Origin of the sequence: Gordonia namibiensis NBRC 108229 (assembly GCF_000298235.1) — a bacterium.
Lineage (GTDB): Bacteria > Actinomycetota > Actinomycetes > Mycobacteriales > Mycobacteriaceae > Gordonia > Gordonia namibiensis.
The window spans coordinates 1-57,671 of the sequence record NZ_BAHE01000030.1; the positions used below are offsets into that span (position 1 = coordinate 1).

47 protein-coding genes and 1 pseudogene (1 of these 48 running past the window's edge) are annotated in these 57,671 nt (G+C 68.1%); 6 read left to right on the forward strand and 42 right to left on the reverse strand.

The features are described from left to right. Window positions 1-569 (reverse strand): annotated as a pseudogene (locus GONAM_RS22835) (DUF4190 domain-containing protein); the annotation flags it as partial. A 148-nt stretch (window positions 570-717) separates the two neighbouring features. Next, window positions 718-1,470: a DUF4190 domain-containing protein gene (locus GONAM_RS15785; RefSeq protein WP_040536711.1), complete on the reverse strand. Its 753-nt coding sequence runs from the start codon at window positions 1,468-1,470 to the stop codon at window positions 718-720. A gap of 61 nt (window positions 1,471-1,531) precedes the next feature. Here GONAM_RS15785 and GONAM_RS15790 point away from each other — a divergent pair, with 61 nt between their 5' ends. Next, the gene (locus tag GONAM_RS15790) at window positions 1,532-2,467 is read left to right on the forward strand and encodes an AEC family transporter (protein WP_006867761.1); all 936 of its coding nucleotides are present in this window, start codon (window positions 1,532-1,534) and stop codon (window positions 2,465-2,467) included. A 24-nt stretch (window positions 2,468-2,491) separates the two neighbouring features. Here GONAM_RS15790 and GONAM_RS15795 read toward each other — a convergent pair whose 3' ends face one another. From GONAM_RS15795 to GONAM_RS15900, 22 genes are all read right to left on the reverse strand, one after another. Next, on the reverse strand, window positions 2,492-3,130 hold the full coding sequence (locus GONAM_RS15795) for a DUF1707 SHOCT-like domain-containing protein (protein WP_006867762.1): 639 nt from the start codon (window positions 3,128-3,130) through the stop codon (window positions 2,492-2,494). 69 nt (window positions 3,131-3,199) lie between these two features. Further along, window positions 3,200-5,203, reverse strand: a complete 2,004-nt coding sequence (locus GONAM_RS15800) for a vWA domain-containing protein (protein ID WP_006867763.1) — start codon at window positions 5,201-5,203, stop codon at window positions 3,200-3,202. An 11-nt stretch (window positions 5,204-5,214) separates the two neighbouring features. Continuing rightward, entirely contained in the window at window positions 5,215-6,660 is a 1,446-nt protein-coding gene (locus tag GONAM_RS15805) for a sigma 54-interacting transcriptional regulator (protein ID WP_006867764.1), read from the reverse strand. Window positions 6,661-6,700: 40 nt separating this feature from the next. Then, the gene (locus GONAM_RS15810) at window positions 6,701-7,276 is read right to left on the reverse strand and encodes a maleylpyruvate isomerase family mycothiol-dependent enzyme (RefSeq protein WP_006867765.1); all 576 of its coding nucleotides are present in this window, start codon (window positions 7,274-7,276) and stop codon (window positions 6,701-6,703) included. 3 nt (window positions 7,277-7,279) lie between these two features. Next, window positions 7,280-7,774: an SRPBCC domain-containing protein gene (locus tag GONAM_RS15815; RefSeq protein ID WP_006867766.1), complete on the reverse strand. Its 495-nt coding sequence runs from the start codon at window positions 7,772-7,774 to the stop codon at window positions 7,280-7,282. Beyond that, window positions 7,771-8,154, reverse strand: a complete 384-nt coding sequence (locus GONAM_RS15820) for an ArsR/SmtB family transcription factor (protein WP_006867767.1) — start codon at window positions 8,152-8,154, stop codon at window positions 7,771-7,773. The genes GONAM_RS15815 and GONAM_RS15820 overlap by 4 nt, the downstream gene beginning before the upstream one ends. Window positions 8,155-8,324: 170 nt before the next feature. Continuing rightward, window positions 8,325-9,233, reverse strand: a complete 909-nt coding sequence (locus GONAM_RS15825) for a TauD/TfdA dioxygenase family protein (protein WP_006867768.1) — start codon at window positions 9,231-9,233, stop codon at window positions 8,325-8,327. Window positions 9,234-9,494: 261 nt separating this feature from the next. Continuing rightward, window positions 9,495-10,325, reverse strand: coding sequence for an ABC transporter ATP-binding protein (locus GONAM_RS15830; RefSeq protein WP_006867769.1), 831 nt, complete (start codon window positions 10,323-10,325; stop codon window positions 9,495-9,497). Next, a complete protein-coding gene (locus GONAM_RS15835) occupies window positions 10,306-11,376 on the reverse strand; it encodes a taurine ABC transporter substrate-binding protein (protein ID WP_040536714.1) in 1,071 nt (356 codons plus the stop codon). The genes GONAM_RS15830 and GONAM_RS15835 overlap by 20 nt, the downstream gene beginning before the upstream one ends. A 6-nt stretch (window positions 11,377-11,382) precedes the next feature. Further along, window positions 11,383-12,252, reverse strand: a complete 870-nt coding sequence (locus GONAM_RS15840) for an ABC transporter permease (RefSeq protein ID WP_006867771.1) — start codon at window positions 12,250-12,252, stop codon at window positions 11,383-11,385. 132 nt (window positions 12,253-12,384) lie between these two features. Beyond that, entirely contained in the window at window positions 12,385-13,128 is a 744-nt protein-coding gene (locus GONAM_RS15845; protein ID WP_083876435.1) for a sulfite exporter TauE/SafE family protein, read from the reverse strand. Then, window positions 13,115-14,689, reverse strand: a complete 1,575-nt coding sequence (gene purH / locus GONAM_RS15850) for a bifunctional phosphoribosylaminoimidazolecarboxamide formyltransferase/IMP cyclohydrolase (protein WP_006867773.1) — start codon at window positions 14,687-14,689, stop codon at window positions 13,115-13,117. The genes GONAM_RS15845 and purH overlap by 14 nt, the downstream gene beginning before the upstream one ends. Continuing rightward, a complete protein-coding gene (gene purN / locus GONAM_RS15855) occupies window positions 14,686-15,309 on the reverse strand; it encodes a phosphoribosylglycinamide formyltransferase (protein ID WP_040536718.1) in 624 nt (207 codons plus the stop codon). Before purN ends, purH begins: the two co-directional genes overlap by 4 nt. A 45-nt stretch (window positions 15,310-15,354) precedes the next feature. After that, a complete protein-coding gene (locus GONAM_RS15860) occupies window positions 15,355-16,926 on the reverse strand; it encodes a cell division protein PerM (RefSeq protein WP_006867775.1) in 1,572 nt (523 codons plus the stop codon). A gap of 149 nt (window positions 16,927-17,075) precedes the next feature. Continuing rightward, complete coding sequence (locus GONAM_RS15865; protein WP_006867776.1) at window positions 17,076-18,164, reverse strand: DUF5336 domain-containing protein; 1,089 nt, start codon at window positions 18,162-18,164, stop codon at window positions 17,076-17,078. Window positions 18,165-18,377: 213 nt separating this feature from the next. After that, on the reverse strand, window positions 18,378-20,345 hold the full coding sequence (locus GONAM_RS15870; protein WP_006867777.1) for an acetoacetate--CoA ligase: 1,968 nt from the start codon (window positions 20,343-20,345) through the stop codon (window positions 18,378-18,380). Beyond that, window positions 20,342-21,997 carry an AMP-binding protein gene (locus GONAM_RS15875; RefSeq protein WP_006867778.1) on the reverse strand — a complete coding sequence of 552 codons (1,656 nt, stop codon included), beginning with the start codon at window positions 21,995-21,997 and terminating at the stop codon, window positions 20,342-20,344. Before GONAM_RS15875 ends, GONAM_RS15870 begins: the two co-directional genes overlap by 4 nt. 70 nt (window positions 21,998-22,067) lie before the next feature. Continuing rightward, entirely contained in the window at window positions 22,068-22,985 is a 918-nt protein-coding gene (locus tag GONAM_RS15880) for an HpcH/HpaI aldolase/citrate lyase family protein (RefSeq protein ID WP_006867779.1), read from the reverse strand. 5 nt (window positions 22,986-22,990) lie between these two features. Then, window positions 22,991-23,491 carry a MaoC family dehydratase gene (locus GONAM_RS15885; protein ID WP_006867780.1) on the reverse strand — a complete coding sequence of 167 codons (501 nt, stop codon included), beginning with the start codon at window positions 23,489-23,491 and terminating at the stop codon, window positions 22,991-22,993. After that, window positions 23,488-24,633, reverse strand: coding sequence for an acyl-CoA dehydrogenase family protein (locus tag GONAM_RS15890; protein WP_005201192.1), 1,146 nt, complete (start codon window positions 24,631-24,633; stop codon window positions 23,488-23,490). The genes GONAM_RS15885 and GONAM_RS15890 overlap by 4 nt, the downstream gene beginning before the upstream one ends. A 98-nt stretch (window positions 24,634-24,731) precedes the next feature. Next, window positions 24,732-26,789 carry an acetyl/propionyl/methylcrotonyl-CoA carboxylase subunit alpha gene (locus GONAM_RS15895; RefSeq protein ID WP_006867781.1) on the reverse strand — a complete coding sequence of 686 codons (2,058 nt, stop codon included), beginning with the start codon at window positions 26,787-26,789 and terminating at the stop codon, window positions 24,732-24,734. A 57-nt stretch (window positions 26,790-26,846) separates the two neighbouring features. Further along, on the reverse strand, window positions 26,847-28,424 hold the full coding sequence (locus GONAM_RS15900) for a carboxyl transferase domain-containing protein (protein ID WP_006867782.1): 1,578 nt from the start codon (window positions 28,422-28,424) through the stop codon (window positions 26,847-26,849). A 215-nt stretch (window positions 28,425-28,639) separates the two neighbouring features. Between GONAM_RS15900 and GONAM_RS15905 the strand changes: the two genes are divergently transcribed. Further along, entirely contained in the window at window positions 28,640-32,218 is a 3,579-nt protein-coding gene (locus GONAM_RS15905; protein WP_006867783.1) for an indolepyruvate ferredoxin oxidoreductase family protein, read from the forward strand. A 57-nt stretch (window positions 32,219-32,275) separates the two neighbouring features. Here the strand turns inward: GONAM_RS15905 and GONAM_RS15910 are convergent, their stop codons facing one another. From GONAM_RS15910 to GONAM_RS15945, 8 genes are all read right to left on the reverse strand, one after another. Continuing rightward, window positions 32,276-33,130: a VOC family protein gene (locus GONAM_RS15910; RefSeq protein WP_006867784.1), complete on the reverse strand. Its 855-nt coding sequence runs from the start codon at window positions 33,128-33,130 to the stop codon at window positions 32,276-32,278. 28 nt (window positions 33,131-33,158) lie between these two features. After that, a complete protein-coding gene (locus GONAM_RS15915; protein WP_006867785.1) occupies window positions 33,159-35,123 on the reverse strand; it encodes an oxidoreductase in 1,965 nt (654 codons plus the stop codon). Between the two features lie 143 nt (window positions 35,124-35,266). Then, window positions 35,267-36,121 (reverse strand): class I SAM-dependent methyltransferase, encoded by an 855-nt coding sequence (locus tag GONAM_RS15920; protein WP_006867786.1) that lies wholly within the window; start codon window positions 36,119-36,121, stop codon window positions 35,267-35,269. Further along, the gene (locus GONAM_RS15925; protein WP_245548630.1) at window positions 36,102-36,545 is read right to left on the reverse strand and encodes a DUF5336 domain-containing protein; all 444 of its coding nucleotides are present in this window, start codon (window positions 36,543-36,545) and stop codon (window positions 36,102-36,104) included. The genes GONAM_RS15920 and GONAM_RS15925 overlap by 20 nt, the downstream gene beginning before the upstream one ends. Window positions 36,546-36,848: 303 nt before the next feature. After that, complete coding sequence (locus tag GONAM_RS15930; protein ID WP_006867788.1) at window positions 36,849-38,084, reverse strand: acyl-CoA dehydrogenase family protein; 1,236 nt, start codon at window positions 38,082-38,084, stop codon at window positions 36,849-36,851. Next, window positions 38,081-39,742 (reverse strand): class I adenylate-forming enzyme family protein, encoded by a 1,662-nt coding sequence (locus GONAM_RS15935; protein WP_006867789.1) that lies wholly within the window; start codon window positions 39,740-39,742, stop codon window positions 38,081-38,083. The genes GONAM_RS15930 and GONAM_RS15935 overlap by 4 nt, the downstream gene beginning before the upstream one ends. 39 nt (window positions 39,743-39,781) lie before the next feature. Beyond that, entirely contained in the window at window positions 39,782-40,762 is a 981-nt protein-coding gene (locus GONAM_RS15940) for a cyclase family protein (protein WP_006867790.1), read from the reverse strand. Window positions 40,763-41,046: 284 nt separating this feature from the next. Next, entirely contained in the window at window positions 41,047-41,886 is an 840-nt protein-coding gene (locus GONAM_RS15945; RefSeq protein ID WP_006867791.1) for a TetR-type transcription factor C-terminal domain-containing protein, read from the reverse strand. Window positions 41,887-41,983: 97 nt separating this feature from the next. Between GONAM_RS15945 and GONAM_RS15950 the strand changes: the two genes are divergently transcribed. Continuing rightward, entirely contained in the window at window positions 41,984-43,618 is a 1,635-nt protein-coding gene (locus GONAM_RS15950; RefSeq protein ID WP_006867792.1) for a class I adenylate-forming enzyme family protein, read from the forward strand. Here the strand turns inward: GONAM_RS15950 and GONAM_RS15955 are convergent, their stop codons facing one another. Genes GONAM_RS15955 through GONAM_RS15980 form a run of 6 tightly spaced genes read right to left on the reverse strand, consistent with a single transcriptional unit; the run spans window position 43,619 to window position 48,018 of the window. Further along, window positions 43,619-44,260 carry a TetR/AcrR family transcriptional regulator gene (locus GONAM_RS15955; protein ID WP_006867794.1) on the reverse strand — a complete coding sequence of 214 codons (642 nt, stop codon included), beginning with the start codon at window positions 44,258-44,260 and terminating at the stop codon, window positions 43,619-43,621. 17 nt (window positions 44,261-44,277) lie between these two features. After that, entirely contained in the window at window positions 44,278-44,898 is a 621-nt protein-coding gene (locus GONAM_RS15960; RefSeq protein ID WP_006867795.1) for a nitroreductase family protein, read from the reverse strand. Window positions 44,899-44,951: 53 nt separating this feature from the next. Then, a complete protein-coding gene (locus GONAM_RS15965; protein WP_006867796.1) occupies window positions 44,952-45,350 on the reverse strand; it encodes an NUDIX hydrolase in 399 nt (132 codons plus the stop codon). Further along, on the reverse strand, window positions 45,347-46,816 hold the full coding sequence (locus GONAM_RS15970) for a carboxyl transferase domain-containing protein (protein WP_006867797.1): 1,470 nt from the start codon (window positions 46,814-46,816) through the stop codon (window positions 45,347-45,349). The genes GONAM_RS15965 and GONAM_RS15970 overlap by 4 nt, the downstream gene beginning before the upstream one ends. A 45-nt stretch (window positions 46,817-46,861) precedes the next feature. Next, a complete protein-coding gene (locus tag GONAM_RS15975; protein WP_006867798.1) occupies window positions 46,862-47,338 on the reverse strand; it encodes an RDD family protein in 477 nt (158 codons plus the stop codon). Next, complete coding sequence (locus tag GONAM_RS15980) at window positions 47,335-48,018, reverse strand: hypothetical protein (protein WP_245548631.1); 684 nt, start codon at window positions 48,016-48,018, stop codon at window positions 47,335-47,337. Before GONAM_RS15980 ends, GONAM_RS15975 begins: the two co-directional genes overlap by 4 nt. A gap of 161 nt (window positions 48,019-48,179) precedes the next feature. On the opposite strand from GONAM_RS15980, the gene GONAM_RS15985 reads away from it, so the two are divergent. Beyond that, entirely contained in the window at window positions 48,180-49,241 is a 1,062-nt protein-coding gene (locus GONAM_RS15985; protein ID WP_006867800.1) for a GmrSD restriction endonuclease domain-containing protein, read from the forward strand. Between the two features lie 77 nt (window positions 49,242-49,318). Here GONAM_RS15985 and sucD read toward each other — a convergent pair whose 3' ends face one another. Further along, complete coding sequence (gene sucD, locus GONAM_RS15990) at window positions 49,319-50,221, reverse strand: succinate--CoA ligase subunit alpha (RefSeq protein WP_006867801.1); 903 nt, start codon at window positions 50,219-50,221, stop codon at window positions 49,319-49,321. A 14-nt stretch (window positions 50,222-50,235) separates the two neighbouring features. Continuing rightward, window positions 50,236-51,399, reverse strand: a complete 1,164-nt coding sequence (gene sucC, locus GONAM_RS15995) for an ADP-forming succinate--CoA ligase subunit beta (RefSeq protein WP_006867802.1) — start codon at window positions 51,397-51,399, stop codon at window positions 50,236-50,238. A gap of 445 nt (window positions 51,400-51,844) precedes the next feature. Between sucC and GONAM_RS16000 the strand changes: the two genes are divergently transcribed. Then, window positions 51,845-53,008: a M23 family metallopeptidase gene (locus tag GONAM_RS16000; RefSeq protein WP_006867804.1), complete on the forward strand. Its 1,164-nt coding sequence runs from the start codon at window positions 51,845-51,847 to the stop codon at window positions 53,006-53,008. A gap of 107 nt (window positions 53,009-53,115) precedes the next feature. On the opposite strand, the gene GONAM_RS16005 is transcribed toward GONAM_RS16000, so the two are convergent. After that, window positions 53,116-55,623, reverse strand: a complete 2,508-nt coding sequence (locus GONAM_RS16005) for a UvrD-helicase domain-containing protein (protein WP_006867805.1) — start codon at window positions 55,621-55,623, stop codon at window positions 53,116-53,118. Window positions 55,624-55,818: 195 nt separating this feature from the next. Here GONAM_RS16005 and GONAM_RS16010 point away from each other — a divergent pair, with 195 nt between their 5' ends. After that, entirely contained in the window at window positions 55,819-57,375 is a 1,557-nt protein-coding gene (locus GONAM_RS16010) for a hypothetical protein (RefSeq protein ID WP_006867806.1), read from the forward strand. 1 nt (window position 57,376) lies between these two features. On the opposite strand, the gene GONAM_RS16015 is transcribed toward GONAM_RS16010, so the two are convergent. Then, a protein-coding gene (locus GONAM_RS16015) for a hypothetical protein (protein WP_006867807.1) crosses the window boundary here: on the reverse strand, window positions 57,377-57,671 show its end. It continues 1,508 nt past the right edge of the window; 295 of the gene's 1,803 nt are visible here — the last part of the coding sequence; its start codon lies off the right edge, out of view — the gene reads right to left on this strand; the stop codon is at window positions 57,377-57,379.

A 57,671-nucleotide genomic window follows, 5' to 3' on the forward strand; every position in this document is an offset into this window, starting at 1 on the left:
CCGTATCCGGGCGGCGGCCCTGGCTGTCCGGGCCCTGGCTGCCCGGGACCCGGCTGTCCGTAACCCTGCTGCCCATATCCCGGCGGCGGGCCGTAACCCGGCTGCGGTGGGCCACCCGGTCCGGCAGGTCCACCGGGTCCGGCGGGCCCACCCGGCGGCCGCGTCGAGATGACGCGGGTCGAGTCGTACCCCGACGGCGCCGGACCAGGCGGTGCGGCGGACGCGGGCGGAGCGGGAGGTGTCTGACCGGGTCCGCCCGTGGTGCTGATGACGCGGGTGACACCGTCGGCAGGGCTGTGCGACGGCGCGACCTCGGTACCTTCCGGACCGGCGCCCGGCGTGGAGGTCAAAGGCGTGGTCATGCTCGGGGTCGGCTGCACCGGTTCGGTGGTCTCCTCCGAGCCGGTTTCGTCGGACTGGCCGAGGAGTTCCGCCCGGGACACCTTCTGCGTCGGCTCGTACGGGGACTGGTTCGAACCGGGTGCCGAACCCGGCGGCACCTGATCCGACTGGGACTGGGGAGTGGAGGACGGATCCTGTGGATCCCCGCCTCCGGTCGGGTTCGACATCAGATGCCTTTCACAAGCCGTGCGTCGTCGCGGCGCGAGGATCGTTCGTTCGCAGCCGCGATGGCTGCGCAGGTCACAGAATAGTGAGAAAACGCCTCGAACTGGGCAGAAGTCGACGAACGCAGGCTCGGATCGGTCCGAAATTCGTTCAGTAGTAGTAGACGGAGTCCATCGAGTTGCCGGCGGCGATCAGGATGACGAAGAGCACGACCCACACGATCGCACCCAGGATTCCCAACCCGCCGGTGATGATCCCGGCCAGTCCCATACCGGTGCCGGTCTGGGTTCCTGCCGACTGCTCGACCTCGCGCCGAGCCATGAACCCGAGGACGACGCCCGCGATGCCGAGCGGCAGCGCCAGCGGGAAGCAGGCGGCGAGCATCACCAGGGCGACGATGCCGCAGATCAGCGCGCCGATCGCCTTGCCGTTGGTGGACGTCTGCGGGGCCCCGTAGCCGTATCCGCCGTAAGGTGCAGCGCCATAGGGATTCTGGGCGCCGTACGAGGCCGACCCGTAGGCGGGCACCTGCCCCGCCTGGTACGGATCGCCGTACTGGCCGTAGTTCGCACCCGGCGGCTGGCCGTACGGATTCGGGTTGTACGGGTCCTGGCCCTGAGGCTGACCGTACGGGTTCTGCTCATACGGGTTCTGCCCGTAGGGGTTCTGCCCATACGGATTCTGGCCGTAGGGATTCTGGCCCTGCGGATCCGACGAAGGGCCCGGCTGGTAGGTCTGCGCGAACTCGGTCGGGGCGTAGTCCGGGGAGCTCTGCCCCTGATCACCCTTGCTGAGGTTCGGACCCGATCCTCCGGGCTGCGATCCTCCCGAGGATCCGGAACCCGGCACCGTCCCCCAGTCGTCCTGGCCCTGGCCCGATCCCTGTCCTGGTGGATATGACACCCGCAACCCCCTCGTTCGATCCGATAAATCCGTTCCTCACCCTAATGAATAGACTCGAGCGGTGTCTGGCGTCATCTCCGGCTTCACGGTGATCTTCATAGTAGTCGGGGTCGGCTATCTGCTCGGTCGGACGCACGTGATCGGCGACCACGCGCATGAGGTCCTGTCCCGCCTGGTGTTCTTCGTCTTCACTCCGGCACTGCTGTTCCATTCGCTGGTCACCTCGGACCTGTCGGTGATCTTCTCCTCGACGCTGGTCATCGCCGGCGGTAGCGCGTTTCTCATCGCGGGCATCTATCTCGTCATCGCCAAGCTGTGGCTACGACGACCCGTGCCGGAACTCGTCATCGGATCGCTCGCGTCGTCGTATGTGAACAGCGTCAATCTCGGCCTGCCGATCGCGATCTTCGTCCTCGACGACGCGTCGTTCATCGCCCCGCTGCTGATGTTCCAGATCCTCATCCTGTCGCCGATCGCGTTGGTGACGCTCGATCTCACCGCCCTCGAACCCACTGCTGGCCGTTCCCTCGTCCGCAATTCGCTGATCGCCCCGATGACCAACCCGATCGTGGTCGGCGGGATCGCCGGACTGATCGTGTCGGTGCTCGGGCTGATGCCGCCGGCGGCCGTGATGTCGCCGCTGAAGATGCTCGGCGACGCATCGGTGCCGGCGGCGCTGCTGGCTTTCGGGATGTCGCTCACCGGCGTCCAGGTGTTCAAGAAGGGTGAGAGTCCGCGCCGCGACATCGCACTCGCCGCAGTTCTGAAGATGATCGTGATGCCGCTGACCGTGTACGCGATCGCGAAATGGGGTTTCGGCCAGACGGGTGAGGCGCTGTTCGCCCAGGTCGTGATCGCCGCGCTGCCGACGGCCCAGAACGTCCTCGTCTACGCCACCCGCTACCGGCGGGGACAGATCATCGCCCGGGACACCGCGCTGATCACCACACTCGCATCGATCCCGGCGATCGCCGTCATCGCTCTACTGCTCGCCTGAGGTCCTGCCGCGCCGGACGGCACCTCACGCGTCAGGATGTTCGCGCGGCACGACCTTCACCTCGACGCCGCCCATCAGCGCGAACCCGGTCACGCGCACGACAGGTGCGCCCGGGCGCGGCGACTTATGCGACTTACCGCCGAAACCGCCCATGATCCCCAGTCCGCCGACCTCGACGGTCACGCCTTCGGGAACCTTCACCTCGACGCCGCCCATGATCACGACGCATTCGATGGTGAGAACGGGTGCGGTGAACTCGACCTCGCGCAGGTCGATCTCGACGCCACCCATGATCGCCGTGGCGGTGAGGGCGTCGGCGACCACCGCGGTCCCCGAGAGCTCGCTGCCCGACATGATCGCCAGTCGATGACGCACCGCGGTGTCGGAGCTCCCGCCGGTCACCCGCGGGCCCGGCGACATCGACGACGCCGGCATCGCGACGCCGAGCTGTGCGACGGGGAGGTCGTCGGTCAGCTCGTCGAGATCACCGAAGGTCTTGGCCATCACCGCTTTTCCCGCGCGCTCCTCGTATTCGACGAGGGAGAGGCTGCCGTGGGCCATGGCTGCGGACAGGATTTCGTGTACCAGTTCCCGATCGGCGTCGGCAGCACGCAGACGCGCCCGTCGATCGTCGGGTACGGGTAGATCGCCGGAGGAGGTCACATCAGGAAACCCTAGTGGCCACACCGCGGTCCGACCACCCTGATTTCCACCCTGAGCCGACCCCGACGATCAGCCGCGGCGACGACCTTTCCGCGACTTCAGGTAGTCACCGACCACCGCGGCACCGAGACCGTCGACGTCGGGGGCGACGACGCGACCACCGATTCGGCGAGCGATCTGATCCATGAAGTGGGCCAGGCCGGGGTCCTCGCCGAGGCGGAAGAACGTGACCTGTGCGCCGAGTCGGGCGACATGGTCGAGTTCGCGCACCGTCAACGCGATCGTCTGCGGGTGCGGCGGATAGAAGAAGAACGGTTCGCCGCTGGGGTCGAGGTGGGCGGTGGGTTCACCGTCGGTGACCACCAGGACCACCGGCTGTGCGTTCGGGAAGCGACGCAGGTGTCGCTGCGCGAGCAGCAGGGCGTGATGCAGGTTGGTGCCCTGCTCCATACGCGGTTGCAAGCCGGTCAGTTCGGCGATGTCGATGGAGCGCGCGTAGCGACCGAAAGCGATGAGATGTAGTTCGTCGCTGCGGAACCGAGTGGAGATCAGATGGTTCAACGCGATCGCGGTGCGCTTCATCGGCGTCCAGCGACCCTCCATCTCCATGGAGAACGAGGTGTCGACGAGGAGCACGACCGCCGCCTGCGTGCGGCTCTCCGTCTCGGCCACCTCGACGTCGCGCACGTCGATCCGCACACCTGAGCGCGCCATCTCCGTGGTCGCGAGCGACGGCTCGGTGGTCTCGGAGACGGTGCGCAACACCGCATTCGACACCGTGCGGGTGACGTCCCACGGGTCGGTGTCGCCGAACTCCCACTCCCGGCTTGCCCCGGTCGGTTCACCGAGGAGCCCGGTCTGCCGCGTCTGTCGGTCGCCGCGACGCCCCGACAGCTGCTCGGCGATGTCGCGGAAGATCGACTGACCGAGCTGACGCATCGCTTTGGGGCTCAGGCGAAGCTGACCGTCGGCGGTCCGATCGAAGAAGCCCTGCTCCGACAACGCCTTCTCGAGCTCGGCGAGCATCCGTGCGTCGACGGCGGCCTCGTCGCCGAGCTGGCGGGCGAGAGCGTCGAGGTCGATGTCGTCCATCTGGGCGCCCGCGTATTGCTGGGACAGCTGCTCGGACAACGCTTCGAGTTCCGAGATGTCGCGCAGAGCCGCGGCACCTTCTCCGAGTCCCATCGGCTGGTCTCCGGAGAACGACTGCGCGTTGTCCCAGTCGAGCCCCGGTCGCGCCGCGCGCAGCTGCGAATCCATCTGCGCGAGTTGACTCATGAGGTCCGGCGACCCGAAGGCCTGCTGCGCCAGCTGATCCAGCTCGGCCTGTTGCTCCGGGGTCAGCGAGTTGTAGAACTGCTGGGCCGCCGCGGCACGTTGTGCCAGCGAGTCGATGAGTTCCTCGGTGTTGCGCGGGTTCTCCGGGAAGAAATCCCCGTGGGAGTCCATGAACTCGTCGAACTTCTCCGACGTGTCCTCGCCGCGGTTGTGCGCCTCGAGCAGCTCGTTGAGGTCCTTGAGCATGTCCGAGATCCGTTGCCGGTCGGCCTCGGTGGCACCTTCGAGCGCCTCCTTCATGCCGGCGAACCGCTGGTCGAGCAGCTCGCGGCCGAGGAGATCCTTGATCTTCTCGTAGTCCTCCCGGGCCTGTGGGCTGCGCCAGTTGTACTCCGACAGCTCTTCGACGGCCTGCGCCGTCGACGGCGGGAGGCTGCCGATCTGCATCTCCGCGAAACGTGCATCGTCGTCGAGATCGCGGGCGAGTTGCTTGCGCTCCTCGAGGACGGCGCGGTCGAGCAGTTCGCGGATCTCGGCGAACGTGCCGTCGAGGTTGCGCTTCTTCAGCAGTTCCTGCCGACGCCGGTTGACCTGTTCCCGGAGCTTGTCGAGGCCGCGCATGTTCGGCGTGCCGCGGCGCAGCAACTCCCGGAGGGCACGCTGCGGCGACGCGCCGGCCATGACGTCGTCGCCGATCGTCTCCAGCGCCTCGCGCAGGTCGACCGGCGGGGCGAGCGGATCGGGCCCGCCGGTGTACCGCTGGTAGCGCGAACGATGGAAGCTCTTGCGCGCCAATGTGTTCTCCCTCAGCCGTAGATGGTCTGGCCGGCCTCGTCGGCTTCCTTGCCGATTCGACGCGCCAGGAACAGACCCTCGAGTGCCAGTTCGACGGCACTCGCCCGCTCGCCCTCGATGTCGGCGTCGAGACGCTCGGCGATCGCGTCGAGCACGGCGCCGGTGGTCTCCGGGGACGGGATCGAACCCAGGAAATCGCCGGCCCGGACACGGTCGCCGGTCACGACCGGTTCACCGTTCTCCAGCGCGTCGACGAGCGCTGCCATGTCGATCCCGCCGAGATGCGCGCGGACGGTGTCGGCGACGGACTTGCGCATGAGGTGCTCGAGGATCTCCAGTTCGCGTCCCTCCTCGCCGGACTCGAACTCGATCTTGCCGCGCAACACCTCGACCACCGACTCGAGGTCGACGACGCGCGCGACAGCCTGCTCCTCGCCGGTGACCGCCGCGCGGTGAAGTGCCGCTGCGGCAACGGTTTCGGCCGCCGCGATCGAGAACCGCGCGGAAACACCCGACCGCTGGTCGATGGACGGATGGTCGCGGGCGTATCGGGTGAAGCGTGCCAGGATCTCGGTGATGAAGGTCGGGACGCTCGCGGTGAGGTCGGCCTCCTGCTCGATGACGGCGACCTCGTCGTCGAGTTCGAGCGGGTAGTGCGTACGGATCTCGGCGCCGAAGCGGTCCTTCAGCGGAGTGATGATGCGTCCGCGGTTGGTGTAGTCCTCCGGGTTCGCGCTCGCCATCACGAGCACGTCGAGCGGCAGCCGCAGCGTGTAGCCGCGGACCTGGATGTCGCGCTCCTCCATCACGTTGAGCATCGACACCTGGATGCGCTCGGCGAGGTCCGGGAGCTCGTTGATCGCGACGATGCCGCGATGCGCGCGCGGGATGAGGCCGAAGTGGATGGTCTCCGGATCACCCAGACTGCGACCCTCGGCCACCTTCATGGGGTCGATGTCGCCGACGAGGTCGGCCACCGAGGTGTCCGGGGTGGCCAGCTTCTCGCTGTACCGCTGCGAACGGTGTCGCCACTCGATGGGCAGATCGTCGAGCAGGTTGGCGGCCTTGCGGATCGACGCCGGGGTGATCGGCTCGTACGGGTGCTCGCCGAGCTCGGAGCCGGCGATCACCGGCGTCCACTCGTCGAGGAGTCCGACGAGGGTGCGCAGGATGCGGGTCTTGCCCTGGCCGCGCTCGCCGAGCATCACGACGTCGTGGCCGGCGATGAGCGCACGTTCGAGCTGCGGGATGACGGTGGCCTCGAAGCCGACGATCCCCGGCCAGGGGTCGCGGCCCTCGCGGAGAGCGGTCAGCAGATTGTTGCGGATCTCGTCGCGCACGCTGCGCTGCACGTGGCCGCTGGCACGCAGTTCACCCAGGGTGCGGGGTGACGGGTGGCGGGTTTCGGTCGACTGAGAACCATGGGTGGTGAAATTGTCCTCTGGCACGTGATCCACGCTACTCCGAGTTGTGATGTGCGTGCGTGGCGTACGGGGGTCAGCCGAGAGAAGGCGACCACCCCGGGTCTCGGCCGATGAACCCCATCAGGCGGCTGACGGCGTCGGCGTCGGCCGGCACCTCGACCCGGGGTCCGTACTGGCCCGAGTTCCGCAGCAGTTCGTCGATGGGGATCATCCCGTCGAGCAGCACCCTGGCGTAGCCGGGGTCGAGGTCCGGGGTGACGCCCTGCGACCGGGCGAGATCCCAGGAGTGCATGTACACGTCCGCGGTGTAGAACCGGTCGATCGCGTCGGCGAGGCGGTGCTCCCCCGCCATCGGGTGGGTGAACGTCTCCTGCGCCGACGGGCCGTCGAGGAGATCCTGCACGGCTGCGGCATGCGCCGACCATGCGCCCGCGGCATCGTCCGCGACCGCAGGTCCTCCCGGCAACCGCACACCGCCGGCGTCGAGGAACCCGGTGGACCAGTCGACGAGGTGGGCCACGACATCACGTGTCGCCCACCCGTCGACCGGTGTCGGGGCATCCCAGTCGGAGACGCCGGCGATCACGTCGGCGAAGCCGGCCGCGACTTCTCGATGCCGGTCGGCGGGGTCGAGTCCGGTCAGCGACATGGTTCAGACCTCGCCGGACTCGAGCAACTTGTCGAGGGCGGCGTACCCCTCGTTGACGCCGACCTCCATCCCCGACGAGAGCCAGGCGTCGCGGTCCGCGAAGTTGTCGCACAGGGACTGGGCGTGCAGGCGGGTGGTGCCGTCGCCGAGATCCTCGAACCACATGGTCTCCAGCGACACCTGATCCGGCATCCCCATCCAGGTGAAGGTCTGCACGATCTTGTCCTCGCCGATGGTGTGGAAACAGCCGCGGAACTCGTGGTCCTGCCCCTCGTGGGTCGACACATATCGCCAGGCGCCACCGTCGCGGGCATCCCATTCGACGATCCGGCTGGAGACCGAATCCGGACCGTTCCAGCGGACGAACAGCTCGGGGTCGGTGTGCAGCTTGACGAGTTGGGCCGGGGTGCCGCGGAAGTCGCGGGTGATCCGGATGATCGGCACCTCCTTGTCGGCTTCGATCGCGGCCTCGGGGTAGCGGGTTGCGGTGGTGCTCATGACGCCTTTCCTTTCCTGGTTGTGTTCTCGTCCTCGACCTCGGGACGTTCCGCCTCGGGGCCGTCGTTCATCTCCGCGAGCAGTGCGTCGAGGCGCTGGTAGCGCTTCTCCGCCCGCTGCCGGTATCGCTCGATCCACTTGGTCATGAGGTCGAACACCTCAGCTTCCAGATGGACCGGACGTTTCTGGGCCTCCCGGGTTCGGGTGACCAGGCCGGCGTCCTCGAGCACTTTCAGATGCTTGGAGACCGCCTGGATGCTGACGTCGTACGGTTCGGCGAGCTGGGAGACCGTCGCGTCGGACACCGCCAGTCGCGCAACCATGTCGCGTCGGGTGGGGTCCGCGAGTGCGGCGAACACCTTGGACAGCTCGTCTGTCATTCCACGTCCTCCTCAACCGATTGGTTGAATACAACGATGCACCCGCCCGGAACCATTGTCAACCCTTTGGTTGAATACGAGGCAAGAAAAAATCCCGCTGCCGGTTCGGCCCGTTCAGCGGGCAGAACAGCAGCGGGATCTCGAGTCGGCGTTCGGCTCGGGTAGCCGGCTCAGGCAGGTCCGACGGGCGCGTCCCCGCGCAGCGTGATGCGGTGCATGACCCGGCGGTTGTCGCCGTAATCGCGGTTGGCGTAGTGCAGGGTGTTGCGGTTGTCCCACAGCACCAGGTCACCGAGACGCCAGCGGTGGCGAACGATGTGCTCGGGCTTGGTGATGTGCGCGTAGAGCAGGTCGAGGATGCCACGGCTCTCGGCCTCCGAGACGCCCTCGATGTGGGAGGTGAAACCCGGGTTGACGAACAGCGACTTGCGGCCGGTCTCCGGATGCACCCGCACCACCGGATGACTCACTGGCACGAGCTCGGTGACTTCCTTGCCGTCCCAGGTGTTTCCGCGTCCGTCCCGGCGCTGCTTGAGGTAGTAACCGAATTCGCGGTTGCCGTCGTGCACGGCGGTCAGCCCGTCGACGAGGCGCCGGATCGGCTCGGACAGAGACAGATACGCGAGTTCTGCATCGGCCCAGTTGGTGTCGCCGCCGTTGCGCGGCAGCACGACCGGACGCAGGATCGAACCCATCGGCGGACGCGGCATGAAGGTCACGTCGGTGTGCCACACGTCGGCGAATCCGTTGTCGGCACTGTCGAGTTCGTAGACCTCGTCGGGCACGTCCCCGCTGTCCCACACCGGATGCCCGAAGGTGAGGTCGCCCAGCCGGTTTCCGAACTCGATGTGCGACGCATCGTCGAGATTCTGGTTCCGCAGCACGATGACCTTGTAGTCGATCAGCGCCTGACGGATGGCCCGCACCTCGTCGTCGGAGGCCGTCGCGACGTCGAGGCCGCGGATCTCGGCACCGAAGCTGGGGCCGAACTCGTCGACGTCGAGCTCGACGCCCGAGGAGACGATGCCGCCGGCCGGAGCGGATGCGCGGACGTCAGAAACGGGATGGGAGATGGTCATGAGGGTTCCTTCTCGAGGATGACTGGGAGTGGCGAGGAGCGACAGCCGCCGGCGGGGATCCGTGGTGGGATCCGTCGGACCAGTTCATCGAGTGGACCGTCATCAGACGCATCGACTCCGTTCCGTCCGCCGGCCCGATACACGACATGCTCGACGAGCAGTCGTGCTGCGGGGCGGACGGCGCGGAAACGGACACCCGTACTTTCTAATCCCCCGTCACCCGCTCGGACAGGGTTCGGCCCAGGGTGAGAAAAACAACTCCTAGACCGCCGCCCTCTTGACCGCGGCGCTCACCTCGGCGCGCAGCGCGGCGTACTCGGGCGAGCCCCGGAGCTCCTCCGGCGTCGCCCCGGTCCGCGGCAGCGGCGAGGCCAGGTCGAGGGCCACCTGCCCCGGCCGCCGGCTGAGCACGACGATCCGGCTGCCGAGAAAGGCTGCCTCGTCGGCACTGTGGGTGACGAACACGTTGGTCCGTCCCGAATCCGTGCTCACCGCTCGCAGATCCTCCTGCAGCCGTTCGCGCGTCAAGGCGTCGAGCGCAGCGAACGGTTCGTCCAGCAACAGCAGCGATGTCTCGGCGGCCAGTGCCCGCGCGATGGCGACACGTTGCTGCTGCCCACCCGAGATCTCCCAGATCTTCCGGTTCGCGGTGTCGTCGAGCCCCACGCGATGCAGCAACTCGTCACGACGAGCCGCACGTTCCGCCTTGGGGATTCGCGCGTACTTGAGTGCGAGGTCGACGTTGCCGCCGACGGTCCGCCACGGGAACAACCGGGGTTGCTGGAAGACGACGCCCGCGGTGACGCCCGGGACGGGCGCTCCCCCGGACACCTCGACCTGCCCGGAGGTCGCGGGCTCGAAGCCCGCGATCAACCGGAGCAGCGTCGACTTCCCGCATCCCGAAGCCCCGACTAGGACGAGGAACTCGCCCGGCGGCACCTCGAGGTCGACCGGACCGACGGCGGTGACCGCGTCGGCCCCGGAGCCGTAGGTCTGCGTGACGTCGCGCAGACTGATCGATCCGGTCAGGTCGGTGTCCGACGCCCCGAGACGGCCGGCCTCGACGACCTGGCTACTGCTGTTCGACGACACCCGGCAGGCCCTTGGTGTAGATGGCGTCCTGGAAGGTCTTCAGCGGCGGCGCCGATGGGATCTGCTGCTGCTCGGCGAGGAACTCGGCGGCACTGTGCAGGTTCTCGGCGAGGTTGCCCGGGTTGCCCTCGGTGCCGAGCCAGGTCGGCGAGGTGAGTTCGGCGACCGTCAGGTAGGTGCCCTGCTTCAGTTGGTCGGCCGCATCCTCGGGTGTCGTGTTGAGCTGCGCGGCAACCGCATCGGCGGCGGCATTCGGATCGTCCTTGATCAGGGTGAGGGCGCGCGCCTGGACCTTGCGCCAGGTGTCGACGACCTCCGGATGGGCGTCGGCGAACTCCGTCGAGACGACGCCGAGGTCGAGCGTCGGCTTGCCCGCGGTGGCGAGCTGGCGGCTGGCGATGATCGTCGTGCCGTCCTTGCGCAGTTCGTCGAGCGTGGGCAGCCAGGTGTAGACCGCGTCGACGTCGCCGCGCTGCCAGGCAGCCAGCGAGGCCTGCGGTTGCAGGTCGATCAGGTCGACGTCCTTGGGGTTCACGCCGGCCTGGTTCAACGCGGCGAGCAGGCTGTAGTGCGCGGTCGACGCGAAGGCTGTGGCGACGCGCTTGCCCTTCAGATCGGCGACGGTGTTGATGCTGGTGCCGTTGCGGGCCACGAGCGCCTCGTTGTCGCCGGCGACGTCGAGCACGAAGACGACCTGGTAGGGGATGTTCAGCGGTGCGGACAGGCCGCGGGCCACCGGGCTCGAACCGATCGCGCCGAAGTCGAGCTCCTTGGCGACGAAGGCGGTGTTGATGTCGGCGCCGGAGTCGAACTTGGTCCACTTGATGTTGTAGTCGGGCAGTGCTTCTTCGAGCCAGCCGTTGTTCTTGACGATCAGGTCGCCGCTCGGAAACGACTGGTAGGCGAGACGGATCGTCGGCTTGCTGCTGTCCTCGGAGTTGTCCACCGAGCACCCGGCGAGCACGAGCATCACTGCTGCCAGCACGCCGAGGAGGGCGCTCACCGAACGGGCTCCCCTACGGTTGCTCGCCCTCGTTGAGTTGATTGTCATTGCGTGTCAGACCTTTCCGCGCCAGGGCACCACTCGGTGCTCGATTGTTCGAAGGAGCCCGTCGATGATCAGTCCGGACAGACCGATGGCGATGATGCCGACCAGGACGACGGGGGTGTTGTTGTAGTTGCTGGCGTCTTTGACCACGCCACCGATTCCGGGAATGCCGTTGAACAGTTCGGCGGCCACCACCGACGAATAGGCGATGCCGACCGAAAGCCGTATGCCGGTGAAGGTCTCGGGAAGTGCCGACGGAACGACGACGTCACGGATCACCTCGGCCCGGGAGGCCCCGAGCGCACGTGCGGCCTCGATCAGGGCCACAGGTGCTGCGGAGACCGCGGCGGTCGTGGCGACGGCCGCGGGCGGCAGCGCGGCGAGGGCGAGCAGGGTGATCTTGGGCGCCTCGTCGATGCCGAGCCAGATGACGAGCAGGAAGAAGTAGGCCAGCGGCGGCAACGCCCGCAGGAACGTCAGCCACGGCTCGAGGAGACGCCGCAACCAGCCGACTGTCCCCATCGCCAACCCGAGCAGGACACCGAGGACGACTCCGATCACCACACCCGCGAGGACGCGGCGCAGCGTCATGTACAGGTGTTCCCACCAGTAGTAGTCGGCGTATCCGCGAATCCCGTTGTGCGTCGTCGACATGTCGACGAACGCCTGCCACACGGTCCCCAGACGCGGGACGAAGGTCTCGCTCCAGATGCCGCTGACGGCCACGAGCTGCCAGACGATCCCGAACACGAGCACCGACAGCAACGGCAGCCCGACGCGGGTGCCGATCGAACGCAGACGCGACGATCCACCAGCTGATTTCGGTTCCGAACGGCCCCCCGGCGCGTCGTCGGGAACGATGTCCACGAACAAAGTCACCGTGCATGTCTAGACGTCCGGCATGTCCGGAACCAGAGTTATCCTCGCGGCGAGGAAAAAGGCTTCCGCATTGCCGAATTCCGGTCTCGGTGTGCTTTCATGCCGCGAACCGGGGCCGGCCCGAGCTGATGCTCAGCGGACCGCGAGCCACACCGCGAGGCCGAGGCCGCACAGTCCGACGACGATCCGCAGCGGGCCGGCGGGCAGGCGTTTGACGACCGGTGGTCCGCACCAACCGCCGAGCAGACAGCCGATGGCCATCGCGAGAGCCGCCCACCAGTCGACGGGCCCGAAGATCATGAAGCCGACCGCGGCGACCGCATTGGCGACGCCGAGGAACAACGACTTCGACAGTGCCGCACGCCAGAGCGGCTCGCTGGTGACCACCAGCATCAGGGCCAGGATCATGATGCCCGCGCCCGCGCCGAAATAGCCGCCGTAGATGCAGATCAGCGTCAGCCCGACGATGAACACCCACGGACGTTCGGCATGCGAGGTCGCCCACCGCCGCAGGACCGGTTGCACGAGTAGGGCTGTGGCGGCGATGGCCACCAGGAACGGGACCATCGCCTCGAAGGCCTCGGCGGGCGTGAGGAGCAGCAGGACGGCACCGATGGTCCCGCCGATCAGGGCTGCGATCAGCCCGATGACGAGGCGGCGCCGGTCGCCGTCGAGCAGGGCCCTCCCCGACTGGGCGGTGCTGCCCACCCCGACCGCGACGAGTGCGACCGTGTTGGTCACGTTCGCCGCGATCGGGGTGAGACCGACTGCGAGGAGTGCGGGGTAGCTGACGATGGACGCCAGCCCGGTGATGTATCCGATCAGGCCCGCGCCGAAGCCGGCGACGACCAGTAGTGCGAGATCAGTGAGCGAAATGGCGTGCCCCGGTGAGGTAGAGCGTCACGCCCGCCTCGTTGGCCGCCTCGATGACCTCGTTGTCACGGATCGACCCGCCCGGCTGCACGACCGCCTTGACGCCCGCCGACAGCAGCACCTGCAGACCGTCCGGGAACGGGAAGAAGGCATCCGACGCACCGACGGACCCGGCCGCGCGATCGCCGGCCCGCTGGACGGCGAGGTGAGCGGAGTCGACACGGTTGACCTGACCCATGCCGACGCCGACCGAGGCGCCGTCGGAGGCCAGGAGGATGGCGTTCGACTTCACCGAACGGCAGGCGCGCCAGGCGAATTCGAGATCCGCGAGGGTCTGGGCGTCGGCCGGCGGGCCGGCGACGAGGTTCCAGTTCTCCGGGTTGTCGCCCTCGGCGTCGATGACGTCGCGCTGCTGGATCAGCAGACCACCCGAGACCGGCTTGGTCTCGACCCCGGTCGCCGACGGCGGCGTCGCGACGAGCACGCGGATGTTCTTCTTACGGGTGAGGACCGAGAGGGCGCCGTCGGCGAATCCCGGCGCGACGATGACCTCGGTGAAGATCTCGGCGACCTGCTCGGCCATCTCGACGGTGATCTCGCGGTTCGCCGCGATCACGCCGCCGTAGGCGCTGACCGGATCGCAGGCGTGGGCCTTGCGGTGCGCGTCGGCGATGTCGGCGCCGACCGCGATGCCACACGGGTTGGCGTGCTTGATGATCGCGACCGCCGGGGCCTCGAAGTCGTAGGCGGCGCGCCATGCGGCGTCGGCGTCGGTGTAGTTGTTGTAGCTCATCTCCTTGCCGTGCAACTGCTCGGCGGTGGCGAGGCCACCTTCCCCGGCGTTGCCGACATAGAGGGCGGCCGCCTGGTGCGGGTTCTCGCCGTAACGCAGGACGGCCGAACGGTTCCAGGTGGCACCGGCCCAGATCGGGAACTGCGAATCGTCCTCGGGTGCGACGACACTCGACATCCACGAGGCGACGGCCACGTCGTAGTCGGCGGTGTGGCGGAACGCCTTGGCGGCCAGCTTCTTCCGGTCGGCGAGGGTGAACCCGCCGGCCGAGATCGCCTCGGTCACCTGTCCGTAGTCAGCGGGGCTGGTCACGACGGCCACCGACGGGTGGTTCTTCGCCGCGCCGCGCACCATCGACGGGCCGCCGATGTCGATCTGCTCGATGCACTCGTCGGGGGTCGCGCCCGAGGCGACGGTCGCGGTGAACGGGTAGAGGTTCACGACGACGAGATCGAAAGCGGCGACGCCCAGCTCGGCGAGCTGCGTGACGTGGTCGTCCTTACGGGTGTCGGCGAGGATGCCGGCGTGCACCTTGGGGTGCAGGGTCTTCACGCGGCCGTCGAGGCACTCGGGGAAGCCGGTCAGCGTCGAGACCTCCACGACGGGGACACCGGCGTCGGCGATGGTCTTGGCGGTCGATCCCGTCGAGACGATCTCCACACCGGCGGCCTGGAGTGCGGTCGCGAGATCGGCCAGGCCGCTCTTGTCGTAGACACTCACCAGCGCGCGCCGAATGGGTCGGCGGGCGCTGTCAGCGGGCTGTGCGTTCACGGGATGCGGGCCTTTCGTCCATCGATGACTACTCCACGGGCGACCAGTGCGGTCACCACTTCGGCGAGCAACACGCGCTCGACCGTCTTGATGCGTTCGTGCAAGGTGTCGACGGTGTCGTCGTCGTCGACCGTGACCACCTGCTGCGCCAGGATCGGGCCGGTGTCGACGCCTTCGTCCACGAGATGGACGGTCGCACCGGTGACCTTGACGCCGTAGTCGAGTGCCTCGGGCACACCATGTGCCCCGGGGAATGCCGGCAGCAGGGCCGGATGGCTGTTGACGATCCGTCCACCGAAGCGTTCGAGGAACGCGGGACCCAGGATCTTCATGAAGCCCGCGGTGACCACCCAGCCGGGATCGACGGCGGCGACCGCCTCGGTGAGCGCGGCGTCCCACGCGGCACGGTCGGCGTGGTCGGCGACGCGGCAGGTGATCAGCGGGATCTCGTTGCGTTGCGCGATCTCCTGGGCCCGGCAGACGCGGTCGACCACGATGGCCGCGACAGTGAACGGGGCGTCGGCGGCGGCGGCGCGGGCGAGCAGCGACTCGAGCAGAGAACCGGTACCCGACGCCATCACCACGACGGGTGTTCGTACGGGCGCGGTCTCAGATGTCACGCCTGCGAGCCTAATAGCAGCACGTCGAGCGGGAATCGGCGGGTCTCAGCGCCGACGGCCGGCACCGGGTGTTCCCGGGTAGAGGTCGTAGTCGGCGTCGTCGACGAGGTCGCTGTCGTCGAGATCCTCGGCCGGGATCCGGTTGGCCGACGGCGCGGCGTCGTCGGCTGCGGCGGGCTCGAACCCGCCGTCCTCGTACTCCGCTTCCTCATAGACGGCTTCCTCGTAGACGTCGTACTCGCCGTCCTCGCCGTCACCCTGGTCGTACTCGCCGTCGGCGTCGGTGTACTCGACGTAGTCGTCGTCCTCGTCGAGGTCGGCGACGATGACGTATTCGTCTTCGAAGCCGAGGTCACCCGGGTCGTCGAAGTACTCATCCCCCACCGCGGCGCGGGCGGCCCGCGTCGACGGCAGGAATGCGTAGACGATCGCGAGGAGGATGCCGATGACCGCGATCCAGCCGAGCGTGAACACGCCGGCGGCGGATACGGTGACCGCGACGTCGCCGAACTCGCCCAGCGTGCCGCCGGCGGCCGCGGTCAGGATCGCCATGGCCGAGGCGGCGACGGCGGCGGCAACGCCGATCGAGCGCACGTGCGCGACCGGATTCAGGTCGCGACAGCGCCAGCCCACGAAGGCCGCGACGGCGGCGGGGGCGATCAGGCCGAGGAAGCCCCAGCTGCCCGCACCGGTTCCCTCGGGCAGGACCGCGAGCGCGGGTACGGGCGGGACCGCTCCACCGCGGACGGTGAACAGGTCGACGGTCATCGCACCGACCTGGACATCGGACCCGACGAGGATCGCGGTCGCGCCGATCATCAGGTTCGGCAGATACATCAGGGACAGCAGGCTGAGCCCGAGGAAGCCGTCGAAGTCGTAACCGGTGTCGATCAGCTCACCGATCTCGGTGTGCCGCATCAGCATGCGCAGGCACACCAGGACCGCGCCGGCGACCACCAGGGCCAGCACGGCGACGAGGCCGTAGCGGAAGCCGCGGCGGTCGGCGTAGGACATCCCCCACCGGGCCGCGAAGTCGTGTCGTCGGACCCACGTGACACCGGCCAGCGCGGCACCGCCGTGGATGCCGATCGTGTAGGCGAAGGCGATCAGCGCATTGGGTGTCTGCACCGGCAGCACCGATCCGCCGTCCATCACGATGGCCAGCGACATCGCGGTGATCAGGAGTGGGCCCACGATCGCCGAGCACACCACCGCCCCGACGTCGAACAGATCGTGCGCGGATCGTTGCGTGGGGCCGCTGCCGCCGATCGCGCGGGCCGTGAGGCGGGCGGTGCCGATCGCGACGACCAGGGTCGGCAGCAGCGGCAGGACACCGATCGTGACCCCGCTGATGGTGACCGGCACCTGGTGGATCGCCAGCCAGCTCGAGGCGATCGCACTGGGCAGGCCGGTGAGTCCGCTGCCCGCGAGCAGCAGCACCGTCAGCATCACGACGATGAGCGTGACCAGGGCGAGAGCGGGGACGGTGAACGCGACCACGGCCAGCTGCCGGGCCGACCCCTCGACGTCGTTGCGCTGGGCACGACGGGATCGTCGCAGTGCACGCAGCTGCGACGCCAGGTTCTCCGCGGTCGAGTCGGGCCTGAAGGTGGGCATCGTCATGAGCGTGGCATGGTCGGCCGCCGGGCCGTCGGAGACGCGCCGCGATGAGACGGAAAGCGTCTCACGTCACCGGGGACACGCATTGCCCCAGAGACGACAGGGCCCCGCCGACGCGTGTCGACGGGGCCCTGTCGGTGTCTGGATCAGCTACCGCTGCTGGTGGGCGGTTCGGGCTTCTGGAAGACCGTGGTCGAGTGATCGGCGGCCGGGCCGGCCTCGGACTCACTCGCGGAGGCGCCACCCGACTGCGCAGCACCGGACGACGCACCGGAGGCGCCTGCCGAGTACTGCCCCGGGGTGTAACCGCCGTATCCGGACTCACCCGGTGCCGATGCCTGGCCGGACTGGGCGCTCGAGTAGCTCTGGCCGGTGCCGGGAGCCTGCGAGTACGCCGACGGGTCGTAGTTCGCCGAGGACTGCTGCCCGTACTGCGACTGGCCGCTGCCGCTGCCTGCGCCGTACGCGGAGGCCTGCGCGTCGCCGTGACCGGCGCCCTGCTGGCCTGCCGAGGCGTCGGTGCCCGACGTCGCGGCCGTGATCGGTCCCGTGGCCGACGAGGGGGCCGCGAGCGCAGGAGCCACCTTGACGACGTCGGCTTCGACGAGCAGCCACACGATCGCGAGGAGCGCCGACAGCAGCGAGAAGATCAGCAGGACGATGGCGCCGGAGGCGTTGTTGTCCACGCTGAGGAACAGGAACAGCGTGATCAGGAAGGCCGGAATGGTCAGCGCTGCGACGATCGGAGCCGCCGCGACCTTGACGCCCGGGATCAACGAGATGAGCGCCAGGACACCGGCGACGGCGACGAGCGCGTACGGGGCGTTGAACGGCGTCTGGAACAGCTCCACCGAGAAGTCATAGGCCCGTGCGGCGGCGAGGAAGCCGGAGAACAGCACGACGAGACCGAACAGACCGATGACACCGGCCAGGATCGTCGGGGTGATCGCGGGCAGACCCTGGCTCGGCGGTTTCACCGGCTGCTGCTGGCCGTAGCCGTACTGTCCGTAGCCCTGCTGCGGATTCTGGCCGTACTGCTGCTGGCCGTAGCCCTGCTGCTGTCCGTACTGCTGGCCGTAACCCTGCTGCGGATTCTGACCGTACTGCTGTCCGTAGCCCTGCTGGGGGCCCTGCCCGTAACTCTGCTGACCGCTCTGCGGGTACTGCTGGCCGTACTGGCCGTGGGACTGTCCGGACTCGGGCTGCTGCCCGTAGCCCCCCGTTGGATACGTCATTGGCGATCTCCTGGTCGGCTCGTCTGGGTTATCTGGCTCAGGTCGCGCGCCGGTGATGACAGCATCGGCCGTCACCGCCCCGACGGGCACAACACCCGGCCCACGGTAGTACATGTGACCGGCGGGTCACATGGACCGTTCGACGCCTGCCGTCGACGCCACCGCCCACGCTACCGATGTCCGACGATGTCACGTCGCGATCGTGCACAGCCGTCACCAGCGATGAGCCCGGCCCTGTTCGGCGTACCAGTCGACGAGTGAGTAGTCGTCCACCGACTTGGGATCGATGTTGACCTCGGACCGACCGGCCAGAATCGCCGTGACCGGAACCTCGAGTTTCTTCCCGGTGCGCGTGTGCGGGATGCCCGGGGCCTCGATCACCTCGTCGGGCACATGGCGTTTCGACAGTCGGTCGCGGACCGCGGCGGCAATCCGCGCAATGAGGGCGTCGTCGAGGACGGCACCGGGGACGAGGGTGACGAACAGGGGCATCCAGTAGGCGCCGTCGGGGCCGTCCACGCCGAGGACGAAGGCCTCCGCGATCTCGTCGAGCGATTCCACGACCTCGTAGATGTCGGCCGATCCCATGCGGATTCCGTGCCGGTTCAACGTCGCATCGCTGCGGCCGTGGATGACCAGGGAGCCGCGTTCGGTCACGGTGACCCAGTCGCCGTGCCGCCAGACCGGCCCGTCGGGATGGGCGGTCGGCCCTTCCCACTCGTGGTCGAAATAGGCGGCGCGGTACCGCGCGCCGTCCGGGTCGTCCCAGAAGTGCACCGGCATCGACGGCATCGGTGCGGTGACGACCAGCTCGCCGACCTCACCGACGAGCGGTGTACCGTCCGGCGCCCAGCTCTCCAACGCGACACCGAGGTAGCGCACGGACAGCTCGCCGGGTACCACCGGCACCCCGACCGATCCGCCGGCGAAGGCCGACACGATGTCGGTGCCGCCGCTGATCGACGAGATCGGTAGCCCCCGCTTCACGTGGTCGTCGACCCAGGTGAAGAGGTCGGCGGCGAGCGAGGATCCCGTGCTGCCCAGGGCCCGAAGCGCCGACAGGTCGTGGTCGCGGCCCGGTTCGAGTCCGGCCTTGCGCGAGGCCTGGAGCTGCCCGGGCGAGGTACCGAAGTAGGTGACCTTCTCGTCGGCGACGATCTGCCAGAGCTTGTCGGCATCCGGATGGAGCGGGGAACCGCTGTAACAGACGATCCGCGCGCCGCAGAGGAGTCCGGCGACCTGGTAGTTCCACATCATCCAGCTGAGTGCGGTCTGCCAGAAGAAGACATCGTCCGACGACAGATCACCGTGCAGCGCACCGGCTTTGAGGTGTTCGACGACGACGCCTCCGTGCCCGTGGACGATACCTTTCGGGCGGCCGGTGGTGCCGGAGCTGAACAACACCCAGAGGGGATGGTCGAAGTCCACGAGCACCGGGCCGGCGTCGCCGGCCTCCGCGGTGAGCGCGTCGGCGTAGTCGATCCGCGTCGTGCCGTCCCCCGTCGGTTCGCCTGCGTCGCCGCCGATCGTGATGTGTGCGACGAGTTCCGGCAGCAGGCTCGCGAGTTCGGCGCTGTCCGCACGCTTGTCGATGTCCTTGCCGCTGTACCGGTATCCCGCGGCACTGAACAGGACCTTCGGTCGGAGCTGACCGAGCCGGCTCGCGGCACCCTGCGGCGCATAGTCCTGGCCGCACCCCGACCAGATGGCGCCGAGACCGGCGGTGGCGAGGAAGGCGACGACCGCCTCGGGGATGTCGGGCAGGTAGGCCGCCACGACGTCGCCGGTACCGATCCCCTGTGCCCGCAGCGTCGCGGCCAGGGAGGCGACCATGCCGGGGAGATCCGACCAGGCGATCTCGGTGCGTTCCCCGGCCTCGTCGAGTCCGACGATGGCGGCGCCCGGCAGGTCGGCGTGCCGCAGGATCTGGCTGACGTAATTCAGCCGGACACCCGGGAACCATTGTGCGCCGGGCATGGTCGGGTCGGCGAGCACGGCGGCGTCACCCTCGGCGAGAGGTTCGGCGGCCAGGGCGTCGAGGTCGAAGAACTCCCACAGGGCTCGCCAGAACTGTGCCGGCTGCTCCACCGACCAGGACCACAGCCGGTCGTAATCCGCGGCGTCCACGCCGAACCGGTTCTCCACGTGCCGGCTGAACCGCTCGATCGCGGCACCGGTCATCGCAGGTCCTCCAGGATGTGCGTGGCCTCTTCGCGCATCGCGACCTTGCGGACCTTGCCGGTGACGGTCATCGGGAATTCCTTGACCACGTGGACGTATCGGGGGATCTTGTGCCGCGCGATCTTGCCGTCGGCGAAGGCTCGCACGTCCTCGGCCGTGAGATCGGTGGCGTGGTCGCGGAGGCGGATCCACGCCATGAGTTCTTCGCCGTACTTCTCGTCGGGGACGCCGATGACCTGGGCATCGAGGATGTCGGGATGGGTGTAGAGGAATTCCTCGATCTCGCGCGGGTAGATGTTCTCGCCGCCCCGGATCACCATGTCCTTGATCCGGCCGGTGATGCGGACGTAGCCGGCGTCGTCCATCTCGGCGAGGTCGCCGGTGTGCATCCACCCCTCGGAATCGATGGCCTCGGCGGTCTTCTCCGGATCGTTCCAGTAGCCGGTCATCACCGAGTAACCGCGCGTGCACAGCTCGCCGGTCTCGTTGCGGCCGAGCGTCTCCCCCATGCCGGGAGCGACGATCTTGATCTCGAGGTGCGGGCCGACCTGGCCCACGGTGGTGACCCGGAGGTCGAGCGGGTCGTCGACCCTGGTCTGGGTGGACACCGGCGACGTCTCGGTCATGCCGTAGCAGATGGAGACCTCGCTCATGTGCATCCGATCGACCACCTGACGCATCACCTGTTCGGGGCACGGCGAGCCGGCCATGATGCCGGTGCGCAGCGAGGACAGGTCGGGAGCGTAACCCTCCGGAGCGGCATCGAGCAGTGCGAGTTCGGCGATGAACATCGTCGGCACGCCGTAGAGACTGGTGCAGCGATGTTCGGCGACCGCGTCGAGCGTGGCCTTCGGATCGAAGGCGGGACCCGGGATCACCATGGCCGCACCGTGACTGGTGGCGGCGAGATTGCCCATCACCATGCCGAAGCAGTGGTAGAACGGCACCGGCAGGCAGATGCGGTCGTCGGCGGTGTAATCGAGAAGCTCACCGACGAGGTAGCCGTTGTTGCCGATGTTGCGATGCGACAGCGTCGCCCCCTTGGGGAAACCCGTTGTACCCGAGGTGTACTGGATGTTGATCGGATCGTCGGCGGACAGCGACGCCGCGATCTCGGCGACCCGCGCCAGTTCCTCGTCGGAGGGGGCCGCGGTCAGCTCGGTCCAGGCCGCGGACTCGAATGTCACCACCTCCCGCAGATCCGGGCAGTGCGGACGCGCCTCCGCAAGCATCGACTCATAGCCGGAGTCCTTGAACCGTTCGGCCGCGAGGACGACGCTCGTGCCGGACTGCTTGAGGGCGTACTCGACCTCGTTCTGCCGGTAAGCGGGGTTGAGGTTGACCAGGATCGCGCCGATCTCGGCGGTGGCGTACTGGACGAGCACCCACTCGAAGCGGTTGGGCGCCCACAGTCCGACCCGATCCCCCTTGACCACGCCCAGTCGCAGCAGACCCGCGGCCAGCGCCCGCACGTCGCGGTGGAACTCCGCGTAGGTCCACTGCCTGCCGATGGCGGCGTCGATGAGCGCGACGTGATCGGCGTACTTCTCGACGGTCCGCGCCAGCGTCACGCCGATGGTGTCCGTCAGCAGAGCAGGGCTCTGCGGACCGTGGGTATGTGCGAGGTTCTGGGCGTGAGCGTCATTGCTCATGAGCGGGCTCCGGTCTCTCGATGATGTCGGGGGAACGAGGGGAAGCGGAAAGCGGTTCGGCGCAGCGGAATCAGGCGTCGGCGTCGGCGGCGGGCCGTCCGGCCACGCGGGACAACACGACCTCCGCCTGCCGGAGCACCGGGCCGTCGATCATCTGACCGTCGAGGCTGAAGACCCCGCCACCGTGTTCGGCGGAGCCGTCGATCACCTTGTGCGCCCACGCGATCGCCTCTTCGGACGGCTGGTAGCCGGCGCGGATGTGCTCGACCTGCGATGGATGGATGCACGCGGTCGCGGTGTAACCGAGGGCCACCGCGTCGCGCACCTCGGCGACCAGACCGTCGACATCGTCGATGTCGAGATGCACCGAGTCCACGGCGAATTTGCCGTGCGCCGCGGCCGCGATGCGGACCATCGACCGGACCCAGGCGGCGACGTCGCGGTACTCGCCGGCGCGGGGCTCCGCGGGCCCGAACCGGCTCGACGTCCCGCCGAGTCCGGCGACCAGGTCCTCGGCGCCCCACATGAGGCCGATGCAGTTCGACGTGGCGGCGATGTCGTTGGCGCGGGTGGCACCCAGCGGCGTCTCGATCAGCGCGATCGTCTGGAACGCGGTGTCCAGGATCGACGCCACGTCCTCCGACTTGGCCTGCATGACGACGCGGTAGTTCGTCTCGGAGACCGCGGCGAGGTCGCGGCGGTAGTCGCCGGTACCGGCCGGGTTGATCCGCACGATGGTGCGGTCCGGGTCGATCGGGTTGGCGATCAACGCTTCCCGCGCGGCAGCCCGATTCTCCGGCGACACCGCGTCCTCGAGGTCGAGGATCACGACGTCGGCCCGGTCGAGGGCCTTCTGGTAGCGCTCGGGCCGGTCTGCGGGGCAGAACAGCAGTGCGGGCCCGGCGGGCAGCCAGGCGTTGGACAGCTGGGAATCGCCCAGACTCGATCCGCTCACGAGCGAATTGTCGGCGGGTCCGTCGAAGAACATCGTCGTCACTCCGTAGGTTTCTTGCGCACCAACGTGGCCCGCGCGGCTCGCGCGACGACCTCGCCGTGCTGATTGCGTCCGATGTGGGTCAAGTTCACCACGCCCTCCCCCGGCCTCGACCGGGATTCGCGTTTACCGGTGCACAGTGTCTCGGCGTAGAGGGTGTCACCGGCGAACAGCGGCGCGGGGAACGCAACCTCGGAAAAACCGAGGTTGGCCACCAGTGTGCCCTGTGTCAGCTGGCTGACCGAGAGACCCACGATCGTCGACAGCGTGAACATGGAGTTGATCAGGCGCTGACCACCGAAACCGGGCTGTTGCGCCGACCACGCGGCGTCGAGGTGCAGGGCCTGGGTGTTCATGGTGAGCGTCGTGAACAAGACGTTGTCGGCCTCGGTCACGGTGCGTCCGGGACGGTGTTCGTAGAGGGTCTCCTCGATGAACTCCTCGAACCACAGGCCGCGCTGGACGACCCTGTTCACGGGTGCCTGGTCGTTGTCGCTCATGCGAAACCCAGCTCCCGGGCGATGAGCATGAGCTGCACCTCGGTGGTGCCCTCGCCGATCTCGAGGATCTTCGAGTCGCGGTAGTGACGGGCGACGGGGTACTCGTTCATGAATCCGTAGCCGCCGTGGATCTGGGTGGCGACGCGCGCGTTGTCCATGGCCGCCTCGCTGGCCACCAGCTTGGCGATCGACGCTTCCTTCTTGAAGGGCTTGCCCGCCAGCATCTTCGCCGCCGCGTCGTAGTACGCGGTGCGCGCGACGTGGGCCCGGGCCTCCATCCTTGCGATGGCGAAGGACACCGACTGGTACTCGCCGATCGGCTTGCCGAACGACTGACGCTCCTTGGCGTACTTGACGCTCTCGTCGACGCAGCCCTGCGCCGCTCCGGTCGCGAGCGCCGCGATCGCGATGCGGCCCTCGTCGAGGATCGACAGGAAGTTGGCGTAGCCGCGGCCGCGCTCACCGAGCAGGTTCTCCTTGGGCACGCGCACATCGGTGAAAGTGAGCGGGTGGGTGTCGGAGGCATTCCAGCCGACCTTGTTGTAGGCCGGTTCGGCGGTGAAGCCGGGGGTTCCCGACGGCACGATGATGGTCGAGATCTCCTTCTTGCCGTTCTCCTTGACCCCGGTGACCGCGGTGACGGTGACCAGCGAGGTGATGTCGGTGCCCGAGTTGGTGATGAACTGCTTGCCGCCGTTGATGATCCACGAGTCACCGTCGTCACGGGCGGTGGTCGCGGTGGCCCCGGCGTCGGAGCCGGCACCCGGCTCGGTCAGACCGAAACCGGCGAGCGCGGTACCGGCGGTGAGGTCGGGCAGGTACTGCTGTTTCTGCTCCTCGGTGCCGAACCGGTAGATCGGCATCGCACCCAGGCTCACGCCGGCCTCGAGGGTGATGGCGACCGACTGGTCGATCTTGCCGAGTTCCTCGAGTGCGAGGGCCAGCGCGAAGTAGTCGCCGCCCATGCCGCCGTACTCCTCGGGGAACGGCAGCCCGAAGAGGCCCATCTTGCCCATCTGGGCGATGACCTCGTACGGGAAGGTGTGGTCGGCATCGTGTTTCGCGGCCACCGGCGCCACCACGGTCTGCGCGAAGTCGCGCACCGTCTCGATGAGGTCGGTGTACTCCTGCGTGAGTTCCATGAGAGTCCTGTTCACTCTTGTCGTTCGGTTCGATCTGTTCTGTTCCGAGCCCTTCGTGGCTCGTCGCTTGCGCTCCTCGCACCTCAGGGAGCGAGTGGTCAGGGAGCGGGAACGGACTCCCGGCTCTCCGCGGGGGTGACCACGGCGAGGATCTGTCCGGCATCCACCTTGTCACCCACCTTCACCGTGATGTCGACGGTTCCGTCGACGGGTGCGGTCAACGCGTGTTCCATCTTCATCGCCTCGACGACCACGACGGCCGCGCCGCTGCTCACCTCGTCGCCGGATACGGCGCCGACGGCGACCACGGTGCCGGGCATCGGGCTGGCGATCTCGCCGGCACGATCGTCGGCGGCCTCGTCGAGCAGCGGGCGGGCGAGATCGAGGACCCAGGCGCCGGACGGTCCCGACACCCACCAGGATTCACCGATCAGCGTCGACGACCAGGACTGGCTGACCCCGTCGACGATGAGACGGTCGGATTCGCGGCCCTCGCCCGACTGTGCGGGGAGGTAGACGACCTCGGCGGTCCACGACTCACCCTCGGCCCCGTCACCACCCTCGGTGACCACGGTCGCCGATCCCGAGATCGACTGTGCATCAGCGTGTTCGACGCGAATCGACACGGTGGAGTGGTGTCCGCCGCTCACGAGCCTGGTGATCACCGGGGCCGGTTCGCCGACGCGCCAGCCGACCGCCGACGACCAGACGTCACCGCGGTCCCGGGTCCCGATGCGGGCGAGGCCGACGAGGACCTGAGCCTCCGGGGAGGGTTGCGGCACCGCGTAGTCGGCGACCAGACGGTCGAGCAGTTCGGTGTCGAGTTCGGCGTCGACGACGGCCTGTTGCCGGAGGACGAAGCGGCAGAAGTCGATGTTCGTGACGACACCGAGGACGCGGGTGTGTGCCAGCGCCTGGTCGAGGCGTTCGAGGGCCTCCTCGCGGTCGCTGCCGTGCGCGATGATCTTGGCGAGCATCGGGTCGTAGTCGCTGCCGACACGCAGGCCCCCGAGCATGGCGGAGTCGACGCGGATGCCGCTGCCCGACGCGGTGTCCGGGTGGACGAGGTGTTCGATGGTGCCGCCCGTGGGGAGGAAGCCACGGGTGGGATCCTCGGCGTACACGCGGGCCTCGATGGCGTGGCCGGTGAGCGTGATGTCGTCCTGGGCGAAGCCGAGGATTTCGCCGCGGGCCACGCGGATCTGCTGCTCCACCAGGTCGATTCCGGTGACCAGTTCGGTGACCGGGTGCTCGACCTGCAGCCGGGTGTTCATCTCCATGAAGAAGAACTCGTCGGGCTTGTGGGCCGAGACGATGAACTCGACGGTGCCCGCGCCGGTGTAGCCGACGCTGCGGGCGGCGTCGCAGGCCGCCTCGCCGATCCGGGCACGGGTGTCGGCGTCGAGCAGCGCCGAGGGCGCCTCCTCGATGACCTTCTGGTGGCGGCGCTGCAGGGAGCACTCACGTTCACCGAGATGGATGACGTTGCCGTGGGTGTCGGCGAGGACCTGCACCTCGATGTGGCGCGGCGTGTCGACGAAGTGCTCGAGGAACAGGGCGTCGTCGCCGAACGCGGCGCCGGCCTCGCGTCGTGCGCGTTGTAGTGCGGCAGGCAGTTCGGCCGGGTCGGCGACGCGGTGCATACCCTTGCCGCCGCCGCCGGCGCTCGGTTTGATGAGGACCGGGAAGCCGATGTCGGGGGCGGCCGCGATCAGGTCCTCGTCGGTGAGGCCGGGACGCGAGAGACCCGGCACCACCGGCACGTCGCGCGCGGTGACCGCGGCGCGGGCGGTGATCTTGTCGCCCATCGTCGCGATGGCCTCGGTCGGCGGACCGATGAAGACGATGCCCGCTTCCGCCAGCGCGGCGGCGAATTTCTGGTTCTCGGAGAGGAATCCGTAGCCGGGGTGGACGGCGTCGGCACCGGTCTTGCGGGCCGCGTCGACCACGGCGTCGATGTCGAGATAGCTCTGGGCCGCCGCGGCCGGTCCGATCCGGACCGCGACGTCGGCCTCGCGGACGTGCCGGGCGTGCGCGTCGGCGTCGGAGTAGACGGCGATGCTGCGGATGCCCAGGCGGCGCAGCGTGTCGATCACCCGGCAGGCGATCTCACCACGGTTCGCCACCAGGACGCTGCGAATGGGTCTGGTGCTCACGGTCTGAAGGTCCTCTGTCGTCGTGGGTGAACTCGGGGATGACATGTCGGCCTCCGCTCACATCCGGAAGACGCCGTAGCGCGGGTCGGCCAGTGGCGCGTACCGCGCCGTCTCGAGGGCGAGTCCGAGCAGTGTGCGGGTCTGGGCCGGGTCGACGATGCCGTCGTCCCAGAGGCGTGCGGTCGAGTAGTAGGCGTCGGACTGCCGCTCGAACTGTTCGCGGATGGGCGCCTTGAAGGCCTCCTCGTCCTCTGCCGCCCAGGTGTCCCCGGATCGCTCGATCTGGTTGCGGCGCACCGTGCCCAGGGTGTCGGCCGCCTGCGGGCCACCCATCACGGAGATGCGCGCGTTGGGCCACATCCAGAGGAACCGCGGCGAGTAGGCCCGGCCGCACATCGAGTAGTTGCCGGCGCCGAACGAGCCGCCGACCATGACGGTGAACTTCGGGACCCGGGCACAGGCCACCGCATTGACCATCTTGGCGCCGTTCTTGGCGATGCCGCCCTGCTCGTAGGCCTTGCCGACCATGAACCCGGTGATGTTCTGCAGGAAGATCAACGGGATTCGACGCTGGTCGCAGAGCTCGATGAAATGCGCTCCCTTGAGGGCGGATTCGCTGAAGAGCACGCCGTTGTTGGCGATGATCCCCACCGGGTGGCCGTGGATGTGCGCGAAGGCGGTGACCAGGGTCGTACCGTAGTTCGCCTTGAACTCGGTGTATTCACCCGCGTCGCACATGATCTCGATGACCTCGCGCACGTCGTACGGGGTCCGCGAGTCGGTGGGCACCACGTCGTAGATGTCGGTCTGCGGACGGAGCGGCTCCCGCGACGGGATGGTCTCCCACTGCGGTGCCTCCCGCGGGCCGAGGGTGGCGACGATCTCACGGACCTTCGCCAGTGCCTGCTGGTCGTTGTCGACGAGGTGGTCGGTGACGCCGGAGACCGAGGAGTGCATCGCTCCGCCGCCGAGGTCCTCGGCCGAGACATCTTCGCCGGTAGCGGCTTTCACCAGCGGTGGACCGGCCAGGAAGATGGTGCCCTGGTTGCGGACGATGACCGTCTCGTCGCTCATCGCCGGGACGTAGGCGCCGCCGGCGGTCGAGGAACCGAGGACGGCGGCGATCTGCGGGATGCCCGCGGCGCTCATGTTCGCCTGGTTGAAGAAGATGCGGCCGAAGTGGTCGCGGTCCGGGAAGACCTCGTCCTGCTGCAGCAGCATCGCACCGCCGGAGTCGACGAGGTAGATGCACGGCAGCCGGTTGGCGGCTGCGATCTCCTGCGCACGCAAGTGCTTCTTCACCGTGACCGGGTAGTAGGTACCTCCGGAGGCCGTGGCGTCGTTGGCCACGATCATGCATTCGCGACCGGCCACCCGGCCGACGCCGGCGATGACACCCGCGGCCGGCGCCTTGTCGTCGTACATCCCGAACGCGGCGAGCGGGGCGACCTCGATGAACGGCGAACCGACGTCCAGGAGGCCGTCGACGCGGTCGCGGGGCAGCAGCTTGCCGCGGGAGACGTGGCGCTCGCGCGCCTTGGCACCGCCGCCGGCGGCCACCGTCGTCAGACGCTGATGGAGCAGGTCGAGATTCTGCTGGTGCGCGGCCCGGAAGCCGTCGAGCGTGCTGGTCACCGTCGACCCTTCAGTTAGTAGGGATTAACTGAGCGGAATGGTACGCCATCGGGTGGCGTGTGTCACGCCCGCAACTGGCACCCCGTCTGCGTGACGCGCGTCACGTCATCTCGTAGGGTGGTGTCAGGCCCACCACCCCCGGGCTCTCACAACCGATGCGTCGATCCCCGGCACGACCGGAGACGGCCACCGCACATAGAAGGCCAGGTAACCCCATGACCCTCGCAGACGACCGCGCACGCTTCCAGCAGGTGCCGACCCCACAGACCGGCTCGTCAGGAACACGCTCGTCCGAGCCCCTTCCTGACGACTTCTCGCTCGACGATCGCTACGCCCGCGAGTCGGGCACCATCTACCTCTCCGGCATTCAGGCCCTGGTCCGCATGGTCCGTGACCGTGCTCGCGTCGACCGCCGCCAGAACCTGAACACCGCCTCGTTCATCTCCGGCTACGAGGGCTCTCCCCTCGCCGGCTACGACCTCGAACTCGCCCGACGCCGCAAGCTGCTCGCGCCCTACGACATCACCCACCGGCCGGGCCTGAACGAGGAGATCGCCGCGACCTCGGTGATGGGTTCGCAGGTCGCCGCGCAGGTCGCGGAACTCGCCCCCACCGCCGACGGCACGCCCCGCGACGGCGTCGTCGGCTACTGGTACGGCAAGGCCCCCGGCCTCGACCGCGCCACCGACGCGATCCGTCACGCCAACCTCGTCGGCACGCATCCGTCCGGCGGGGCGGTCGCACTGGTCGGCGACGACCCGGGCGCCAAGTCCTCGACCGTGCCGTGCGCGTCGGAGATGGCACTGGCCGACCTCTACATACCGATCCTCTACCCCGCCGACTCGCAGGACATCCTCGACCTCGGTGTGCACGCGGCGGTCATGAGCCGCGTCAGCGGATTGTGGACGTCGCTGAAGATCTCGGCCCATGTCGCCGACGGCGCGTCGACCGCCCACGTCGATCCCGACCGGATCATCCCCACCTACGGCGATCTCGGGCGAAGCCCGCACGTGCCGAGTGGCCGACTGCTGGGCGCCAATCTTATGGAACTCGAACAGAATCAGCTCACCACACGCATCCCCCGGGCGCTGGAGTACGCCCGGCTCAACGGGATCAACAAGATCGTGGTGTCGACCCCCGACGACCGGATCGGCATCGTCGCCGCCGGCAAGACCTACCTCGATCTCCGAGAGGCGTTGCGCCTGCTGAACATCGGCGATGACGACCTGCGTCGTCTCGGCATCCGCATCCTCAAGCTCGGGATGGTGTACCCGATCGAGCGGGACATCCTCGACCGCTTCATGTTCGGCACCGCGCGCGGTGATCTCGACGAGGTCATCGTCATCGAGGAGAAGCGCGACTTCATCGAGACGATGATGCGCGACATCCTGTTCCGGCATCCGCGTGCGCCGCGGATCGTCGGCAAGGTCCACGAGGACGGGTCGACCCTGTTCTCCCGCTTCGGTGAACTCGACGTCGATGCCGTCACCCGCGGCCTCGCGGATCGCCTCGCACGTCATCACGTCGACGCGGCGCAGGCGTGGATCGACGAGAAGTCGCGGCGTCGGACCCGCATCGAACTCCCGCTCGCCGTGCGCACGCCGTACTTCTGTTCCGGGTGCCCGCACAACAGCTCGACCAAGGTCTCCGAGGACACCCTCGTCGGCGCCGGGATCGGTTGTCACGCGATGGTTCTCCTGATGGACCCGCGCCAGGTCGGCGACGTCGCCGGGGTGACGCAGATGGGTGGCGAGGGGGCGCAGTGGATCGGCATGGCGCCGTTCGTCTCCGCCCGGCACTTCGTGCAGAACGTCGGTGACGGCACGTTCATGCACTCGGGCTCGCTGGCACTGCGTGCAGCGGTCGCCTCCGGTGAGAACATCACCTACAAGTTGCTCTACAACGGCACCGTCGCCATGACCGGCGGCCAGGACCCGGTCGGCGAGATGGACCTGCCGCGGCTGACCTCCCTCCTGATCGACGAGGGCGTCAGCAAGATCGTCGTGACCTCCGACGACCCGAAACGTACTCGGGCGCTGGGCCTGCCGAAGAACGTGGAGGTCCGCCAGCGCGACGACCTGCTCGAGGTGCAGACCGAACTCGCGGGCGTACCCGGGGTGACCGTTCTCGTCCACGATCAGCACTGCGCCGCGGAGAAGCGCCGCAAGCGCAAGCGCGGCACCATGCCCACCCCCACCACACGCGTGATGATCAACGAACGCATTTGCGAGGGCTGCGGCGACTGCGGCGAGAAGTCGAACTGCCTGTCGGTGCACCCGGTGCAGACCGAGTTCGGACGCAAGACGCAGATCGACCAGAGTTCGTGCAACCTCGACTATTCGTGCCTGAAGGGCGACTGCCCGTCGTTCGTCACCGTCACCCCGGGTACGAAGCGGACGAGGGCCCGCGCCGCCGACATCCCCGACGCACTTTTGCCGGAACCGACGCTGCCCGCGGTGCGGGACACGTTCTCGCTGCGGGTCACCGGCATCGGCGGCACCGGTGTGGTGACCGTGTCGCAGGTGCTGGCGACGGCCGCGGTCCTCGACGGCCACGCCGCCCGGACCGTCGACATGACGGGCCTGGCGCAGAAGGGCGGAGCCGTCGTCAGCGACATCAAGGTCGCGCCCCACGACGTCGAGCAGGCCGCCAAGGTCGCCTCCGACGACTGCGACCTCTACCTCGTCTGTGACCCGCTGGTCGGAACCGACCCGGTCAACCTGAAGGTCGCGGCACCGGAGAAGACCGTCGCCGTGGTGTCCACGACGCAGGTGCCCACCGGGCTCATGGTCATCGACACCTCGGTGGGCTTCCCGGCGGAGACCGCGATCCACTCGGCGATCGATGCCAAGGTGACCCGCGGCCTCTACCTCGACTCGGGAGCGCTGTCGACCGCACTCTTCGGTGACGAGCAGTTCGCCAACATGCTCATGGTGGGTGCGGCCTATCAGGCAGGTGCACTGGCCATCTCGGCCTCGTCGATCGAGCGGGCGATCGAACTGAACGGCGTCGCGGTGGACGCCAACGTGCAGGCCTTCCGACGCGGACGTCAGGCGGTCGCCGACGCCGAGGCGGTATCCGCGACCATCGCCTCACTGCACGCCGCCGCGACCACGGAACCGGAGCCGTCCGACCACGCGATGAGCGTGGTGCATACGAGCGGTTTCGGCGACGAGCTGAGACGTACAGTCGCCCTCCGCTACGACGAACTGATCGCCTACGCGGACGAGCGTTATGCGCGTGAGTATCTCGACGTCGTCGAACGGGTGCACCGCGGTGCGGACAACGATGCGCTGACCGAGGCGGTCGCACGCAACCTGTACAAGCTGATGGCCTACAAGGACGAGTACGAGGTGGCCCGCCTGACACAGGATGCCGCCTTCGCGGCGAAGGTCGCCGATGAGTTCGGCGAGGATGCCGAGGTCGCGATCCGGTTGCATCCGCCGACGCTGCGCCAGATGGGCATGCGGGAGAAGATGTCCCTCGGAGCGTGGGCGAACCGCCCGATGAGCGCGCTCGCGAAGATGAAGAAGCTGCGCGGAACGCCGCTCGACCCGTTCGGCCGCAACGAGATCCGTCGCACCGAACGCGCGCTGATCGTCGAGTACCGGGAGATCGTCGACTCGCTGCTGGCCGCGGTGCAATGCGGACGTGTCGGCGACGCCGAGATGCCCGCCGTGGTGGAACTCGCCGGCCTCCCCGACATGGTGCGCGGCTACGAGAGCGTCAAGATGCGCAACGTCGAGAAGTACCGGGCAGAGGTCAGCCGTCTCCGCGGGTCACTCGGCATCTGATCCAGAGCACCCGCTGCCCGGTGTACCGGAGAACTCCGGGTACACCGGGCTCGGTTGTCAGACCGGGCGGACCGACAGCACGGAACGTGCTTCCTCGCGCACGACGCGCTCTTCGGCGGGCAGGGTGAAGAGAGTGAGCTGCTCGCCCTCGGAGGTGCTCATCCGGAGGCAGTTCTGCTCCCACGGGGTCTGGGTGACCTCACCGTCGCGCGACACACCGACATCGGCGAGCACCTTGGCGAGGGATTCGATCTCGTCGACGTCCCGCACCTCGACGCGCAGCGTGTGGTCGCCCGACACCTGGCGTCCGAGTTCGGCGTCGTCGACGAGCTCCCACTGCGCTTCGTCGAACAGCTCCACCGCGGCGGGAACGACGCCGAAGAGGACGCCGCGCTGACCGGCCGGGTGCGTCCAGTCGTCGACGATCTCCATACCGAGGCCGTCGCGGTACACCCGCACCGCCTCGTCGATGTCCTTGACCTTGAGGCAGACCCGGAGCTCGTCGAAGCGTCGCTTGGTCACGACGGGCTCGCTGCGCTCGGTGAGCGCGGGCCGGCTGATCAGGACGTAGATGTGGCCGTCGGGTGCGCGCAGGTGCGACCATGCGGTGCCCCACGAGTCCTCGACCCCATCGTGGACCTCGCCGATGAACTCGACGCCCTTGGCCTCGAGCTCGGCGCGCGCCTCGCGTACGTCGTCGACGATCAGGCCGGCGACGGGGTGATCGAAGAAGGAGTGGTCGCTGTCGGTCGGCTTGAACACCTCGAGCGCCGATCCGTCCGGGAGCCCGAACACGACCGCGTTCTCCTGCTCGCGTTCGACCTTCAAACCGAGTGCGTCGGCGGCGAAGTCGCGCATCGCCTGATAGTTCGACGTCCGCGATCCGACCCAGCTGATCCCGTGGATCTTCATTTTCTTCCTCTCCTGGTGCTGACAGATTTCACAATGACCGGGCTGCGAAGAACGCCGTGTGCATGGCGTCGAACACGCGCCCCGGTTGGCGTGCCGAGCCGATCACGCGTACCTCTATCCCCGCTGCCTCGAGCTCGTCGGCGAGGTCGGAGTCCGGGCGCTGCCGGCCCAGCGCGAGGACGACGGTGTCGGCCGCGATGGTCTCGGCAGCGTCGGCCGTCTCGACGTGTAGACCCTCGTCGTCGATCCCGACGACGGTGTGACCGCACCTGACGGAGACCCCGGCGGCGTCGAGGAACAGGGGAAGCCGCTCGACGTCGGTGAAGACCTCGTCCCCGGCGAGCAGACCGTCGTTGGCTTCCAGGATGGTCACCGTCGTGGGATCGCCTGCCGCAGCGGCGGACTCGGAGATCCGGAGCGCGGCCTCGCAGCCCTGCAGGCCTCCGCCCACGATGACCACGCGGCCACGCGGGGCATCCGCCGAGCGGATCTGCGCGGCCGTGATGACCGGGACAGAGCCCCCGATGGGGAATCGAGGTGATTCCGCCAGGGCACCCGTGGCCACCACCGCGGCGTCGAAGTGACCGGAGGTGATCGTCTGCGCGTCCGCCGCCCGGGTGACGATCGGGATGTCGCGCCGCGTCACCTCGTGGACCAGATGCCGGGCCAGCGCCGCTAGATCCTGCTTGACCGTCGATCCCTGTGCGTGATTGAGCAGGCCGCCCAGCTCACCGGGTTCGTAGAGCGTCACGCCGTGGCCTCGGTCGTGCAGTACCGCGGCGGCGTGGAGTCCGGCCGGGCCGCCGCCGATCACGGCGACGACCTTGCTCGTCTCGGCCGTGGTCACGGGGAATCGGCCTTCTTCGGCGACGCTCGGGTTCACGCTGCAGCCGACGCTTCGTCCCTTGTTCAATCCGCGGTGGAGGCAGCCGTCGTTGCACCGGATGCACGGCGTGATCTCCAGGGCACGACCGAGTTTCGCCTTGCGCGCCCAGTCGGGGTCGGCGAGCATCGGGCGTCCGAGCGACACGAAGTCGGCCGATCCGGAAGCCAGGATCTCCTCGGCGGTCTCGGGCGAGACGATCGACCCCGAGGCGATCACCGGGATCGACACGGCGGCCTTGATCTTCTCCCAACCCCACCGGTGCGGGGTGCGCACCTGGTACCAGGGACTGACCTCCCACTCCATCCCGGCGTGGTGCCCGCCCGAACAGTGCAGCACGTCGACGCCGCGTGCCTCGAGACGACGGCACAATTCGACGGTCTCCTCGATGGGGATACCGTCCGGCTCGTAGTCCGTGACCGACAGCCGGATGCTCAGCGGGAACTCACGCGGGACCTTGGCCCGGATGTCGTCGACGATGCGTAACAACAGCCGCGCCCGGTTGTCGAAGCTCCCGCCGTATTCGTCCTCGCGCCAGTTGGTGTGCGGCGACAGGAAATTGGTGATCAGGTAGCCGTGGCCGGCATGCACCTCGACGATGTCGAAGCGCGCGGCGTGGGCGCGTGCAGCGGCGTCGCCGAACGCGGCGACCACCGCATCGATCTCGTCGACGGTCATCGGGGTCGGCACCACACCGTACTGCCCCTCCACATCCGACCACGACGAGTCGGTGGCCGACTTGATGGGTGCGGTGCCGAGGAACTTCTGTCGGCCGCCGTGGGCGATCTGCAATCCGATGCGTGCGCCGGTGGCGTGCACCTCGTCGACGACCCAACCCAGACCCGGGGTGTGCTCGCGGTGGGCATTGCCGAGCTGGTTGTGGATCGCCTTGCTCGCATCGGAGTCGATGAAGCTGTACTCCATCATCACCAGGCCGATACCGCCCTGGCCGAGTCGCTTGTAGTGCTCGACGGTGCGCGCCGAGACGGTTCCGTCCGCGTTCGCGGTCGCCGTGCTCTGCGGCGACTTGAGGATTCGGTTCTCGACCTCCAGTTCACCGATCCGCCCAGGTGTGAACAGGTGCGGGTAGTGAGTGGCGGTCGTTGCCAAGGTCGTCTCCAGGTGCTGTGCGTCAGGGCGCGGGACGGCTCCCACGGTTCCGGGTCCACCCAACCATGCAAAGTGGATACATTTTTGTGTACACTGAGTCTGCACGAGGCCGCGGGGGCGCGCAAGAGCACCACGAGAATCGTTTACGAACGGGAAACAAAGCGCGAGATCGCGCTACGACGTCCGGCCCGGCACAGCCTCGCAACCACGGTCTGCCCGTCGTCGCCGGCCACGGCGTCGAGGTCGAAGGCCCTGCTGTGCTCGTCGCGGGCAGCCACTGCGTCGAACTGCGCTGCGTTCATCTCGATCAGCAGAACCCCGTCGTCGGACAGCCATGCCTGTGCGCCGGCGATCAGTGCGTCGACGTGATCGAGGCCGTCCGCTCCCCCGGTCAGTGCGCGTCGGGGCTCGTGATCGCGCGCTTCCGGGGCGAGCAGACCGAAGGCGTGATCGGGAACGTATGGCGGGACGGCCGCGATCACATCCACGCGGCCGCGGAGCGTCTCGGGCAAGGCATCGAAACCGATGCCGTGATGGATCTGCGCGGCGACGGGCAGGTTCCGCCGGGCGTGGACGAGTGCGTCGGCGGCGATGTCGGCAGCGTGCACCTGCGCACCGTCGACGGCTGCGGCGACCGCGGAGGCGATCGGCGCCACCCCGCAGAACGCTTCGAGGACAACGGCTTCAGGCCGCACCATCGCGGCTGCGACGGCTTCCTGCGCGAGCAGCAGCGAACGTTGCCGCGGCACGAACACCCCGGACCCGACGCTGAGCCGGAGGTCCCCGAACTGGACCCACCCCAGCAGGTGTTCGAGTGGTTCACCCGCGATCCGGCGTGCGCACAGGTCGTCGAGTTCATCGGCGCCAGAGGCGTGTCGGCGTAACAGCTCGGCCTCGTCCTCGGCGAACACACAACCCGCACGACGAAGTGCACCCGCCAGCGGGTCGTCGAGAAGCCCGGCCGGCTGCACGTGTACGTCAGGAGATTGCGGCGTCATCCTTCTTGAGACCGTACAAGAACGAAGCGGTCATCAGGAGCGCCACCTGCACCAACCCGAAGATCAGCCCGAGAATGGCGCCGGCTCCGAGTTCGACGGACGGCGGCATGATCAGCGCCGAGGCGAACAGCGCCAGCCACCCGGCGAGCGCGATCACGGCAAGGAACGGCAGCGCCTTCCGGTACCGGGGAACCAGCACGAACGTCGTCGCGACCCCGACGACGCCGAGCAGGACGAAGAACTTACCGGGGTTCAGCACCATGTCGTCGGAGAAGAACCCCGGGATGCTGTCCCGCCCCTCTACGAAATCGCGCTCCCACAGGTCGATCCCCTGCTGAGACCCGGCCAACGCGGTGATCCAGCTGACGAAGCCCATGCAGTAGGTGACGATGCCGGCGACTGCCGCACCGAGGGCAAAGATCACCGACCGATCGGGGCGCGGCCCCGCTCGTCGCGGCCCCATGCCGGGCGCGGGCCCCCAACCTCCGGTAGGCGGGCCGCCCGGGAACTGCGCAGTCTGACCCTGGTGGCCAGGGAATCCACCGGTCTGTGATTGCCCGGGTGGGGCCGGCGACCACTGACCACCCTGCTGCTGGTTGGGATCGCCTGGGTTCATGACCTGCTCCTCGTCGTCGCGACCTGCGGGTCAGGGTAGGCCGGTCGTGAAAAAGTCGAGGCAGTTTGCGCCGGTGAGCGGCGCAAACTGCCTCGACTTCTCAACCTGTGGTCAGCGCCGCAGCTCCGACTTGGCGATGGTGCGGATGTGCACCTCGTCCGGACCGTCGAAGATGCGCATCGCGCGGTGCCAGCCGTACATTGCGGCCAGCGGCACGTCGTCGCTGACGCCGGCGCCACCGTGGACCTGGATCGCCCGGTCGATGACCTCGAGCGCGACCCGCGGCACCGACACCTTGGCGGCCGAGACATACGGCGCGGCGGCCTTGTTGCCGAGTTCGTCGATCGTCTTCGAGGCCAGCTGGCACAGCAGACGAGCCTGGTCGATCGCGATGCGCGACTCGGCGATCTGCTGCTGCACGACGCCCTGCTCGGCCAGCGGCTTGCCGAACGCGACGCGCCCCTTCGACCGCTGGACCATGAGGTGCAGAGCACGTTCGGCAGCGCCGAGCGCACGCATGCAGTGGTGGATGCGGCCGGGGCCGAGGCGCGCCTGCGCCATGGCGAATCCGCCGCCTTCCTCACCGAGCAGGTTCTCGACGGGCACCCGGACGTTGTCGTACACGATCTCGACGTGACCGTGCTGGTCGTGACGACCGAACACCGGTACGTCGCGGACCACGGTGACACCCGGGGTGTCGATCGGGACCAGCACCATCGACTGCTGTCGGTGGGTCGCCGCCTCGGGATCGGTCTTGCCCATCACGATGAGCAGCTTGCAGCGCGGGTCGGCCGCACCGCTCGTCCACCACTTCCGGCCGTTGATGATGTAGGAGTCGCCGTCGCGAGAGATGCTGGTCTCGATGTTGGTCGCATCCGAACTCGCGACGTCCTTCTCGGTCATCGAGAACGCCGACCGAATTCGGCCGTCGAGCAGCGGTTCCAGCCAGGTCTGCTTCTGATCCTCGGTGCCGAACAGGTGCAGCAGCTCCATGTTCCCGGTGTCGGGCGCCGCACCGTTGACGGCTTCGGGCGCCAGATGCAGGCTCCAGCCGGTGATCTCGGCCAGACCGGCGTAGTCGAGCTGGCTGATCCCGGATTCGGACGGCAGGAACAGATTCCACAGGCCGCGTGCGCGGGCCCGCTTCTTCAGCTCCTCGACGACCGCCGGCACGGCGTGATCGTCGGGACCGGCGAAGCCGCGCTCCTCTTCGTAGCGCTGCTCCGCCGGGAAGACGTCGGAGTGCATGAACGCAATGAGTTCCTCGCGCAGCTCCAACGCCTTCGCCGACGGCCGCAGATCCAGCGTCTCGGCCGGGGTGCGGAAGTTCAGATCCGGCTGGGTCACTGTGCCACCGTCCGCAGTTCGCGACGCAGCAGCTTGCCCGTGGCGGTCTTGGGGATGTCGCCCATCACCACGACCTCGCGCGGGTACTTGTAGGCCGCCATCCGCGTCTTGCAGTGGTCGATCAGTTCCTCCGGCGTCGCCTCCGTTCCCGGACGCAGACTCACGAACGCCTTCACGGTCTCACCGCGGTAGGAGTCGGGCACGCCGACGACGGCGGCCTCACGAACCGAAGGATGTTCGTACAGGACGTCTTCGACCTCGCGTGGCCACACCTTGAAACCGCTGGTGTTGATCTGGTCCTTCTTGCGGTCGACGATGTAGAACCATCCGTCGGCGTCCATGTAGCCGACGTCGCCGGTGTGCAGCACGCCGTTCGGGATGCCCTTCGCGGTCGCCTCCGGCTTGTTCCAGTAACCGGCGACCACCTGCGGGCCGGCGGTGACCAGCTCGCCGACCTGGCCCGCGGGTAGGTCGTTGCCCTGCTCGTCGACGATCCGGACGACCGTGTCGTACACCGGGATTCCCACCGAGGTGGCCCCGGTCTCCTCGTCGGACGGAGCCGTCACACCGAACGGCACCGCATGCGACGGAGACGTGGTCTCGGTCAGGCCGTACACGTTGTGGATGTAGTGACCGAACCGCTGCTGGAATTCGGCGATCGTGCTCGGCGGGATCGGCGCCCCACCGGAGTAGATCTTCGACAGGGTCTTCAGCGATGCCGGGTCGATGTCCGGCACGTTCATCAGCGCGATGAACACCGTGATCGATCCGACCGTGAACGTCGCCTTCTCCCGCGCGATGGTCGCGATGGTGTCCGCCGGGTCCATCCGGTACATCAGGACCAGCGGCGCACCGGTGAGTTCGGCCAGTGCGATGTGCGCGATGAGACCGGTGATGTGGAACAGCGGAGCGACGCCCAGGATCACGTCGTCGCTGTCGACACCGACCCAGTCGCGGTAGGTCTGCGCGTTGAACACGACGTTGCGATGGGTGGTCATCGCGCCCTTGGGCGGTCCGGTGGTTCCCGACGTGTAGGTCAGGAAGGCGACGCTGTCTGCGGTGAGATCGACCTCGGGCGGGCGCTGACCGCGGTACTTGGCGAGCATCGTCGCCAGGTCGACGGTGTCGGGGCAGTCGATCTTCTCGACACCGGCCAGGGTTCCGCTGTTCGCGGTCTGGTACTCCAGCTCCGAGGTGGTGATGACGGTCCGCACCGCGGTCTTGTTGTCGCGCAACGCCTCCTGTGCGACGTCGCGGTACAGCGACTGCATCGCGACCAGTACCGTGGCGCCGGAATCGACGAGGATCTCGGCTAGTTCACGGCTGCGGTACATCGGGTTGGCCGAGACGGCGATGCCGCCGGCCTTCCAGATACCCAGCTGCGCGATGACGAACTGCGGGATGTTCTGGGCGTAGACCACCGCGCGGTCACCCGGGGTGAAGCCCAGGTCCAGGATGCCGACCGCGAACGCGTCGGTCAGCTCGTCGAGCTCACCGGCCGTGATCGATCCGTCGAAGTAGCGGATCAGGTCGGCGCCGGGGTTGCGCGCGGCGGTGGCCGCGAACATGTCCAGCGCGGTCTCGAATTCGATACTGCGCGGCGCGAGATCCTGCTCGCGGTAGTGGCTGCGCCACACCTTGTCGTCGTAGACACTCATGTCTGACGTTCCTCTTTCGGCGAAAGACTCGAAGATGAGTCAGCGGATGACGACGGGGTTCACCGGCGCACCGGTGCCGCTGACGACCTTGAGCGGTGCCGCGACGTACAGGAAGCTCCAGCGGTTGTCGGCGGCACACGCCTCGGCCAGCTCCTCGAGCCAGACGATCTCGGTGAACACGACACCCAGGTTGCGCATGAGCGCGTTGTGAAGTGGAAGCGCCACACCAGATTCGGGGTCGGTGGTGACCTCGTTGGCGATGGTGTCGGTGACCAGGTTGGGGATCTCCTTGTCCTGGAACCACTGCACGAGTTCACGCGAGTAGGTCAGGCCGGGCTCGCAGAAGCCGTCGTAGAACTCTTCCGGGTTGTTCAGCTCGTACCAGTAGGTCAGCCACCCGGTGCGGATGATCAGGATGTCGTGCGGCTCGATGGTGACACCCTGTGCGGCAGCGGCGGCCTCGAGGTCGTTGTGGTCGAAGGTCTCACCCTTGTCCAGGTACTTCTTGCCGCGGTACCGGGCCATGTCGATGAGCACACCACGGCCGACGACGCCCTTCTCGGCGATCGGCAGGACCGACGCCTTCTCCAGTGCGTCGACGGTGCTGCGGGCGTCGTAGCCGTTGTAGAGCTTGCCGTCGTACCAGACGTGGCCGAGGGCGTCGTACTGCGTGGAGCCCTGCAGGAAGATGTTCGCGGTGTCGTCGGCGTAGTGCAGGCCGCCGGGGAACTGCGGCGCACCGTCACCGTCCCACGACGACTCGTCGAGGATGTTCTTTCGGTTGATGCCCTCGCGGCCCGGCCACAGCGGATCTCCGGGGCTCTCGGTGCGACCCATCTCGATCTGGAGGGTGAAGGTCTCCCCCGACTTGATGTGGCCGACACCGCGCAGGACCTCGCTCGCGTCCAGGTAGTTCAGGGCGCCCACCTCGTCGTCGGGGCCCCACTTGCCCCAGTTCGACGGGGTGTCGGCTCCCAGCAGGTCACCCATGGACGGCGCAGCGGTCTCGATCTCGGTCATCTCATCTCCTTTGATTCGATCCAGAGCGGAACCGACGGTTCCGGGTCGCACCCAGAACGGTGCGGACTGAACTTTGCGACTGAACTTTGTGAGCGCTCGCTCGGTGAGTTCATTGTGACGAGCATCGCACTCGTTCGCAACGCCGTCAAGAGGCGAAATCGGTGATGTCTCAGGGTTTGTCAGCAGCAGAGCGGAAAGCCCTGTACAAAAGGCAAGTTCAGCAAAGCTGAACACGCTCGAACCGGAGCCACAGAGCGTGGATCCGCCGACCGGTCCGAGGCGGCCTAGCGGTCGGCCTGATGCCCCACCATGGCGAGCGCCAGATCCGCGTACTCGCGAGCGATCCGGCGGCCGTGGGCGGCGTCGGAGTCGTCGGTCCAGGTCGGCACGGCCAGGCACATCGTGACGATCGCCTTGGTCGCCACGGACAGGTCACCCGACCGGAAGGCGCCTAGTTCGGCGGCGCGACGGGCCGTGTCGAGCAGGCGACCCTCGATCTGCGCCATCGACGCCTGCAGGTGCGTGCGGTTGGGTTCCTCCAGACGCCGCAGCTCTGTCGCCAGGACGAGCGCCAGCGCACGCCGCTCGACGTGGAACAGCGTGAGCGCCTCCACCATGTTGGCGAAAGCGGTCACCGCGTCGACGCCGTCACCGGCCGCGTCGAGGCGTTGGGCCAGGTCAGCGTGGGCAATGTTGACCAGCGCGACGAGCAGATGCTGCTTGCTCGGGTAGTGGTGATAGATGCCGGCGACACTGATGTCGGCGCCGGCCGCGATGAGGCGCATCGTGGCACCGTGGTAGCCGAGCTCTTCGAAGACGTCGATCGCCGACTCCAGCACCGGGTCCAGGGTCAGCGGGGCGAACACACGCCAGTCCGTCGGGTCCGCGGCGACCTCGACCTTCTCCGGTTGCGGCGACTCGAGAAAACGTGCGACGGGCACGTCCAGGCACTGCGCGATCTGACGCAAGCGGTCGACGGTGAGCCCGACCTTGCCGTTCTCGATGGCGCTCATGGTCCCGACGCTCACCCCGATACCGGCAGCCAGCCCACGCAGCGTCACGCCCGCCTGCTTGCGCAACTCGCGCACGGCGGCGCCGCTGTCGGTCACCGGTTGTTCGACCACGCTGAACAGCTTATGGGGAGGCGCCCATTTTTCGTAGACTCATCCTCGTGCTCCACGATCTGTCGCCTCGCTCGCGTCGCCCCGAACGCTCGTACGCATGAACGCCTACGAGAGCCGTCCCTGGCTGGCCAACTACCCGCCCGGACTCTCCGAGCACCTCGACCTCGAGTTCGGGTCCCCGCTCGAGGCGTTCGACGCCGCGCTCGCTGCGGCTCCCGACGCTCCGGCCGTCCACTACTTCGGCGCGACGCTGAGCTGGGCCGACCTCGACGCCGCCTCCGACGCCCTGGCCCACGCGCTCGGGGAACACGGCTTCGCGGCCGGCGACCGGCTGGGCATCGCCGTCCAGAACGAGCCGGCAATCATCCTCGGACTCCTCGCGGCCTGGAAGGCCGGCGGCGTCGCCGCTCTGATCAGCCCCATGTACAAGCGCAGCGAATTCCGCAGGGCCCTCGACGATTTCACGCCAACCGCGCTGCTCATCCTCGACGAGGTCCACGCGGAGGTCGCCGACGAGCTCGGGTCGATCGGACTCGTCGTCACGGCCTCGCCACTCGACTTCGCAGGCAGCGACGATCTGCAGCGCGTGTTCGACGTGTCCCGGGTTGCCACGGCAGGCACCGTCGAACTCCTCGACCTGATCGGCACCGGCTCGCGGGCGATCACCCGGCACGTACCCGCACCGGATGACGTCGCGGTGCTGGCACCGACGTCGGGCACCACCGGCCCACCCAAGGGCGCGAAGCTGACGCACCGGAACCTCGCGTTCAGCGCGCAGGCCTATCGCACCTGGACCGGGCTGGAACTCGGCGAGCCGATCCTGTGCATGTCGCCGATCTTCCACGTCACCGGCCTGGTGGGCTCGGTGATGCTGGCGCTGTCCCTGCGCTCCCCGCTCGTTCTCACCCACCGATTCGACGCCGGCCTGATCTTCGACGCGGTGCGAGCCTGGCGTCCGGCGTTCTCCGTCGCCTCGATCACCGCCTACATCGCGCTGGCCGACCATCCCGACGCGTCGCCCGAGGCGTTCGAGTCACTCCGACTCCGCTATTCGGGGGGCGCACCGGTCCTCCCCGACGTCGCCGAACGGATCGAAGAACGCCTGGGCGGGATGATCCACAACGTGTACGGGCAGACCGAGTCCACCTCGCCGACCCACATGGTGCCGCCCGGTGTCCCCGCGCCGGTCGATCCCGAAACCGGTGCTCTGTCAGTCGGTCTGCCGATCTTCGACACGATGGCCCGGGTCGTCGACGAGCGCGGCGAACCGCTGCCGCCGGGCAATTTCGGCGAGATCGTCACGGCCGGACCGCAGATCGCCGCCGGCTACTGGGGTCAGGTCGACGACGACGGATCGGCGCTGCGCAACGGTGAGATGCGTACCGGCGACGTGGGTTTCATGGATGCCGACGGCTGGTTCTACGTCATCGACCGCAGCAACGACCTGATCAACGCGTCCGGGTACAAGATCTGGCCGTTCGAGATCGAGCAGGTGCTGCAGTCGCATCCGGCGGTGCTCGAGACGGCTGTGGTCGGAATCCCCGACGACTACCGCGGTGAGTCGACCCGCGCCTACGTCGCCCTCCAACCGGGTGCGGAGGCCACGCCGACCGAACTCATCGAGTACTGCCGCGAACGGATGGCGGCCTACAAGTACCCGCGCGAGGTCGAGATCGTCGGAGCGCTCCCACGCAGCGCGACCGGCAAGTTGCTGCGCCGCGAACTGCGCTGATCAGACCCGGCAGCCGAGTGCGGCCAGGGCCATCGCGGTGAGCAGACGACGCAGTTCGGACTCGTCGTAGGCGGGCAAGCGGGGCGAGGAGTTGAGCAGGCCGAACGTCGCGTGCACGCGGACGCGCGCCTCGGCCCGGTCGAGGGTGCGGCCCTCCCGCTGGTAGACGGCGATCACGACGTCGACCCAGCGTTCGACGTAGCGCCGCTGCAACAGTCGGACACGGTGGTTGGCCTCCGGCGTCATCGACGACAGATCACGATCCTGGACGACGATCAGGTCGGGCTTCGTGACGAGCACGTCGATGTGAAAACCGATGAGCGCCAACAGGGTCTCGGACGGCGGCCCGCCGCGGTCGACGACCTCGGCACCGCCGTCGTGCAGCCGCTGGCTGATGTCGACGAGCATCTCGTCGAGCAGTTCGGTCTTCGACGAGAAGTGCCGGTACATGGCCGGTCCACTCACACCGACCGCACGCCCGATGTCCTCGAGACGCACACCGGCGAAGCCGCGCTCGGCCATCTGCCGCGCGGCCGCGGTCAGCAGCTCGGCGCGCCGTGCGGCCTTCGCCTGGGTGCGACGGGTCGGCGGGCGGGGAACGTCCCCCGTCTCGACCGGTGGGGTGTCACTGGTGGCGGACATGGTGATCCGCACTCTACTCACCAACCGTCGATGTGGAGCACCGAGTCGAGGGGCTTGCGCGGGGCAGGCTTGAAGTCGGTGCCGGTGTAGTAGGCCACCGGCAACAGGACACCCTGGTGGATGCCCGCGGGGATGCCGAGCAGCTCGGCGATCTCCTTCTCGTAGGCCAGGTGCAGCGTGGTCCACGCAGAACCGAGGCCGCGGGCGCGCAGCGCGAGTTGCAGGCTCCAGGCGCCCGGCAGCAGGGAGCCCCACACGCCGGCCTGGTTGCCCTCGGGCAGGTCGCCACCGGTGTAGATCGCGCCGATGACCAGCACCGGGACCTGTCCCATCGTGTCGGCGAGGTATTGGGCGCTCGACGCGACCCGCTTGCCGGTCTCGTCGCGCGGCTGCTGCGCGGCGTAATACTTGGCGAAGGACTGCGCGTAGTAATCGGCGACCTTCTGCTTGAGTTCGGGGTCGGTGAGCACGATCCAGTGCCAGGTCTGGCTGTTGCTCCCGGTCGGCGCCTGCAGGGCGACCTCGAGTGCTTCCTTGACCACGTCGAGCGGGACCGGGCGGTCGTAGTCGAGACGCTTGCGCACCGAGCGCGTCGTCGAGAGCAGCTGGTCGGGATCGAGCGGCAGGAGTTCGGTCATGTCCCCATCTTCCACAGGATGGGCCGCGGGCACCACCAACCGTGGTCACATGCCTATTCGAGGACCCCGTGTTTGCGGAGGTGCGCCACCAGTCCACGCGTCACCGGGAGCTCGGCGAGTTGCTCGGGCGTGAACCATCCGGCGTCCGCGGCGTCGTCTCCGGCACACAGCATCCCGGAGACGACCCGCGCGGCGAAGTCGTGGACCTCGAACACGACGTCGTCGGGCCCGGGGATGTCGACCGTCCACAACAACTCGCCGACCTCGACGCGTAAACCGGTTTCCTCCACCATCTCCCGCACGACCGCGGCTTCGATCGACTCGCCGGGCTCGACCTTTCCGCCCGGCACCGTCCACTTCCCGGCCTGCGGCGGATTTCGCCGTTGGATGAGCAGAACCCGGCCGTCGTCGTCGGTGAGGACGGCACCGACCGCGACGATGCGCGTGGTCATCGCACGTCCGCCGCGGGTACCCGGGTGCGCGCTCGGGCGTCCGGCGTCGGCGAGCTCGCGAGGTATCTGCCGACCGCCTCACGAATTCCGGCCAGCGCGTCGGCGTCGGAGTCGGCGTCGACGATCACATCGACCATTCCCTGCGCTGCGAGCCGTCCGGCGAGAATGCCCTGGCGCGCGGCCATCTCGCCGGCGTGCTCGAGGTCGCGATGGACGATCAGACTCGCACCTTCGGGAGGCAACGGCGACAACCACGCATCGGCGCGGGCCACGCGCAGGTCCGCCGGGAACAGCGCCAACGCCGCACCGCCGGCCCCCTGCCCCAACATCACCGAGACGGTCGGGACCGCGACCTTGATCAATTCGACCGTGCAGCGGGCGATCTGGGCGGCGAGCCCGCCCTCCTCGGCGACCGCCGACAGTTCCGCCCCCGGGGTGTCGATGATCGTGACGACCGGGAGGCCGAGATCGCCGGCGGCCATGATCGCCCGGCGCGCCTCGCGCAGGTGTCGCGGCCCGGGCAACTCGCCGTCCTCCTGGGACACCCGGTCGTAGCCGACGACCATCGCCACGCGGCCACCGAAGTCGCTGAGTGCGAAGCGAAGTGGGCCGGCGTCGGACAGTGCCGCCGAATCCCCGTGCGCGAGGAACTCGATGAGCCCCGCCCGTCCCGGTTCACGGGTTGCCAGGACGCTCGCCCAGGCGTCGTGCGCCGGCGCACCGGAGTCGTCGGGCGCGGGCTGCGGAGCCTGCGTCGGCGGCGCATCACCGTGCAGGGCGAGCAGTCTCAGCACCGACGCCAGCCGCCCGGCCAGATCTCCCGGCTCCACCACATCGTCGACGACCGTTGTGCGAACCAGGTTCTCGGCCGTTTGGACGCCGTCGGGAAAGGGTTCGCCGTAGAGCCCTTCGTACACGCGGGGGCCGAGGAATCCGACGAGGGCGCCCGGTTGCGCCCACGTCACGTGACCGAGTGAGCCCCACGAGGCGAAGACACCACCTGTCGTGGGATGCCGCAGATAGACGAGGTACGGCAGCCCGGCCGTCTTGTGCGCGGTGACGGCCCCGGTGATCGCGACCATCTGGAGGAAGGCCGCGGTCCCCTCCTGCATGCGGGTGCCGCCCGATGCGGGCAAGGCGATCAGGGGAAGGCGTTCGCGGGTGGCCCGGCCGATCGCGTCGACGATCCGTGCACCCGCGTCGCGGCCGATGGACCCGCCGAGAAATCCGAACTCGCTGAGGACGATCGCCGCCCGGTGGCCGCCGATCAGGCCGGTGCCGGTCATCACCGATTCGTCCGAATCGCTGCGCTCCCGGGCACGGGCGAGGTCGTCGGCGTAGGCGCGGTCGTCGCCGTCGGAGGTGACCGCGGGGCGGACGATCGCGGAGTCCCACGACTCCCACGATCCGTCGTCGACGATGAGGTCCCGCAAGTCCGCGGCCGACAACCGTGCCCGTTCACCCATGCCTCACACCGTATCCCGCACGCGGCCTCCGTACGCCGAACGCGGTCAGCGGGAGTAGATGACCCTGGTGCGGAAGACGATGTCGGCGACCGAGCGGCGCCGACGGTCGACGGCCACCCACACCAGGCCGATGGCGAAGACGGTGCAGAACAGGGCTCGCAGCACGGCGACGGCCGGCCGGACGCGTGAGCCCTTGCTGTTCACCACTCGGAGTCCCATCACGACCGAGCCCAGGGTGCGGCCGGACACCTCCCAGCACGTGGACAGGTAGAACACCGCGGTGATCACGAACCCCGTTGTGGTGAACAGGATGTTGAGCTGCGGGAAGTGGAACTCGCTGACGGTGACGGCGAACTTCATCAGGGCGAGACCGAGATAGCACGCGCCCAGGATGGTCCAGACGACGAGCAGGTCGAGGAAGGCACCGATGCCGCGACTGACGATCCCGGCGTCCTTGTCCCGGTCCTGCACGGCATGCGCCCGGTGCACCGCCGGATGGTCGGGTTTCGGTTCTGCTGTCATCTGCCTGCACCGTCCTGGCCGGGCTCGTCGGCGACCTCGGCGGCGCGTCGACGCAGGAACCTGTTGACCGCGTTGGCGACCGCGTCGTCGGCACGTTCGCTGGTGCTGCGCACGTCGGTCATCACGTCGGCGGTGACCGATGTGCTGGCCTCCCTGATGATGTCCGGGAGGTCGACGCCGTCGATGATCTCCTCGGCGAGGCCGACGAGGTCGACGCGGTCGAGAATGGCCTCGATGTCTATCCGCGAAGCCACCGCGTCGAGGTCGACGGTCCCGATGACCTCGTCGATGTCCACCAGGGCGATGGCCTTCATCAGATCCACCTGCGCGACAGCACGATCGAGGTCGACCGTCTCGATCACCGCGTCGAGATCGATGACCGCGAGGACCTCGGCGATGAGCCGGTGCAGATCGACGTTGCGCAACACGAGGTCGGTGAGGTCGACCTCCTCGGTGAGGACCTCGACGACCTCGCGGACGACCGCACCGAGGATCGTCCGCGTCGTCGTGGCGACCCGGACGCGTGTGTCGTCGATCAACCGCTGCGCCCTGGTACGTGCCGCGCCGATGATCCCGCCCGCGACCGGCAGGCGTTCGGCCGCGTCGACGACGACCCCCGCGAAACGCCACGACTCCCTCACCAATTGGGATGTCGCACCGCCCCGCGGCTCTGGGTTCACCGCCGAATTATCGCACGCGGGGATCGGCCCGGACCGTCGCAATCGTGTCACGTCGTGTGCCGTGTAACGACCCCGGCGCAGGGCCGATATGTGGCTCGAGGCTCGTCGAAACAAGTGCGCGTCATGATGGTTGAGAAGTCCTATGAGAGGTTCGTTCGACGATGCCCGAATCTGTGTCCCCACGCCGGAAGCCGCTGTCCCGGTGGTTGCTCGCAGCCCCTGTCGCCGCGGCCGCATTCGCTGCCGCCGGCTGCGTGATCGACGGTCCGGTGACCGGTCCGTCCACGACGCCCGAGACCACCTCGGCCGCCGCGCTCCCGACCGCATCGGCCGCCGCCGAGACCCCGCTGCCCACCGCGTCGGCCGTGATCGCCGTGGTCTCGGCACCGGCCGCGGACGACGCGCTGCAGACGCTGAACACCCTGGCCGTCAAGGGACGCGCACCCAAGACCGGATACGACCGCGACCTGTTCGGGCAGGCCTGGTCCGATGACGTCACCGTCGACGGCGGACACAACGGTTGCGACACCCGCAACGACATCCTGCGTCGCGACCTGACCGACATCACCCTCAAGCCGGGTTCCAACGGTTGCGCGGTCCTGTCGGGCACGCTCGACGACCCGTACACCGGCACGACGATCCGGTTCGTCCGCGGTCAGAGCACCTCCTCGGCGGTCCAGATCGATCACGTCGTCGCGCTCTCGGACGCGTGGCAGAAGGGCGCGCAGCAACTCTCGCCGCAGCAGCGTGTCGACTTCGCCAACGACCCGCGCAACCTGCAGGCGGTCGACGGTCCGACGAACCAGAAGAAGGGCGCCGGCGACGCCGCGACCTGGCTGCCGCCGAAGAAGGACTACCGGTGCACCTACGTGTCCCGTCAGGTCGAGGTGAAGGCCGCCTACCGGCTCTGGGTGACCCAGGCGGAGAAGGACGCGATCACCCGCGTCCTGACCTCGTGCGGTGCCACCGCGGCGGCGCCGACGACCACCGAGCGCACCGAGACGCGCACCTCCACGGCGACCCCGGTCCCCGAGACGACCTACACGCCGCCGCGGCTCTACGCCCCGCCGGCCGACACGGCACCGCCCGCCGAGGCGCCCGGCTCGGTCTACTACAAGAACTGTTCGGCGGCACGCGCGGCCGGTGCCGCCCCGTTGTACGCGGGTCAGCCCGGCTACCGCGCCAAGCTCGACCGCGACGGTGACGGAGTCGCCTGCGAGTAGGCGTCACCCGGCACACCGAGCGCACGAAAAAACCCGAGCGGATGGTCCCGCTCGGGTTTTTCGGTGTCGAAGACGACTCAGAGAGCCTCGAAGAGCTCCCGTGCCAGCGCGGCGGTCTCGGACGGCGTCTTGCCGACCTTCACGCCTGCGGCCTCGAGGGCCTCCTTCTTGGCCTGTGCGGTGCCGGAGCTACCGGACACGATCGCACCGGCGTGACCCATGGTCTTGCCCTCCGGCGCGGTGAAGCCCGCGACGTAGCCGACGACCGGCTTGGAGACGTTGGCCTTGATGTAGTCGGCGGCACGCTCCTCGGCGTCGCCACCGATCTCACCGATCATGACGATCAGCTTGGTCTCGGGGTCCTTCTCGAACGCCTCGATGGCGTCGATGTGGGTGGTGCCGATGACCGGGTCGCCGCCGATGCCGATGGCGGTCGAGAAGCCGAGGTCGCGCAGCTCGTACATCATCTGGTAGGTCAGGGTGCCCGACTTGGAGACCAGACCGATCGGGCCCTTGCCGGTGATGTTGTTCGGCGTGATGCCGACCAGAGCCTCACCCGGGGTGATGATGCCGGGGCAGTTGGGACCGATGATGCGGGTCTTGGCGCCCTTCTCCACGTTGTAGGCCCACGCATAGGCGCTGTCCTGCACCGGGATGCCCTCGGTGATGACGACCAGCAGCGGGATCTCCGCGTCGATCGCCTCGATGATGGCGTCCTTGGAGAACTTCGGCGGCACGAAGGCGATCGAGGTGTCGGCCCCGGTCTCCTTCATGGCCTCTTCGACGGAGGCGAACACCGGCAGTTCGACATTGTTGCCGTCGGCGTCGACATGCGACACCGTGGTGCCGGCCTTGCGCGCGTTCACGCCGCCGACGACGTTGGTGCCGGCCTTGAGCATCAGGGCGGTGTGCTTGGTGCCCTCACCACCGGTGATGCCCTGGACGATGACCTTGTTGTCCTTGTTCAGAAAGATCGACATTTTCCGTGGCTCCCTTACTTGCTCGCCAGCTCGGCGGCCTTGTCGGCGCCCGAGTCCATGGTTTCGGCGAGCGTGACCAGCGGGTGGTTCGCATCGGCCAGGATCTTGCGACCTTCGTCGACCTTGTTGCCGTCGAGGCGGACGACGAGAGGCTTGTTGGCCTCCGACCCCAGCTTCTCCAGGGCGCCGACGATGCCGTTGGCGACCGCGTCACACGCGGTGATGCCACCGAAGACGTTCACGAAGACGCTCTTGACCTGATCATCGTTGAGGATGACGTCCAGGCCGGCGGCCATGACCTCGGCCGAGGCACCGCCACCGATGTCGAGGAAGTTGGCCGGCTTCACGCCGTTGTGCTTCTCACCGGCGTAGGCGACGACGTCGAGGGTCGACATGACCAGACCCGCACCGTTGCCGATGATGCCGACCTGTCCGTCGAGCTTGACGTAGTTGAGGTCGTTCTCCTTGGCCTTCAGCTCGAGCGGATCGGTCGCCTCGATGTCGGCGAACTCCGCGTGGCCGGGCTGACGGAAATCGGCGTTCTCGTCGAGGGTGACCTTGCCGTCGAGGGCCAGGATCTGATCGTCCGGGGTGCGGACGAGCGGGTTGACCTCCACCAGGGTGGCGTCTTCGGCGACGAAGACCTCCCACAGCTTCTGGATGGTCACGGCTGCGGCGTCGAGGACCTCGGCAGGCAGGTGGCCCTGCTCGGCGATCGAGCGGGCGGTCTCCAGGTCGACACCCTTGACGGCGTCGACGGCGACCCGGGCGAGACGCTCGGGCTTGGTCGCAGCGACCTCTTCGATCTCCATGCCACCCTCGACCGAGCACATGGCCAGGTAGGTGCGGTTGGAACGATCGAGGAGGAAGGAGATGTAGTACTCCTCCGCGATGTCGCTGGCCTCGGCGACCAGCAACTTCTTCACGACGTGGCCCTTGATGTCGAGGCCAAGGATGTTGGAGGCGTGGGACTGCGCGTCGTCCGGGGTCGCGGCGTACTTCACGCCGCCTGCCTTGCCACGTCCGCCGGTCTTGACCTGCGCCTTGATCATCACGGGCTTGCCGATTTCCTCGGCGATCGCCCGCGCGTCGGCGGCATCATCGGTCACCCGACCGGGTGTGGTGGGAACCCCGTGCTTGGCGAACAGTTCCTTCGCCTGGTATTCGAAGAGATCCATTCAGCTCACCATCTCGTAGATTTGCCCGCCGAAGGGTGTAACGCGGGCCATATCGGACTCTAAACCCGTGCTGTATTGCCCCTTCGCGCGCACCCTGCCCTTGTGCGACAGATCACTCGCTCGGTCCCAACCTACTCGCGAGTACCTCTCGGTACCTCTCACCTGGCAGATTCGCCCGTCCGGAGACCCGGCCTCGCGCACACGCGGCGCAGGGTGTTGAATCGATCGCGGCGACGAACCCGGGGAGCCTTTCATCCAGGCCGGCAAACCCCAGATTCGACGGCTTGACGAAGTTGGAGAAATCCTGTGACTCAGCTCACAAATTTCCGATTAGCGGCTTTCTACGGTTGGACTTGCCGCAATCATTTCGTTACCGTCGGCTCTCAGAGTTGGTCACAGAAGGATTACGGACAAAACGTCGGATCCGCGGTAGCGAAGAGATGAGGTGGACGATTTGGCGGGACCCGGAGTCTCACGCGGATCGAGCCGCGTCCGATCGGGCGGGTTGGTCGACGACCTCACGGCAGAGGAGATGACCACCATCATCCCCTTCGTCGACGACGACACGGACTACGACCCCAGCGATTACGACTTCGGCCACGAAGCCCACCGCTCGTCTGGTTCCACCACCCGGACACCGTCCGAAGAGACCACCTGGACTCCCTCGTCCTGGAAGGGCTACTACCGCCCGACCCACTCGGAGATCACTCAGGACATCCTGATCCCCGAGCACGAGTTCGATCAGTACGAACACGACGAGCCGTTCGACGTCGAAGGCGCCGAGCTCGACATGCTCGTCGACCTGGACTCCGACCAAGCCGAGAACGAGTCCCACTCCGATCTCCGCCCGTTCCGCACGAACCCGGCCGGCCAGCGCGTCCGTCGCGGCGGCAAACACCGCATCGCAGCCCCGCCGAACGCCCTCAAGGGCGGACGCGCCGCCCTGATCGCCATGGCAGCCGGCGCAGCCGTTGCAGCGGTCTCCCAGGTGGGTGCCACCGACGACGCATCGACCAACACCGCCACCACGAACGCCGCAGCCGTCAACGACGCCACGGCCCCCGTCGACCTCGGTCCGGGAGTCGCCACCGCGTCGCCGATCACGGACCAGATGAACGTCTTCACCGACCAGCTCGGCGTCGGCGCCAAGATGGCCGCCGAGGAAGCGCAGCGCGAGGCCCTGGCCCGTCGCCCGCTCTACACCTCGCCGATCCCGCTCGGCCAGTACTCGTTCACCTCGGCCTTCGCGATGCGCTGGGGCACCATGCATGGCGGCATCGATCTTGCGGCACCGCTGGGCACCCCGATCCATGCGGTCACCGACGGCGTCGTGATCAAGGCCGAGCCGGCCTCCGGGTACGGCCACTGGGTCCAGGTGCGCGCCGACGACGGCACGGTCACCATGTACGGCCACATGTCCTCTTCGGGCGTGCTCGTCAGCGCGGGCCAGAAGGTCACCGCCGGCGACGTCATCGCACTGGTCGGCAACGAGGGCTTCTCCTTCGGCCCGCACTGCCACTTCGAGGTGTGGAAGGACGGCAACACCAAGATCGATCCGGTGCCGTGGCTCGCCTCCAAGGGCGTCAAGCTCGCCGGCTACACCGGCTAGGTCTCTCTCCCTCTCAAGGCGTACGCCGCGCTCTCGCGCTCTCGCGCCATCACGTTGCGTTCTGCACCGTTTTCCGGCACACAACGCAACGTGATCGAGCGGGGTCCCTAGAGCTTCTCCCCTGGGATGCCACCTGCGGTCAGCAGGGTGACGCGTCCGGCGCTGCCGCCGTAGTCGATGGTGACGCGTTCGGTGGCGCCACTGCCCTCCTTGGCCACGACCTTGCCCATGCCGTACTTGGGATGGTTGTGCCGGTCGCCGATGTCGAGGTGGACCTGCTTGTTGCGTCCGCGCGCCGGGTCGGAGGAATACGACGACCGGCCGCGAGCGAACGACGAGCCGCCGCCGCTGCCCGAGAACGAGCCGTCGCGACCGAACACACCACCCGACGATCCCCCGAAGCCACGTGCCGAACGACGCGGCTCGGTGCGCCGCCAATCGATCAGATGCTGCGGGATCTCTTGCAGGAAGCGGGATTCCGGATTCGACACCGGCTGCCCCCACGAAGCGCGGGTCACCGATCGGGTCAGGTACAGACGCTGCTTGGCGCGGGTGATGCCGACGTAGGCGAGGCGGCGTTCCTCACTCAGTTCGTTCGGGTCACCGAGTGCTCGCATATGGGGGAAATGCCCGTCCTCCCAACCGGTCACGAACACGACCGGGAACTCCAGGCCCTTCGCGGTGTGCAGCGTCATCATCGTGACCACGCCGTCACCCTCGTCGGGCACCTGGTCGGCATCGGCGACCAGTGAGACCCGCTCGAGAAATGCTGCGAGAGAACCGGGTTCGGGCTCGCCCTCGCGGTCGATCTCGGCATCCTCGGCCTCGGACTCCAGGTCGATCTGCGCAGCGTCGGCGCTGAATTCCCGTGCGACGGCGACGAGTTCGTTGATGTTGTCGAGCCGGGCGCCGTCCTGGGGATCGTTCGACGCCTCCAGTTCGGAACGGTAACCGGTGCGTTCGACGATGGCGTCGACGAGTTCACCGATGTCGGCGGACTCCTCGGTGGCGTCGAGGAAGGCGGTGTCGGCGTCGTCGGTGTCGGATTCGCCGAAGTGCGTGAGGAAGTCGGCGCGCAAACCCTCGATGAGTTCGACGAAGCCGCCGATCTGCTTGACCGCGCGCGTGTTCAGCAGCGCGACCTTGCCCTCGGCGGCGTCGATGAGCGACTCGTAGAAGCTGCGGCCGGTGTTCTCCGAATGCACGGCGACACAGGCCTCGGCTCGATCGCCGATGCCACGTCGGGGGGTGTTGAGGATGCGTCGCAGGCTCACCGAGTCGTCGGGGTTGGCGACCACCCGCAGGTAGGCGACCACGTCCCGGACCTCTTTGCGCTCATAGAACTTGGTGCCGCCCACCACCTTGTAAGGGATGCCGTGGCGGACGAACACCTCCTCGATCGCACGGGAGCCGGTGTTGGTGCGGTAGAAGACCGCGACGTCGGAGTACTTGTAGCTCGACGACCCGCCGATCGAGTAGTCGGTGAGTTCCTCGATCTCCTTGGCGATGAACGTCGACTCCTCACGATCGGAGTCGGCGACGTAGCCGACGATGAGTTCGCCGTCGCCGGAGTCGGTCCACAACTTCTTCTCGCGACGGCCGGTGTTGCGCGCGATGACCGCGTTGGCAGCCGACAGGATGGTCTGCGTCGAACGGTAGTTCTGTTCGAGCAGAACGGTTTCGGCGTTGGTGAAGTCGCGCTCGAACTCTTCGATGTTGCGGATGGTGGCGCCGCGGAAGGCGTAGATCGACTGATCGGCGTCACCGACGACGCAGAGTTCGGAGGGTTCGAGGCCGCTCGCGGTGGTCTGCTCCCCCACCAGTTCGCGGATGAGGACGTACTGGGCGTGGTTGGTGTCCTGGTACTCGTCGACGAGGACGTGCCGGAAGCGGCGCCGGTAGTACTCGGCGACCTGCGGGTGACGGTGCAGCAGGGCGACGGTCTCGCCGATCAGGTCGTCGAAGTCGAAGGCGTTGGCCGCCCGCAGCCGGCGCTGGTACTCGCTGAAGATCTTCGCGATCGTCGCCGCGGTGAAGTCGTCCTCGTTTGCCGAGGCCGCCGCCTCGTCGGGCGAGACCAGCTCGTTCTTGAAGTTCGAGATCGCCACCGAGACACCGCGCGGACTGAACTTCTTCGGGTCCAGGTCGAGGTCGCGGATGATCATGCCCAGCAACCGCTTCGAGTCGTCGGCGTCGTAGATGGAGAAGTTGGAGTTCATCCCCTCCAGCAGCCCCGACTGGGCCCGCAGGATGCGGACGCACGTCGAGTGGAAGGTCGAGACCCACATGTAGGCGGCCCGCGGCCCGACCAGGTCGATGACGCGCTCGCGCATCTCGGCGGCGGCCTTGTTGGTGAAGGTGATGGCCAGGATCTGCCCGGGCGTGACGTCCCGCGCCGCCAGCAGGTAGGCGATGCGGCGGGTGAGGACCGAGGTCTTGCCCGACCCCGCGCCTGCGACGATCAGCAGCGGTGCGCCCGCGTGGAGCACCGCGGCGCGCTGCTGCGGGTTGAGGCCCTCGAGCAGGCGGGCGACGCGGTCGTCGGCGGCAGCCGTCCCCGAGGAGGAGGAAGACGTGCGACCGGCGAGGAGAGGGGCAGAAGAAGAGCTGTTCATCGGTAGTCCAGGCTACCCGCCCGCACCGACACCGCCCCGCCGGCCTCGGGCCGGACAGCCCGTCGTCCGTTCGCTCGACCGCCCCGTGCGTTGGCACCCGAGACGCCTGGTCCCGCGGCTACGATGACCCGGTATCACTGGCTCGGGGCGCCCGTCGATGCGGTTGGAAAGCCTCGGCGACCGAAAGAGGCGACCATGAAGAGACCGTCGATTGCCCCCGCCGCCATCGTCCTCGGTGTCGGAGCGCTGGCTCTCGTGGTCGCCCTGATCCTGTCGTTCGTACCGTTCAGCAGTGCGGGCACGGTCGAGCCGACCGCCGCGTTCCGCGCTCAGAAGAGCCTGGACGAGGTGCTCTTCAAGATGGCGACGAGCCCCGCGGCCAAGTACACCGGCAAGGTCGCCTACAAGTACGACGACGCCCGCGGCGAGGGCACGGTCGAGTTCAGCGATCTCATCGTGACGACGTCGAACACCGCCGAGGGCACGGTGTCGCTGGGTTCCGAGCAGGGCGAGTACCGCCAGATCAGCAACAACCCGTACATCAGCGCGCCCACCTCGCTGTGGAACGAACTTCTCGTCGCCGACGAGAAACTGAACCTCGACATGGCACCGTTGGACAACAAGTGGGCGTCGACGCGGTTCACCAGCCTCCCCCGCTTCGGCACCATCCTCGGCCCGGACAATCTGGCCGGCGACATCGGCAACGTCGAGTTCGGTTCCGAACCGCAGCTCGGCGCCGAACTGCCGACCCCGAACAAGGGCACGCCCGACGCCCGCCGCTGGCCGACGAGCGATCCGCCCATCGAGTTCGTCGGCGACAACAAGGTGAAGATCGGCAGCTGGGAGATCACCTTCGACCCCGAGTCCAAGAACGTCACCAACGTGAAGGGCCAGTCCAAGCAGGGATCGGCAACCTACGACATCGACACCTCGGTGAGCCTGCAACCGGCCGACCAGGCGCAGAAGGTGTTCGCCAATCAGCGCGCCCTCGTCGGCGATCTGTTGTCGGCGCCGGCGCCGGGTCTGTGGGCCAAGCAACCGGTCGTCACGCCGCGACTCGTCGGCGAGTGCACCACCGCGGCGTGCGCCTACGACTTCTCCGTCTCCGGCATCCCGTGGGCCGACGACGTCACCGGCCACTTCAACTACGGCATGACCCTGAACTTCGCCGTCGGCGGTCGCCCGGCGGGCGCGCTGGGCGGCGAGTGCAAGCCGGTCCTGCGCGTCGACTTCGGGCGGACCGCCACCACGCGGTGCACGGCGACCAACCTGCCGGCGAACTCGTCGATCGGCCCGCGTTCGGCCTACACCTACCTGGCCTTCCTCGACACCACCGAGGCCGACCTCAACAAGCTGATCGACGACAACGAGAAGCAGACCAACACCGAGGTCGTCTACGTCCGCACCGGCAACAAGAGCCCCGACCAGGCCCGCTACGGCGCCGGGATCACCGGCCTTCCCAGCTACTACGCGGTCAAGCGCGGCGAGTACCTCTTCGACGGCATCGGCACCGACGGCAACCTGCACATCACCTTCGGCCCGGGTTACTCCGAGCACATCAGCGGCGGCAGGTTCGACCCGAGCTGGGAGGGCACCGAGGTGCTCGAGAAGCAAATCGGCGAGCAGGTCAAGGCCGCCGGCGACGTGAAGGTCGTCTACTTCGTCAACGAGCCGGAGGCCGCGTCGGCACTGCGTGCCCTGATCGCCTCCGAGGGGCAGACCGACAACGTCAGCGCCTACTTCTACGAGTAGATCAGCCGCCGGCGAAGCGTGCCTCGACCGCCTCGCCGACCCGACCGGCTCCTGTGTGAAGTCGAAGTCCTGCGGTCACCGGGCGCACCGAGATCGCATCCCCGCCGCCGTCGAGCCGGACGTAGATGGACCCGAGGCCCGACCTGACCGGTACGCGCACGGCCTCCCCGCCGTCGAGTTTCATCTCGATCTCGCCGTCGCGGGTGGCGCAATAACTCAGTGCGACGGTCCACGGCCACGGAAACAGCGGTCCGTCGAGTGCCAGCCGCGCCGGCCCGGAGATCTCCGGTCGGGCG

Excerpts from the sequence above, each read along its gene's own strand:
- GONAM_RS15960 (WP_006867795.1), bottom strand. The coding sequence starts at position 44,898 with ATGACCGAACTCCTGCCGCTCGATCCCGACCAGCTGCTCTCGACGACG.
- GONAM_RS15870 (WP_006867777.1), bottom strand. The coding sequence starts at position 20,345 with ATGACCGGTGCCGCGATCGAGCGGTTCAGCCGGCACGTGGAGAACCGG.
- GONAM_RS15940 (WP_006867790.1), bottom strand. The coding sequence starts at position 40,762 with ATGACCGAGATCGAGACCGCTGCGCCGTCCATGGGTGACCTGCTGGGA.
- GONAM_RS15875 (WP_006867778.1), bottom strand. The coding sequence starts at position 21,997 with ATGAGCAATGACGCTCACGCCCAGAACCTCGCACATACCCACGGTCCG.
- GONAM_RS15935 (WP_006867789.1), bottom strand. The coding sequence starts at position 39,742 with ATGAGTGTCTACGACGACAAGGTGTGGCGCAGCCACTACCGCGAGCAG.
- GONAM_RS15820 (WP_006867767.1), bottom strand. The coding sequence starts at position 8,154 with ATGACAGACGAGCTGTCCAAGGTGTTCGCCGCACTCGCGGACCCCACC.
- GONAM_RS15965 (WP_006867796.1), bottom strand. The coding sequence starts at position 45,350 with ATGACCACGCGCATCGTCGCGGTCGGTGCCGTCCTCACCGACGACGAC.
- GONAM_RS15890 (WP_005201192.1), bottom strand. The coding sequence starts at position 24,633 with ATGGAACTCACGCAGGAGTACACCGACCTCATCGAGACGGTGCGCGAC.
- GONAM_RS15975 (WP_006867798.1), bottom strand. The coding sequence starts at position 47,338 with ATGACAGCAGAACCGAAACCCGACCATCCGGCGGTGCACCGGGCGCAT.
- GONAM_RS16005 (WP_006867805.1), bottom strand. The coding sequence starts at position 55,623 with ATGAACAGCTCTTCTTCTGCCCCTCTCCTCGCCGGTCGCACGTCTTCC.
- GONAM_RS15910 (WP_006867784.1), bottom strand. The coding sequence starts at position 33,130 with ATGAAGATCCACGGGATCAGCTGGGTCGGATCGCGGACGTCGAACTAT.
- GONAM_RS15905 (WP_006867783.1), top strand. The coding sequence starts at position 28,640 with ATGACCCTCGCAGACGACCGCGCACGCTTCCAGCAGGTGCCGACCCCA.
- GONAM_RS16010 (WP_006867806.1), top strand. The coding sequence starts at position 55,819 with ATGAAGAGACCGTCGATTGCCCCCGCCGCCATCGTCCTCGGTGTCGGA.
- GONAM_RS15950 (WP_006867792.1), top strand. The coding sequence starts at position 41,984 with ATGAACGCCTACGAGAGCCGTCCCTGGCTGGCCAACTACCCGCCCGGA.
- GONAM_RS15920 (WP_006867786.1), bottom strand. The coding sequence starts at position 36,121 with ATGACGCCGCAATCTCCTGACGTACACGTGCAGCCGGCCGGGCTTCTC.
- GONAM_RS15970 (WP_006867797.1), bottom strand. The coding sequence starts at position 46,816 with ATGGGTGAACGGGCACGGTTGTCGGCCGCGGACTTGCGGGACCTCATC.
- GONAM_RS15880 (WP_006867779.1), bottom strand. The coding sequence starts at position 22,985 with ATGTTCTTCGACGGACCCGCCGACAATTCGCTCGTGAGCGGATCGAGT.
- GONAM_RS15825 (WP_006867768.1), bottom strand. The coding sequence starts at position 9,233 with ATGACCATCTCCCATCCCGTTTCTGACGTCCGCGCATCCGCTCCGGCC.
- GONAM_RS15985 (WP_006867800.1), top strand. The coding sequence starts at position 48,180 with ATGCCCGAATCTGTGTCCCCACGCCGGAAGCCGCTGTCCCGGTGGTTG.
- GONAM_RS15860 (WP_006867775.1), bottom strand. The coding sequence starts at position 16,926 with ATGCCCACCTTCAGGCCCGACTCGACCGCGGAGAACCTGGCGTCGCAG.
- GONAM_RS15815 (WP_006867766.1), bottom strand. The coding sequence starts at position 7,774 with ATGAGCACCACCGCAACCCGCTACCCCGAGGCCGCGATCGAAGCCGAC.
- GONAM_RS15885 (WP_006867780.1), bottom strand. The coding sequence starts at position 23,491 with ATGAGCGACAACGACCAGGCACCCGTGAACAGGGTCGTCCAGCGCGGC.
- GONAM_RS15865 (WP_006867776.1), bottom strand. The coding sequence starts at position 18,164 with ATGACGTATCCAACGGGGGGCTACGGGCAGCAGCCCGAGTCCGGACAG.
- sucC (WP_006867802.1), bottom strand. The coding sequence starts at position 51,399 with ATGGATCTCTTCGAATACCAGGCGAAGGAACTGTTCGCCAAGCACGGG.
- GONAM_RS15810 (WP_006867765.1), bottom strand. The coding sequence starts at position 7,276 with ATGTCGCTGACCGGACTCGACCCCGCCGACCGGCATCGAGAAGTCGCG.
- GONAM_RS15955 (WP_006867794.1), bottom strand. The coding sequence starts at position 44,260 with ATGTCCGCCACCAGTGACACCCCACCGGTCGAGACGGGGGACGTTCCC.
- sucD (WP_006867801.1), bottom strand. The coding sequence starts at position 50,221 with ATGTCGATCTTTCTGAACAAGGACAACAAGGTCATCGTCCAGGGCATC.
- GONAM_RS15835 (WP_040536714.1), bottom strand. The coding sequence starts at position 11,376 with ATGACAATCAACTCAACGAGGGCGAGCAACCGTAGGGGAGCCCGTTCG.